Genomic DNA, 57,671 nt, shown 5'->3' on the forward strand with positions numbered 1-57,671 from the left:
TGAGCCCGACAGGATTCGAACCTGTGGCCAACTGATTAAAAGTCAGTTGCTCTACCAACTGAGCTACGGGCCCTCAACGTTGGTGAGCGGCGTTTTAATGGGCTGGACGGCATCGGTCAACCCCCCTTTTTATGCGAAGATGCACATCAGCCATGAAAAGATGACAAATGCCCCAAAATGTCAGGCAAAACTGATCCCGAAATGCCGCCTCAAGAAACGACGTATCCGTGTCGCACAACGCCGGTCTGGCGTTGAACAGCAACAAGATTTGGCAGGGAAATTCAGACAAATAAAAAGCCCCCGAAACCGGTTAGGTTTCAGGGGCTTATTGGTGAGCCCGACAGGATTCGAACCTGTGGCCAACTGATTAAAAGTCAGTTGCTCTACCAACTGAGCTACGGGCCCTCAAGGTTGGTGAAGCGCGTTTTAATGGCACAGGCCGCATCGGTCAACACCTGTTTTCCATATTTTGGTTCTTTTTGCACATTCAGACCCAAAAACGCGAAAGCCGCCCCACGAAGGGACGGCTTTCGGTTGCAAGACTTAAAATGCCGCGATTATTGCGCGTCGGCAGCAACCTGCATTTTGACGATCTGATCGGGGTCGGCAACGCTGCCATTGGCCCACGGCGCACCCTTTTTGATCATGTCGACATATTCCATGCCCTCGGTCACCTGGCCCCAGATGGTGTACTGGCCATCAAGGTGCGGTGCATCGGCAAACACGATGAAGAACTGGGAATCCGCACTGTTCGGATTTGCCGAGCGGGCCATGGAAACGGTGCCGCGAACATGACGTTCGTTGGAAAACTCCGCATCCAGTTTCTGGCCGGATCCGCCGGTACCATTGCCTTTGGGGTCGCCCGTCTGCGCCATGAAACCTTCGATCACGCGATGGAAGTTCAAGCCATCGTAAAAGCCTTCACGGGTGAGTTCCTTGATCCGGGCAACATGGTTCGGTGCCAGATCCGGGCGAAGCTGGATAACAACGCGGCCATCTTTCAGGTCAAGATATAGCGTGTTCTCCAGATCCTGAGCGACAGCGTCGTTTCCATTGGACATGGTGATAAATCCTAGTACGAGAGCGATAATTGAGAATAGGCGAAAAAGACGCATGGTCTGCGTTATTCCTTTTCTTCTGCCAGCTTTTCGTGCAGGCGTTTAAGCACGTTGGCGGGCACAAATTCAGTGACATCCCCACCCAGACGGGCGATTTCCTTCACAAAGCGCGAAGAGACAAACTGCTGTTTGTCAGATGCCATCAAAAAGACGGTTTCAACTTCCGGAGACAGTCGGGCATTCATCCCGGCCATCTGGAATTCATATTCAAAGTCCGATACAGCACGCAGTCCACGGATAATAGTACTTGATCCGTTTTCCTGGGCAAACTGCATCAGAAGCGATGAAAATGGCTTAACTGAGGTACGGGCGGCAACCTCACCGCCCGCAGCCTTCAGGGCCTCTTCAACAAGCTTGCAGCGTTCCTCGACATCGAACATCGGGCCTTTGCCGGCATTGATTGCAACGCCGACAATCAGTTCGTCCACAATGCGGGTCGCGCGACGAATGATATCCATATGGCCCTGGGTTACCGGATCAAAGGTGCCCGGATAAATCCCGATACGCGATACGGTAGAAGACATTTCAGTCATCGAACTTCCCGTTATTCGTCGCGGTCCGCTTCATCAGATGCCGGTGCTGCAGACACATCTTCACCAGATGCTTCTGCGGCCGGGTCGGCGTTTTCAACGGCACCTTCGGCACCCTCGATCACACCTTCCTCGCCATCGATGATCTCATCTTCTTCATCACCAAGGTTTGACAGACGTTCCACCGCGACGACTTCTTCGTCTTCGGCAGTCCTAAACAGCGTCACACCCTGCGTCTTGCGCCCGGCAATCCGGATGTCATGGGTCGGCATACGGATGACCTTGCCACCATTGGTGACCATCATCAGTTCGTCGCCTTCTTCGATCACGAAGGATGCGGCAACGTTACCGTTACGTTCAGACATCTCGATATTGGCAAAGCCCTGACCACCACGGCCGGTCACACGATATTCATAGGCAGACGTACGTTTGCCATAACCGTTTTCAGTAACCGACAGGATCAACTGATCGCCATCGCGAAGCTGCTGATAGGTTTCAGCAGATAGCGTTTCAAGCGGCAGGTTGTCTTCAGCAATTTCTTCGCGGCGCAGTTTGCCCGCAATCGACAGATATTCATCGCGCTGTTCCATGGTGACATGGTTGCCAAACAGCACTGACATGGCAATGACTTCGTCCTCGTCAGCCAGACGAATGCCGCGCACACCGACCGAGTTACGGCCGGTAAAGACGCGCACGTCCGTTACACGGAAACGAATGCATTTACCCTTGCGGGTTGTCAGAAGAATGTCGTCATCATCGGTACAGGTCTGAACCGCAATCAGCTTGTCGCCACGCTCTTCTTCAAGCTTCATGGCGATCTTGCCGTTTGATTTCACATTCACGAAATCAGCAAGGCTGTTACGGCGGACATTCCCGGTCGAGGTGGCAAACATCACATGCAGGTTCGGCCATTCTTCCTCATCAGGAAGCGGCAGGACCGTGGTGATATATTCGCCTTCTGACAGCGGCAACAGGTTCACAAGCGCCTTGCCGCGTGATTGCGGCGTGCCCATCGGCAGGCGCCAGACCTTCATTTTATAGACCATGCCCTCGGAGCTGAAGAACAGAACCGGGGTGTGGGTATTGGCAACGAACAGCTTGGAAACGAAATCTTCCTCGCGGGTTGCCATGCCCGAACGGCCCTTGCCGCCACGGCGCTGGGCGCGATAGGTCGACAGCGGCACACGCTGGATATAACCGCTGTGTGACACGGTCACGACCATGTCTTCGCGGGCAATCAGGTCTTCGATGTCATGTTCGAATTCGGCTTCCTGAATTTCGCTGCGACGTTCGTTGGCGAACTCGTTGCGCATCTCAGTCAGCTCGTCCTTGAGGATGGTCAGCTTACGCTCGCGCGATGCAAGGATATCAAGGAAGTCCTTGATCTTCTCACCCAACTCGGTCAATTCGGCCGCGATCTTGTCGCGTTCCAGACCGGTCAGGCGATGCAGACGCAGTTCAAGGATCGCACGCGCCTGTGCTTCGGACAGACGATACATGCCATCGGTTGAGCCCACCTGAAGCGGATCAGCAATCAGTTCGATCAACGGAACGATGTCGCCCGCTGCCCAGTCACGCGCCATCAGCTGTTCACGTGCCACGACCGGATCGGCCGCATTACGGATCAGTTTGATGACTTCATCGATGTTTGAGACCGCAATCCCAAGACCAACCACGACATGGGCACGATCACGCGCCTTTTTCAGAAGGTGGATGGTCCGACGCGTAATGACTTCTTCGCGGAACTCGACAAAGGCCTGAATGATGTCTCTGAGGTTCATCAATTCCGGCTTGCCGCGGTTCAGCGCCAGCATGTTGACACCAAACGAAGTCTGAAGCGCTGTAAAGCGGAACAACTGGTTCAGGACGACATCCGAATTGGCATCACGCTTGAGCTCGATCACCATACGCACGCCAGAACGGTCAGATTCGTCGCGCAGATCCGAAATGCCTTCGAGTTTCTTTTCGCGGACCAGATCAGCGATCTTTTCCATCAGGGTCGCCTTGTTCACCTGATAGGGAACTTCGGTCACGATGATGGCTTCGCGATTGGCGCGGATTTCCTCGACATGGGTACGTGCCCGCATGACCACCGACCCGCGACCGGTCTTGAACGCCGAATGGATCCCCGAGCGGCCCAGAATAAGGCCACCGGTCGGGAAATCCGGACCATGGACATATTCCATCAGCTCTTCGACGGTAATATCGTGATTATCGACATAGGCCATGCAGCCATCAATGACTTCGCCAAGGTTATGCGGCGGAATGTTGGTCGCCATACCAACCGCAATACCACCGGCACCATTGACCAGCATGTTCGGGAAACGGGCCGGGATAACAGACGGTTCCTTGGTGGTTTCGTCATAGTTATCGCGGAAATCAATCGTGTCCTTGTCGATATCATCAAGAAGGAAGTGCGCAGCCTTGGCCATGCGGGCCTCGGTGTAACGCATAGCGGCGGCCTTGTCGCCATCCATGGACCCGAAGTTGCCCTGCCCGTCAATCAGCGGCAGGCGCATGGAGAAGTTCTGCGCCATACGGACCATTGCGTCGTAAATCGCGCTGTCGCCGTGCGGGTGATATTTACCCATCACGTCCCCGACCACGCGGGCCGATTTGCGGAACGGTTTGTTATATTCAAACCCGTTCTCGTGCATGGCGTACAGGATACGACGATGTACCGGTTTCAAACCGTCTCGGACGTCAGGCAGTGCACGGCTGACGATCACGCTCATTGCGTAATCAAGGTAGCTGCGGCGCATTTCTTGTTCGATGGAAACCGGGAAGATATCGCGGTTCTCAGGATTGGTCTCTTCGGTGGACAAAGCCCGTGACCTCTTAAACGCTTGATCAGAAATGATTCAATCGGCGTGACATGCACCTATTTTTGGGCACATGCCGGACCAGAAAGGCGGAAAGTATCAGGTTTGTTGCGCACAAACAATATTGACAAATCCTATCGGTCAAGGTTGGACAATAAAGTTCGGAATTTATCGCAAAATCACGGGTTTTACAGAGGCCAAAACCCTTATTTTTCGGGGATTTTGTTATCTGCCGGCGTTTCCATCACCGGGGCCATCGGGTCGGCCTTGGCTGTGGCAACTTCTAGATGCGCCGATTTACGCCCGAACCGCATCTGCGATGCCGCAATCCCGCCCAGAATAATTGCCAGTGCAATCAGGGCATTTGGCTGGGGCACTTCGCCCAGAATGATGAAACTGATCACCACACCAACAGCCGGTACGAGATAATTGTTAAACACAAGGAAACTGGCCCCCGCCACCGCAATAATCTGCAAGATCAAGAACATGGCAATACCGGTCGGGAACATTCCGAGATACATGATCGAAAGCGCGCCTTCCAGATCCCAGTCCATCGTCCAGGGCTTATCAATCAACATCGTAAAGGGCATCAACATCAGGGCGGCAAATGTCAGGATCACCGCCGTCGATCCGATGCGTGGCTGATCACGCAGATTGCGCGCAACAAGGGATGAAATCGCATAGCCGATCGCTGCAACCAGAATGGCCAGCTGGAACAGGAACTCCCCACCCAGCCCGGAAAGCGTTTCGGGACCCACCAGCACAATCACACCGATCGTTCCCAGGATCACCCCGACAACCTTGCCCGATGACAGCTTTTCATCATGGGTAAAGAAGTGCGCCAAAACGACGGTGGTCAGCGGCACGGTCGACATCAGGATCGCCGCCAGACCCGCATCGACCTTGGTCTCGCCAAAGCTGATCAGGAAGAACGGGATGGCATTACCGATCAGGGCGATCATAAAGGTTGAAACCCAGGCGCGCCGGCCCTTGGGCATTTCGGATTTCCGGATCAGAGCAAAGCACCACAACACCAACGCGGCAAAGGACAGCCGCCCACAAGCAACGACAAGCGGCGAATAGGCATGCACTCCGATCTTGATGAAGGTGAATGAACTCCCCCACATCAGTGCCAAAAGCACCAGAAGCACATATTCGCGAATTCCCGGACGTTTCATTTTGTCAGCCTATTTCTGCCACACTTGTTGGGTCTGATGACTTTTGCCGACAGACCAGATGACTGCGTTAAAACCCATAGGGATTTTATGCAAGAAAATAGAGTTTAAGCCGTTTTAACCGGACAATGCTCAAGGAAATTCCCATGAAACGCACTTTGCGAAAATCTCGCACAGATGCCCCTGCCTTAAGACAGATCAAAGCGTTTCAAGACTGAAAATGAAAAAAAGTCACCATCGACATAGAATAGTTGTTGCGAATGAATTGCAATTGCATTACATTACGCAGAACAAAAAAACCGGGATATGAGATGATGAGTTATGTTGATCAGGAGTTGACGGTCGAAGACATGCTTGCCGACCCGATCGTTCAGACATTAATGCGCTATGATGGCGTTTCTGCCAGTGACGTCCGTCACACCATTGGTCAGGCAAGCCTGAATCGTGATGGCGATGCCCCCGAGGCGATGGCATCCGTTTCACCAAAATCGCAAAAGGTCTCCGTTGCCAAATCACAGACCGGTGCCACCCACCCGGTGCGCTCCGGAATACGCAATACGGCAGCCTGATTGCTCTGAACGCAACGCAGTTCTGTAAATCTGCGCGCCAATCGTCCCTGCTGTGATTGGCGCTATAACCAGCTTCTCAATCCGGCCCACCATCAGATCGGTTCGATTGGCCCGGACAATTTCCCGCAATTGGACCTTACGGTGGTCTATCTGGCCTTTTAGGGTATCGGCAGTCCCCACGCGCTCCTTGCGCCACCCAAGTTTGCCCTGCCAAAAAGGATGTAATGATGCCCGATGAGTCCACAGAAATTCGCCCGATAACGGCCCCGGACTTCGATGCATGGCTGCCGCTTTGGCGCGGCTATCAAACCTTTTACAAGGTCGATATTCCCGACGACGTCAGCAAGCAAACATGGCAACGCTTCATTGATGCCAATGAACCGATGCATGCGGCCCTTGCCTGGCAAGACGGCAAAGCCATTGGCATGGTTCACTGGATTTATCATCGCTCCTGCTGGACATCTGGCGATTACTGCTATTTGCAGGATCTTTATGTTGATGAAAAGCTGCGCGGCACGGGTGCTGGCCGCAAGCTGATCGAACATGTTTATGATGATGCAGGCAAAGCCGGCGCTGCACGTGTCTATTGGCTGACCCAGGATGACAACTTTACCGCCATGAAGCTTTATGACCGTATCGCTGACAAGTCCGGCTTCATTCAGTATCGCAAGATGCTCTAGATCAGATTGCGGTACTGAAATTCTTAGCGCCGCACATCATTCAGCGCCCAGTCATAGTGATACTCGTCCACCTCGAACGCATCGACATCAGACAACGTGGCTGAAAGCCGAGGCCCGGCAAACTGCGCAAGATGGTCGATGAAATCCGCATCACTCTTGCCAAAATCATCGCGATACCAGTCATATAGGCTTGAAAGCACAAACGCACCGTCTTCAGCCTGTGCCACCGCCCGCGGATGATTGATGAAGCCGCGCGCTGCCTGATCAAGCTGGCCCTCCAGCTTGTCGGCTTCATAGGCCTCCGGCGCCAATGCCGGACAGCCAATCGACGCACAATTCACCGCATAATGAATGCGCGGATCCTTCCAAATCGGGCGCAAGATGCGATGTTCGATATCATCAAGGCTAAGCGCCCTGCCCTCAACCGTGATCAGCTTCTTGCCCCACGGACCGGACGAAAACAGGCCGGGTGAAATATCAATATCGCGAATGGATTCCACCGGATAATGATCCAGCACCACCTTGACGGTCAGCGCATTATAAAGGTTCACCCAATAGGCAAATTGCTGATCGCGATTAAGGTTACTCACCGCCAACATGCTCATGGCATCGACATAGCCTGCAACCTGCGCATGGGCCTCACGCCGGGCTGCCTCGTAATCAAACACGGTTTCGCCGGGTGACAGAACGGTCACATAGCGATCCAGAATATCCTGCCACGCCCCGTGATCGATTACCTGTGTGCTCTTTGGATCATGGGCTTGCCAATCCGGCCACAAATCGGCCTTGGGCGCAGCATCAGCAAGACCGGGCAAGATCAGGACATATAAAACAACAAGCAACAGGCGCATGGCAGGCCTTTTCTCAGATTTTCAAAATGATCGTAACGCCACTTGTCATACCCAATGTCCGGCACCCCGTCACCTCAAAGCCCCGTGAAGTCACGACGCAGTTTATATAAACCCGAAGTTGAGCTATAATACCCCCATGATACAGGCAGGTGCCATACAGGTTATCCCCGGAAGTGGCGGGCAACTTGGTCAGATCATTGCCACACGCGCCCTGCCCGGCTCCGGGAGCCAACCGCCGACCAACGGGTCGGGCGGACAGGCTGCGTCTGCGCCGCAAACACTTCCTGCCGCTGTGGCACTGGTCCCGCTTTCAAGCACCATTGCCGCGACTCAGGCACCCGCAAGCACGCCCGCGTCGCGCAACACAGGGACAAGCGATGCGGCACTGACCACATCGCCAACAGGATCGCCATCACCTGCACCAGCGCAAACCGCACCGGTCAACAGCGCGGCATCAGTGGTTACGATCATCCAACAGCTTGATCCGCGCGACATCGATGACGGTGTCCCCGAAGACCCCGACATCCAAAGCCCGACACAGCGTCAACAGCAAGAACGCGAAGCAACGCCGGAAAACGCCCGCCAGCCGACATCCAACCCGGCCCTCCTGACCGCATCAGAACGCGAAATCGTGCAGGAACTGCGCGCCCGTGATGCCACGGTCCGGACAGAGGAAGAAAGCCACCAAACCCTTGCCGGGGCCAATGCCGGCATGATCAGCTATAGCTATACCGCAGGCCCCGACGGGCGGCTTTATGCCACCGGCGGCAAGGTCAGCATCCACCCCCTTCAGGGCCTTGAAGGGGTGGCGGCAATTGCCAATCAGGCGGCCATTTCCCGCGCGGCATCCGTGCCGGGAAGTTCGGCGGCTGATTTCAATGTCGCCAAGGGGGCGTCAATGAACATCTCCACCATGATTGCGTCGCAGGCCTATGCGGCGGCTGAAAGCTATCGTGCAACCATTGGCCTCAACACCCCGGCTGGCAGCGTCGATCTAAGCGGTTGATCCCAACATAGCCCCAACGAAAAAAGCGGCCCCGAAGGAGCCGCTTTTGTTTTGCGTCATGCCGATATCAGTCGGCGTAATGCCAGAACACATCGAAGCCGGGATTAAACACCGTCACCGCCCCTTCCTCGGTTTCGATCTTCTCGGCAAACTTGGCGGGTTCACTGCGTTTTTCCAGCGTGATCTGATCACCATTAAGCGGCAGGCCGTAATACTGCGGGCCGTGGATCGAGGCAAAGCCTTCAAGCTTATCGAGCGCCCCTTCTTCCTCGAACACGTGGGCCAAAAGCTGCACGGTGTTGTTGGCGGTAAAGATACCGGCACAGCCACACGGGCTTTCCTTGCGCTCATCGGTATGCGGCGCAGAATCCGTACCCAGGAAGAAGCGCGCATCACCGGACGTCGCGGCTGCACGCAGTGCCAAGCGGTGCTTTTCACGCTTGGCGACCGGCAGGCAATACATATGCGGATGGATGCCGCCGACCAGAATGGCATTGCGGTTAATGATCAGGTGATGGGTGGTGATCGTCGCGCCCAAATTCTTGTCGTTGGCCTTAACGTATTCCACACCGTCTTCGGTCGTGATGTGCTCCATCACCACACGCAGTTCCGGCAAACGCTTGCGCAGCGGATCCAGAACCCGGTCGATAAACACCGCTTCACGGTCAAAGATATCAATGTCGGGATCGGTGACTTCACCGTGCACACACAGCGGAATGCCAAGCTCCGCCATCCGCTCCAGCGCTGGCATCGCATTATCGAAATTGCGTACACCACTGTCGGAATTCGTGGTGGCGCCTGCCGGATAAAGCTTCAAAGCCGTAATCACACCGGCCTTGTAACCTTCCTCGATATCATCGGGATTGCTGCCCTCGGTCAGATACAGCGTCATCAGCGGGGTAAAATCATGGCCCGATGGGATCGCGGCGGTAATGCGGTCGCGATAGGCCACGGCATCGGCGGTCTTGACCACCGGTGGCACCAGATTGGGCATGATGATCGCACGGGCAAAATGCTCGGACGTCTCGCCAATCACACCTTTAAGCATCTCGCCATCACGCAAATGCAAATGCCAGTCATCGGGACGGCGAAGGGTAATGCGATTTGTCGACATAGGGCGATCTCCTGGCAAGCAATGAACCCGTTTGGGAAATATGGTGCGTTACCTAGCAGATTGGCGCGGAATTGGGAATGGGAGATCCAAACTCGAGATGCGGTTCGAACTTACAGAAAAGATGTTAAAAACTAACACAGCACTCGCTTTTTGAGAGCAAGGATGGAAAGCATGAAACTACCAGATCTTAGCCCATTGACCCTGTTAGCGACCGGCACAATTACTGGAATACTAGCCACTTTGATATTTGGCCCACAAGTAGCTGAGATACCTGAAGGTTGGGGAGATATAGTTGGATCAATCTTCGGTGTAGTCGGAGCGTTTTACGTAGCGAGACTGACTTTTAACCTAGAACACAAAACAAAAACTGCTGCGACCAATCGTCCGCTGCAGAGCCAAGCAAAAGTAGCAATCGAATCAATTGGGGACGTCAATAAGTTTCTGCCAGAGTTTGAGCACGAAATACGTAAACTCTCAAAATCACTTTTTACGTTTTTTCAAGACCATGACAGCAAATCTCTACAGCTTTTGAGGATCAAGGCAGTTTCGAATAGTCTGTCTTACGATGATGAAAAGCTGATTGAAGAAATTGAGGAAGACTATGAGCCAATTGTGGTTATGGCTCACAAAGCTGTAATAACGCGCCTCCCGCAAGACCCACTCGATTTGATTGCGACAGCAACTGACGCGGTTCGAGCAATACAAACCGCCCACGACCATCTACTTGATCATAATGAGATAGTAGCAATCAGGCAACTCAAGGCCGAGCTGAAACAGTTTTCAAGCTCATGGAATAAGATTACTAAGGCGCTCCTTGAGATTGCAGACTGGAACCCCAAACTTAGACCACCGAATCACGCGCAGATGCTCTTCTTGTTAGACACCTATCCGAGGAACGCGCGCATACAACTCGCTTCAAAATCGATAGTTCTGATGGAGATAGTAAAAAGACTAGAGGTATGAATCTGCTCGCAATAAGCCTTGGTTTCTGCCGTCATGTCTGAAAACGGTTCCCCACTCACTCTTTGCGCGAAAGACCGGTCCAGCCCCTGCACGAACCTGCGAGGAAGAAGGCGACAGGCTTTATATTCGGCCCCATCCTGCCACACCGCTTTTGAAATGTTCTTGGTCGCTTCTGTCAGGCCAGTGAAAGCACGGGCCCCTCAAGCAGATCCATCAATTGGCCAAAATATCCGCCTGATCGTGCGGGCGATGTCGGATCAGAAGTGATGGCCACCGCGAGGTTCTTTTCCGGATGTGCCGCGATGATCTGGCCGCCATAGCCGCGGGCGATAATGAAGCCACTTTTGCTCAGGAACCAGCCATAGCCATACCCAAGACCCGAATAAGGGGATCGGGTGCGGGCTTGGATTGATTGGTCGATCCAGTCGGCTGAAATGATCTGATCGCCATCGAACCGGCCATGATCCCGCATGAGGGTCGCGATCCGCAACATCGCGCGCGGGGTCAGCGCCATCTCGTTCCCGCCGAAATAATAGCCTTGCGGATCCTGTGTCCAAGCCGGAATTTCAATACCAAGCGGCTGTCCAAGGACATCGCGCGCCTGCGCGAGCAGGCTTTTTCCTGTCGCAACCGTTAGCACAGCACCAAGGATATGCGTGGTGCCGGTGGAATAGATCATACGCCCGCCGGGTGTTGCGACCATCGGGCGGCGCAGCGCAAAGGAAACCCAGTTGTCGGAATTGACCCAGGCGCCGTAGTTGCGCCCTGATGTGCTTTCAAGCCCGGCCCGGAGCGTCACCAGATCTTTGATGGTCAGGTCTTCCACACCGGGGGTGGCATTTGACGGGATGATAGACGGCGCAATTTCGCCGATGGTGGCCTCAACCGAGGGGATCACCCCTTGTGCGATTGCATTACCCGTCAGCAGACCGATGATACTTTTCGAGCAGGACTTGATGTTGGCAACCCGGTCCAATCCCGGCCCGCGCGGCGACTCAGACACGATGACCTCTTCACCGCGTTGTACCAGAATTGCGTGAAGCTGGGACATGTCCGCAACCCGCAAACGGATATTGGTCGGCGTTTGCGCCAAGGCCCGGCCCATAACGGGAGTGGCCATCGCGCCCAGAAGGGTCGCCGAAAAAGCACGGCGGGTCAGCATCGGAAAGGGTCTGTCGCTCGGCATATCCATCAGTCCTTGCAGGTCGGGGTCATATGCGCACCAAAACTATACGCAGCCCATGCGACCGCGGACCGCAACGCACGGTTTTTCGGTTAATCGACCCGAAAGATGAATTCCTTATCTGGAATTATTTCGTCAGGAATGTGACACCAAGTCACAATCGGACAAATCGCGTCGCAACGGAAATCTGACCTGGAACGCGAAAAGGCCAGGCATTTCTGCCTGACCTTTTCACATGGGGCGAGTGATGGGACTTGAACCCACGGCCCCCAGTGCCACAAACTGGTGCTCTAACCACCTGAGCTACACCCGCCATCGTGTGGCGCGGTTTATATGGCCCGAGGCCTTTTACGTCAAGCGCATAATTTCACTTTTTTACCACTGAAAACAGCAAGTCGTTCAAAGCGCCGAATTTTGCGGGCTTGGGCATTTTGTCGCTGTTTCAGACATCGCATTCACAACACAAATCCCCCTTCCTACCCGTCAGAGCATCTTGCAAGTGAAAGCAAATGCCTTAATTAGTTCAGTTCAATAACAGGCCCGAAAAGCGGAAAGCAGCAGCCCGCCACCCCATATAACAAGGATGTGGTGCTGCAAACCGCGCAAACAGGCCGCACAAGATCAACAGACGGAGTATCGGAATGAAGTGGGGCGTTCTCAGCACCGCCAAGATCGGCACGGAAAAGGTTATTCCGGCCATGCAGGAAAGCGATGCGCTTGAAATCCTGGCCATTGCCGGTCGTGACCCTGAAAAAACCCGCGAGGTCGCAGAAAACCTGCGCATTCCGCGCGCCTATGGTTCCTATGAAGAACTGCTCGCAGATCCCTCCATTGAGGCGATCTACAACCCCCTGCCCAATCATTTGCATGTGGAATGGACGATCAAGGCGCTTGAGGCCGGAAAGCATGTTCTGTGCGAAAAGCCGATTGGTCTGGATACCGAAGATGCCAAGCGCCTGATTAGCGCGCGCGACAAAAGCGGCAAGCAGGTACTCGAAGCCTTTATGGTCCGCCATCACCCGCAATGGCTTGAAGCCCGCAAGATCGTTGAAAGCGGTCAGATCGGCACCCTAACCACCGTGCAAAGCATCTTTACCTATTTCAACACCAACCCCAACGATGTCCGTAACAAAAAGGACATTGGCGGCGGCGGTTTGCTTGATATCGGTTGTTATTGCGTTGTTGGCCCGCGCTTCATCACCGGCAAGGAGCCGGTTCGCGTGGTCTCGCTGATGGACAAGGACCCGAAATTTGGCACCGACCGGCTTGTCTCGGGCATGCTTGATTTTGGATCAGGCCTGCAGGCAAGCTTTGTCTGCGGCACCCAGTCAGCAGCTGTGCAGCGCGTGCATATTCTGGGCACCGAAGGCCGGATTGAAATCCTGATGCCGTTCAATGCTGTACCGGAAAACGAGGCCGTCATTCGGGTTGCGGGTCAGAAACAGCCGGGCTTTGATGACGCACGTGAAATCAAATTCCCGGTTTGCAACCAGTACACCCTGCAGGGCGAAGCCGCGACGGCAATATTCAAGGGCGACAGCCCGGTCGATTACCCGATCGAGGATGCGGTTGCCAACATGCAGATCCTTGATGCCTTTACCCGCTCCGCCAAGACCGGCAGCTGGGAAATGGTCAAATCCTGATCAACCATATTGCCGATGCTCAAACGCATAAAAAGCCGGGGAAACCCGGCTTTTTGTTTGCCTGTTTTCAGGTGCCTGCAAACAGGGCTGCCTTGGCCTTAAGCCGCGGGAACATGAAATCACTAAAGGCCCGCACACGTGGCACGGACTTGAGATCGCGGTGCATCAACATCCAAAGATCATTATCAAGCCCGTCAATCGCATCACCGATGACGGCTATATTGTCAAATGCATCCGCAAGAAACATCGGTAGCACCGCATAGCCTGCCCCGGCATTGACCAACCGTGCAACATTCAAAAGCGAGTTGCTGCGCATCGCGACGTGCTGATCATGGTAATGCTTGTCGCGCCAGACCGCGGCCTTGATATGGGCAAGGCTTTCGTCACAGGTGATCCACGGCCCATTGCCACCTTTGGGATCACTCATTCCCTTTGCCGCACAGACCACAGACCGGATCGGGGCGATCTGGCGCCCGACAAGGTTTTCATTCGGGCTGTTGCTCGGCCGGATGGCGATATCGGCATCATGCCGGTTCAGATCGTAAAACCGGTTGTCGGTCACGACCTGAACAGTAATTTCCGGATAGGCCTGTGCGAACAGTGCAAGATCATCGGCCAGCACAGCATGCAGCAACGTATCGGTCGTGGTCAGTCGCACGGTGCCGGATGGTCGGATATCCTGCCCGGCCAGTGTTCGGGCAAGTACGGCCATTTCGGCTTCAAGCCTTTCGGCGGTTTCGATGGCCGCCGATCCTGATGGAGTTGGCTGATAATCGCCCTGCTGACGTTCAAACAGTTTGGCACCGATACGACTTTCAATATCGGCCATGCGACGAAACAGGGTGGAATGATGCAGTCCGGTTTGCCTTGCCGCCTGCGTGACGCTGCGCGCACGCCCCACCGCCAGAACCAATTTCAGATCATCCCATTCCAGCATGTGCAATCCTCCGAATGCGATCATTCCAAGATTCGTATTATTGCACATACTATTTGAATTATCGCAAATTTACTTCGCATTCATGCACATCAATACTGATCCCATCAACCAACGATATTCCCGATGGAGATTGGACAATGAACAAGACCATTACCCGCGAAGAACTTAAAGCCGCCCTTGGTAGCGCCAATGCCCCGACCCTGATCGAAGCGCTGCCGGCGCGGTATTATGTTGATGCCCATCTGCCCGGTGCGATCAACATTCCCCATGACGCAATTGACGAGGGCGTCAAACAGATCCTGCCGGATCTGGATGCCCCGATTGTGGTCTATTGCGCCAATGGTCCGTGCAAGAATTCCGGCATCGCCCGGATGGCCCTGAGCAAACTTGGCTACAGCAATGTCCGTGATTACCACGAGGGCAAGAATGACTGGCGCGAAGCGGGCCTGCCGCTTCAGGGGCAGGGTTCACTTGAAAAGTCTGCCTGATACCCGCCAGCTCACCAAAACAAAACGGGCCGACATTTTCATGTCGGCCCTCACAGGTTGAGATTAATGCTCCGCAATCGCTATTCAGCAGGCAATAGCTCTGACAATTTTCTTGCCCAAAGAAGCAAAAACTCATGAAAAGCTGCCTCTTCCAAGCGCAACGCGGAAAAACCAATATATGACTTCCCATCAAACACTTTAGAAACAAAAGCCAGCTGCGCTGCCTGCTCTGTCGGGACGTGTTCGCCCTCCGCATTCAAGTAAGCAACCTGACCATGCGCGAGCGAATGGCGAAGAGTCTCAAGAAGACTCTTTAGTGGTAAGACCAGCGGCGGCGCTGCAGAACGGAGTGCCTTTGTGACCTCCTTCGGCAATTCCTGTTGAGCTAGGTTAGGTGTATCAATGTTAGCGAAAAATTCGTATCTCCAAGTCGAAACATCTAGCCAGTCCAAGTCTTTAGCATTCAGACTTAGTTCTGTTGTGTACTCGGTGCTTCGCTCTCCCGCTTCAGCCCTCTGATGCGATACCACCAAGATTGGCAGAGCCATAGAAAGCAAAAACGTTGTATTCAGAGACCCTCCAGTTTCAGGATCCCTAATTTCTCTCACAGGCCCGTCGTACAACACCTCAATTAATTGGGCACACCTAGCGGCCAGTTCACGACTATACCTTTGAGGAATCCCCACTAAAGAACCCTTCTGAAAGCCTTTTTCATGCGTGCAATTGCTTCATCCATTTTTGCTTCATCCTTGCAGAAGCAGAACCGAACAAAGTTGCGCACGCCGCCATCTTCACCTTGATAGAAGGCCGAAACCGGAATGGCGACGACACCGGCTTCCTTGATCATGATCTGACAGAACTCAACGTCGTCACAGTCATAACCGAGCGGACGGAAATCGCAGGTGATGAAATAGGTGCCTTGCGAATCAAGGACATCAAACCCGACGTCCTTTAGCCCCTTCATCAGGTAATTGCGCTTGGCTTCCATTTCGGCGGTGAAGTTCTCGAAATACGCGTCATCCTTGTTAAGCCCGAACGCCACACCATGCTGCAACGCCGGCGACACTGTAAAGACAAGGAACTGATGCGCCTTTTTGATCGGCTCCATCAGTTTTTCGCATGCCGTGACATAGCCGATTTTCCAGCCGGTCAGCGAGAAGGTCTTGCCGGCTGATCCGATCCGCACGGTGCGTTCATGCATGCCAGGCAAGGTCATTAGCGGCGTGTGTTTGCGCCCGTCAAAGACAAGGTGCTCGTAGACCTCGTCACAGAGCGCAATAACATCATGTTTGATGCACAAATCGGCAATGAATTGCAGTTCGTCCTCGCGATAGACCTTGGAGCACGGGTTCTGCGGCGAATTGAGCAAGATCAGCTTGGTTTTGTCGGAAAAGGCCGCTTCCAGTTCTGCGCGCGGCAATTCCCAATTCGGCGGGGTGACGCGCACCAGCTTGGGGATGCCGCCAGCCAGTTTTACCATCGGAAGGTAGCTGTCATAAAGCGGTTCGATCAGGATGACTTCATCGCCTGGCGCAACCAGCCCAAGAATGACGTCTGCCAGACCTTCGGTCGCGCCGACCGACACCAGCACTTCTTTCTTCGGATCAACCTCGATGCCGTAGAACCGCTTGTTGTGGTCGGCAACGGCCTGCAGCAATTCCGGTACACCGGCCAGCGGCGGATACTGGTTGGACAGATCGGTCAGTGATTTGGCTGCAGCCTCGCGGATATCAGCGGGACCGTCTTCATCCGGGGCGCCCTGCCCCAGATTGATGGCCTTATGTTTGATGGCCAGTTCGTTCATCACTTCAAAGATCGTAATCCCGCCCGAAGCGAAAAGCGGATTGCCGACGAATTCGGTCATGAGGCGTCCTTTATATTATGGTCGTTCACCGGATTGGTGGCGTCCGGTCGAGTCCCGATCATCGTGCACATTTTCGCGCCGGATAGAACCCTTTGATCGCAAATCCTGTCGCATGATGGCCCCCGATTGGCAAGCCCGCAACCGATTGAATGCGCCTGCCTGCCGCGAAAGCAGGGCATTTGCATATTTTTTGAACATCTTGCCTAAAACGCAGTCAGCGGCAGACTGGAAAATCGTAAAAACTTCATGGGTTTTACTGGGTTTTCGTTACGAGAATCCCTAGAATGCCGTGGCCGGTGAAAACTGGCATGGTCCGTGCAATAGTCACCGGGCGAAGCATTACGCTTTACAGAGTTCAACGCAACTCTCGCCAAAAAGCAGAGGGCGCTAATGAAAAAAATTGAAGCCATCATCAAGCCGTTCAAGCTTGACGAGGTAAAAGAGGCCCTTCAAGAGATCGGTCTCAAAGGGATTACCGTCACCGAAGCCAAAGGTTTCGGACGTCAGAAAGGTCACACGGAGCTGTATCGCGGCGCCGAATATGTTGTGGACTTTCTGCCGAAGGTAAAGCTGGAAATCGTCGTCGAGGACACGCTGGTTGAGCGTGCGATTGAGGCAATCCAGCAAGCCGCTCACACCGGGCGTATCGGCGACGGTAAAATTTTCGTTTCCTCACTCGAGGACGCGATCCGTATTCGTACTGGTGAACGGGGCAACGACGCGATCTGATCGGTCACGCCTTCGAAAGAACACCATACGGTAACTGTTTATGAGTTTTAAAGGGTTGCATCATGTCTGACGCTGCTTCTGTACTTAATCTGATCAAAGAAAAAGGCATCCAGTTTGTCGATCTGCGCTTTACCGATTCCAAAGGTAAATGGCAGCACACCGCGCAGGATATCTGCACGATCGACGAAGACGTCTTTGTTGACGGCATCATGTTCGACGGTTCGTCGATCGCCGGCTGGAAAGACATCAATGAATCCGACATGATCCTGATGCCGGATCCGGCCACCGCTGTTGTTGATCCGTTCACCGCACAGCCTTGCCTGATCCTGTTCTGCGACGTTATCGAACCGGCCACCGGCCAGGGTTACGAGCGTTGCCCGCGTTCGACCGCGAAACGCGCACTGGCTTACATGAAGTCGGCTGGCATCGGTGACACCGCATTCTTCGGCGCAGAACCGGAATTCTTCCTGTTTGATGATGTTCGCTGGAGCACCTCGCAGGAAAGCATGGCCTACGCGCTTGATTCCGAAGAAGGTCCGTACAACACCGGCACCGAATTCGAAGGCGGCAACCGCGGCCACCGTCCGGGTCCGAAGGGTGGTTACTTCCCGGTACCGCCGGTTGACTCGGCAAACGACATCCGTGCCGAAATGGTCAACTACATCAACGAAATGGGCGTGCGTTGCGAAAAGCACCACCACGAAGTTGCACCGTCACAGCACGAACTGGGTATCGCATTCGGCACCCTGATCGAACATGCCGACGCCATCCAGATCTACAAGTACTGCATCCAGATGGTTGCACACCAGTATGGCAAAACCGCAACCTTCATGCCGAAGCCGATCTTCGGTGACAACGGTTCGGGCATGCATACCCACCAGTCGATCTGGCACGAAGGCAAGCCGCTGTTCGCAGGTAACGGCTATGCTGACCTGTCTGACACCGCTCTGTACTACATCGGCGGTATCATCAAGCACGCCAAGGCCCTGAACGCCTTCACCAACCCGTCGACCAACTCTTACAAGCGTCTGGTCCCGGGCTTCGAAGCACCGGTTCTGCTGGCATATTCTGCACGTAACCGTTCTGCATCCTGCCGTATCCCGTACACCGCTTCCCCGAAAGGCAAGCGCGTCGAGATCCGCTTCCCGGATGCGATGGCCAACCCGTACCTCGCCTTCACCGCGATGCTGATGGCTGGCCTTGACGGCATCGAGAACAAGATTCACCCGGGCGAAGCAATGGACAAAAACCTCTACGACCTTCCGCCGGAAGAGCTCAAAGAAGTTCCGACCGTTTGCGGCTCGCTGCGTGAAGCTCTTGAAAGCCTTGATGCAGACCGTGAGTTCCTGAAAAAAGGCGACGTTATGACCGACGACCTGATCAGCGCGTATATCGAGCTGAAAATGGAAGAAGTCATTCGCTTCGAACAGGCTCCGCACCCGGTCGAATTCGACATGTACTACAGCGCATAATCTTCCATCCGGAAGACAACGCTTACGGGAAACGCCCGGCCAGTTGGCCGGGCGTTTTTCGTTTCGGCTTAAACAGTTTGCTTACCCCTTGCCGATAAGGTTGACCCAACCTTTTGCATCGGGATTTAATCAGCTCTATGAGCAAGGCATCTTCAACGCCCAGTTTCGCGGAAAAACGCAACCGCCAGAAAGCCGACAAACTGATCCGTTCCGCTGAAAGCGCATTGGCATCGGGTAAAGCCGCTGATGCTCTGGCACGAGCGCAACAGGCGCAATTGCTTGTTCCAGAGTATCCTCCCGCTCTTCTGATCAACGCGAAGGTTCATCGCGCGACCGGCAATCTGAACGAAGCGGCAAAGCTGCTCCAGACCGCCTGCAACCTGCCTGATACCAGCATTGAATGTTTCCATGAGCTGGCAGGCATTTTCGCCAGTGCTGGAAAGCATGATCTGGTTCAACAAGTCCTGTTCGCCGCCATCCGGAAATTTCCCACCCATGGGCAGACTTACAGTGACCTCGGCGTGTATCTGATCCAGAGCGAACACATTACCCAAGGCATTGCCATCCTTGAAAAGGCCGTCGCCTTTAGCCCCAAGGACTGGCGTGCACTCAACAATTTGGGGGCAGCCCTGCTCAAGGTTGGGCGGCACAAAGAAGCATTGGAATACCTTGCTCGCGCGGAAAAACTCGCCCCTGATGATCCGGAGAGAAGGCTCAGCAATCTGCTACAGCTTGGGGAAGCCCTTCGGCACATGGGCGATCTCAAAAGGGCACAAGAAATTTTCCGGCAAGCCATCGCAGAGAAGCCCAAATCAGGGCGCGCATGGCATGACCTTGCCGATGTCATGAAATTCAAGCCTGGCAGTCCTGAAATTCAGACAATGGAAGATATCCTCAATGCGGATGCAGATGACCTGCCAAAGGCTGATCGCGAAATGATCGGCTTTGCCCTTGGCAAGGCCTATATGGATAGCAAGAACCCCGAACAGGCAATGGCTCGGTTAGATGCAGCCAATGCACTCAGGCGATCCGACTTCGCCAAAGGCACCCCTACTCACAAAGCTTATGATTCGAAAACAGCCTGTGATCGTGTCCGAAGGATTGCCGATTATTTCCCGGCCGAGTTGTTTGAAAACCTGCCGCAAAAGCATGACAACACCCCCGCCCATGCCTTTGTTGTCGGCATGCCTCGCAGCGGCAGCACCTTGACGGAGCAAATCCTGGGCAGCCACCCCAATATATTGGCCACCGGCGAGCTGCGCTCATTCCCGAAATTCAAGGATCGGCTATTTGGCTCCCTGTTCCCCAGTCCGGAAGAAGACCATCAGAAGGTCCGAAATCAGGCGTTGCTCGCAGAGCTCGCATCATCCTATTGCGATGAAGTAAATGCAACATACCAGACGTCCCCCACGACCAAGGTCATCATCGACAAAATGTTGGGCAACTTCTCGTGGGCCGGCTTGATCCTGCTTTCTGTGCCCGGCGCTAAAATCATTCATTGTCGCCGCAATCCGGTTGATACCTGTCTGTCGTGCTATTCCAAGCGCTTCACCAACTTGCAGGTCTACACATACAACCAGACAGAGCTGGGTGAATTTTACCGCGCCTATGAAGACCTGATGGTACACTGGCGTGCTGTTCTGCCCAATGACAGATTTATTGAGATCAATTACGAAGATCTGGTCGCCGATATCGAACCTGAATCCCGTCGACTGATCGAATTTCTTGGCCTGTCGTGGGACGACACAGTGCTTGATTTCCACAAAACGGAACGTTCGGTTCGCACAGCCAGCGCAGCACAGGTCCGACAAGGCCTGTATCAAACCAGCGTCGCCCGCTGGAAGCCTTATGCGCCATATATAAAACCTCTTCTCACTGCCCTTGGCAAGGAAGCGCAAGAAAAGGAAGACTGATGACCACACCCCATCAAAGCGCCGAGGAAGTGTTAAAAAAAGCCCAGAAACTCTGGTCCGCCGGAAAACTGAACGAAGCCCATGACTTGTGTGTCGGTTACTTGCGTACCGACCTCAGCGACGGACCACTATTGCATTTCTTTGCCGGTATTTTGGAACGACGCGGCAATGTATCGGCATCTATCAAAAACCTTGAGCTGGCTTGCAAGTCGCAAAACGCCAAGAACCTGTATTTCCTTGATCTCGCAAAACTTTTGCACGTTCAAAACATGAACATGGACGCTCAAAATGTGCTGACCGTCGCAATGAAACGCGATCCGAATGATCCGGAAATCAAATCACAACTTGCCAGCGTTTTGATCAATAACGGATTTTTTGATCAGGGCGTCAAACTGTTCAATCATGTGCTCACTCAAAATCCATCAGATTGGCGTATATGGGAACTCTATGCGTCGTCTGTTGCAGGGTCTGCACGACCACAACAAGCGGACCAGCTATTTGATCAGGCCTTACAAGCAGCACATACCGCAGCCGGGAATCCTCCGACCCACACCATTCGCCCCCCGTCCAAGGAGGACATTGCCAACATCCTGATGCAAAGGGCCGATCACCTTAAGGCAATGGGGAATATCGAAGGTTGCGAGAAAGCCATTCGCGACTCAATTGGCGCATCAAAATACCTCGCTCGGGCTTGGACAGCACTGGCAACACTAAAGAAATTTACCGACGACGACTTCAAGGTGGTTCATAATCTACTAAAAACCAAAAAGGCCAGACTATCGAGCAAGGACCTTCAGCATCTTCACTACGCACTTGGTGAGGCCTATATGCGTCGGGGTGATGGCAAAAAGGCCATGGATCACTTTTTCAAAGCCAACAAAAACCAGCGGGACAATCTGCAGTACAACGAGGAGAACACGCTTGGATACCTCCGTAAACTGCCTGATTTCTTCGCTCCCGATGTTATCCGCAACAACGCGCTATCCGAAGAGCCCGCCGACGCACAGCAATTTGTCTTTATCGTTGGTGTGCCGCGCTGCGGGTCAAGCCTTCTGGAACGTATTCTAGACAGCCACAGCGATGTCTTTGGTGTGGGCGAAATCCGCACAATCCCGGCTCTGCAAAAACGGGTATATGGCCAGCAGTTCCCATCTTTGCCACAGCACACAGATTTGTTGACCGACAAAAAGCGCCTTGCTGCATTTGCCAATGCCTACCGCGATGAGGTTGCCCGCAAACTGCCGCCCGAGTTGGCTGCGGATGGCAAAAGGCCACGTTATATTGTCGACAAGATGTTGGGGAATTTTGTCTCCGTCGGACTTCTTGCCATGGCATTTCCAAATTCTAAGATCATTCATTCTAGACGCGACCCGATAGACACCACCTTTTCGTGTTTCACGCATTTCTTTGGTGATGGGCACAACTACTTGTGTGATTTGGCGGAAATCGGCCGCTTCTATCGAACCTATCGCAACCTGATGGACTACTGGGAAGCAACTCTTCCATCCAGGCAATATCAGACCGTCGATTACGAAAAAGTGGTGGCCGACCAGGAAGGAGAAACAAAGCGGATGCTGGAACTTCTCGGACTGGAATGGCAAGAAGCGTGCCTTGCGTTTCACAGCACCAAACGTGAAATACGCACCCATAGCGCACTTGAAGTCCGCCAGCCGATCTACAACAGCAGTGTTGAACGCTGGCGCCCTTATGAAAAAGAACTCGCACCGCTGTTTGAAGCACTGGATATCAAGCCGGACTGATCCCGAACGATACCTTGTCGGGCACTGGCGTTCATGCCTGCTCAGTCATCATTATGCAGGTCCGGTTCGAGGTCGGGTGTATAGAGGCAGTATTGCGCCTTGCCGGCGGCCTTTGCTTCATACATTGCCTTGTCTGCACGGCGGAGCTGTTCGCTCATATCGCAATTGCCACCATCAAACGCAGCCAGACCGATCGAGGCTGAAATGCCGCAATCATGTCCCTCCCAGACAAATGGATGGCTCATTTCGGCAATTATTGCTTCGGCGACGGTGATCATTTCCTTTTCACCGCCCTTGTTGAGGAACAGCATGGTGAATTCGTCCCCGCCCAGTCGGGCGACTTCTTCTGCCCGGCGGGCAGCACGTTTCAGACGCTTGCCGGTTTCAACCAGCACCCAATCACCGGCGGCATGTCCCTGTGTATCGTTCAGCTTCTTGAAACCGTCCAGATCCAGGATAAAGATTGCCGCAGGCGTATTGGTCCCGCGCAGCACGCTTTCGCACTGATCAAGTTTCTGCATGAAGCGGGCGCGGTTGGCCAACCCGGTCAGTTCGTCATTGTTGGCCTTGTTTTGCAGCTCACGCGCGGCATGTTTTTGTTTTGTGACGTCACTGGTCCACCACAAAACGGACTCTTCACCTTTAAATGACAGAGGCTCGATCGATGTCTTGAGCCACCGCGCATCGGCCATGTCGGGTCGACGCAGGCGAATTTCCACATCCTGAAGCTCGCCAAGGAGATCCATATCCTTAAGCGACTTTTCGCGATAACGCTTGGACAGAAGGATGGCATCGGATGGCTCTTTCTCATCCTCTATCCCCAGCATCTTGGAAAACGTGCTGTTAAAGAAGGTAAAGACACCACTGTCGCGCCTGGAAATACCAACCCCGATCGGCGCACTTTCAAGCAGCCCCGTCAGGCGTTCTGATGCTTCGGCTACCTCAGCCTGTGCCTTCTTCAGGCTGGTCACGTCAATCAGCGACCCGATAGTGCCCGCAATCGCCCCGCTCGGCCCTTTAAGCGTCGATGCGGCAAACAAGACGGTGCATTCGTGATCATCAATGGTAAAACTGACCTCGTCTCGCACCTGTCCTTCGGTTTTGCGCAAAGGGGTTTCAAATTCTGTGATCGTCTTGGCAAGTGATTTTGGCGCGAAATCGCCCATTCTCTTGCCGATCGCGTCCTGGGCATTGAGACCAAACAGCTCTGCAAAGGCTTCGTTGCAGCGCGTCAGAACCCCTTCGTGGTTTTTCAGATAAACCGGGGTGGGTAGTACATCAATCAGGTGCTGGATAAAGGTCTTGTGTTCTGCCAGTGCCTTGGCAAGTTCCTGTGCACGACCAGCATCGCGCAAAACAAGCGCAAATGTGCCTGACGGTCCGACATCGCAATGCCAAAGGAAAGGAGTCTTGCCCAGGCGAAAGGCCGGAAGTTCGGAATACTCGCCCGATGAAATGGCCGCAAGAGCAGTACGCACCGCACTCACCGCATCGCCATCGGTAAATTCGCCGTTCTTGGCGAGATACGCCAGAAGTTGTTTGACCTCTGTGCCCTTGCGCAAAACCGATTTTGCATCGCCAAGCTGCTTTTCCGCAGCCGCGTTGACATAGACGACCTTAAGATCGCCTGGATCAAGAAAAATAAGACTATCGCGTGACAACGCCGCAGTTGCCACCACATCCGCACTGACTGACAAGACACCCGGCGCGCTGCAAAGGCAGCGCTCTCCCTTTATTCATGTTTTATGTGATGTCCCAGATCAGACCTTTTAAGGCGGTCTTGTATATTTATGCCCAACCCATTGCATATACTGGAGAATAAGTCATTATTTTTCTGATCATCAGAATGTCGAATACAGGTATTAGCCGACTAATCCCTATTTTTTGGCCGGAAGATCGATATAGCCTCGGTCAATGCAATGTTCGAGTTCCTTGGCCACCGCGAGCATTTCCTGAAAACATTCGCGCAGGTGTTTGAGCTTTTTCAACTCTTCGGCTGTCGGGTGTTCATCGGCGCGATCATCGCAAAGATGGAAGGCAAATTTCAGGTAATCTGCCCGAAGTCGGGCAACCGTGATCATCAGCGGAACGGCATTTTCAACAGACATATTGGGAATGGCCGGACTGATGATCTCGTGATTGATCTCACGCAGGACATGCTCCATGCCCATCATGAAACGACTTTTGCTGCGCGTCGGGTCCTGTGTCATGTCCGTCACTCCTGCACCATAGGGATCTGAATATTTGCATCAGTATCCGCCCGGAAAGTAAAAACTCCTATAACAACCTACCACTCATGGTCGTGGATTTCATCATTGCACACCCGATTGTCCGTGATCACACCTTGCAGGCACATCCAAGGCGGGCTAGAGGTTAATACAACAGTTTTTAGAGATGGGAATGCGAATATGGAAGCGCGTGTAAAGTGGCTTGAAAACCTGACCTTCACCGGCACCAGTGGCACCGGACATGGCGTTGTCATGGATGGCGACAAGGATAACGGTTTCGGCCCCAGCCCGATGGAAATGCTTTTGCTGGGCATTGGTGGCTGCTCGTCGATTGATGTTGTTCATATCCTTAAGAAGGGCCGTGAAAACGTTCTTGATGTCGAAACCGATGTCAAAGCCGAACGCGCTGAAACCGACCCGAAGGTCTTCACCAAGATCCACCTGCATTTCAAGGTGAAGGGTGAAAACCTCAATGAAACCAAGGTTGGCCGCGCGGTCGAACTGTCGGCTGAAAAATACTGCTCGGCCTCGATCATGCTGTCGAAAGCCGCAGAGGTCACCCATAGCTGGGAACTGATCGACTAGGGGCTTACCCCAATTGATTGGCTAAAAAAGCGATCTGTTCACAGGTCGCTTTTTTGTTGCTCGCACCGTGTCTGTCTGCGCGGTAACATCGCATGCAGAACAAAAGTAAAAATCACCCCCTCCCACGGGCAAACGAACGGAGCAAACATCATGGGCACGTCCCGCATCCTTAAGACAGGCCTGGCTTCCCTTGCCCTGTGCAGCCTGTTGGCCACAGGTGCCTGCGCGACACCGGACGCGGCCCTTGACCCTTCTGGTGCGGCAGTTACTGCCCCCGCCGCGGGAACGTCGTTTGATGATTACGTACAATCAACCCGTCAACAATTGCGCGATGTGCTTTCCCAAACGCGTTTTGCCAGTGAAGAAAAACCTTTTGGCGATCACTCCATCGATCAGGTTGTCGATATCCGCGCGCCCTATGCACTTGATCCGGTTGGTGCCGCATGTGACGCAGAAGATATCGATCTGTCACAAGGCAAAGGCGTTGGCTTCCTGATGGTGCATGGCCTGACCGACAGTCCTTATTGGCTAAGTGACATCCGCGATAATTTGCGGGATCGCTTTCCCTGCGCCGCTTTCCACGGATTGCTTTTACCCGGCCACGGCACCGTCCCGGGCGACTTGCTTGATGTGGAGTACGAAGACTGGCTTAAGACCGTTCGCTTCGGGATGAACAGCTTTGGCGATGACGTCAAGCACATCATCCCGATGGGCTTTTCCACCGGGGCAGCCCTGATTGGCCGGGTTTATGGCGAACAAACCAACAAAGACCGGGTTAGCGCCCTTGTCATGCTTTCACCTGGCCTTGCGGCCAAAAGTGGGCAGGCGTGGCTCACCCCCTATGTCCGCTATGTCAAAGACTGGGTTGGCGTGGGCGAAAACAACGATCCGGGAAAATATGGATCGATGGCGATGAATGCGGCCGCAGAATTTTACCTGCTGACCAAACCCTATGGCGATGGCAGCTTGCCCGACTTTGATGTTCCGGTTTTTGGTGTTGTCAGTTCGGATGACCAAACGATCAACCCCGATGTCATGCTTGATTTTTACTGCAACAAGGTCACCTCACGTCATAAGCAACTTATCTGGTATCAGGGCGAGACCGTCGCAGCCACGGGTCTGCCAGATTGCACGGGGATTGATATTGTGCGCTCAGAAAACCACGAATTCCGCACACTTAACCACGCCCATACAGCCATCACCATGAGCCCGACTGACCCGATTTACGGCCTGGATGGTTCGGCCCCGGAATGCGGGCATTATGAGGATACCGCGGCCCGTTCGCGCTGCCAGTCAGGGACGGATACCATGTATGCGGAGCGCAACCTGTTTGACACAGCCCCGGCTGGCACGCTTCGCCGTGGAACATTCAACCCGGATTTCGCCAGCATGATGGACAAGATGGCTCGTTTCATCACGACCTCTTTGAGCCCCCAGGATTAAGCCCCGAAAACCACCCATGCCCCTCAAAACCGAAATCATCGAAACACCTGACGGCGTCAACCTGCGTTACGGTGCGCAAACGCCGGACAGTGCGCGACAGCACATCCTGATTTTGCAGGGACGCGGTGAATATATAGAACGCTATCAGGAAACCGCTGATGAGCTTGCCGAGCGTGGATTTGGCTGCGTGACGTTTGATTTTCGCGGCCATGGTGGCTCAATGCGCGAAACCAATGATCCTGTCATGGGCTATATCCATGATGTTGCCCACTATATCGCCGATACGCACCATGTCATGGATCATGTCCGCGCAGCCCATGGGATTACCTGCCGATCGGTCCTGACACATTCGACCGGCGGGCTGGTTGCCATGGCAATGATGCTTGATCAGCCGGACCTTTGGGCAAATGCGGTGATGGTCGCCCCGTTTTTCGGGCTGGGGGGACATGACTGGTTGTCGTTGGCGGCCCAGTTCGTTGCTGACAGCATGTGTCGATACGGGTTCGACAAACAGTATCTTCCCGGACAAAGCAAACTGAGCCCGCTTGCGAAGTTCGAACCGGACAACATCCTGACCTCCGATGCCGCCCGCCATGCCCGGAATGTTGCCATCCTTCACAAACACCCCAACCTTGTGGTCGGTGGCGTGTCAGCCGGGTGGCTTGATGCCTGTTTCAAGGCCCAAGCATCGGTTGCAGAGCGCATAGAAAAGATGAAATCAGGCCAATGGTCCCTGCCCCCCATCACCATGGTGCTTGCCGGAAATGATCAGGTGGTCTCCAACCAGACCACCGAGGATCTGTTTGGCAATATCCCGTCAGTCACGATTGCCGAAATCCCCGAAGCCCGCCATGAGATCCTTCAGGAGCGCGACCTTTATCGGGACAAGTTCTGGCAAATTTTTGATGCGCATATCGCGCGCTGCAAGACAGAGTAACGCTTACAGCTTTGCCAAAAGAGTAGACTTGGTTTCATCATCGACAAAGGCAGCCTGGATCGCGGTTCGTGTCAGGCCGGTCAATTCTGCCGGACTAAAGCCGAAAACCTCGTTGGCGCGCTGATATTCATCCGCAAGCGAGGTAAAGAAGAAGGGCGGATCATCGGAACCCAACGTCACCTTGACCCCGGCCTCATAAAACTTGCGCAACGGATGGGATGCGTAATCGGGGAAAACCGAAAGCGCGATATTCGAACCCGGGCAGACTTCCAGCACGATCCCGCGTTTGGCCAGTGTTTTGACCAATTTCGCATCCTCGATGGACCGCACGCCATGCCCGATGCGCGTTACAGGAAGCTTGTCAATTGCATCCCAGACGCTTTGTGGCCCCTCGACTTCCCCGGCATGGGTGGTGCAGCCCAAGCCCCCATCACGCGCAATCTTGAAGGCCGGATAGAAATCTTCCTGCGTGAACAGGCTTTCATTGCCGCCCATGCCAAATCCGACAATGTATGGATGGGCACATTCCACCGTTTCACGCGCAACCTTGACCGCGACATCCGATCCGACATGACGCACGCATGTCATGATGATCCGGCCAATGATCCCGGTTTCCTTTTCGGCGCGATCGATCCCCTCAACCACCGCTTCAAGATGTTCATCAAAGGACAGGCCACAACTGGCAGCATGGGTTGGTGAACAGAAAATCTCGACATAAAGCGTGCCAACCTTGGCCTGCTCAGTCAGGTAAAAGTGGGTCAGGTCGGCATAATCCTGCTTGGTGCGAATGGCAGCACTTGCCTTGTCAAAACTGTTGAGAAACTCGGGAAAGTCGTTCCAGATATAGCGATCCTGTTCATCGTAGATATCGTCAGGCAGGGTCAGGCCATTACGCTTGGCAAAGCTGCGCACAAGTGCAGGCGTCATCGCCCCTTCAAGATGCAAATGCAGTTCTGCCTTGGGAATGGTCCTGGTCATCGCCGTGCTCCGGTTTTCTCGGTATCAAATTGCAACTGATACCTTCTAACCCAAAGCATCCCGAGACGTCACGCAGCAACCGCACGCCGCGATGATTTGACGGCTGCACGCCACTGCAGAATTTCCGGATCATCAGCAAGTGACGCCAAAGGTCCGATGAACGGTTCAAACCGTTGCCATTTCTCTACCGAATCCTGATTGATCGGCCGGCGCACCTGAAGCATGCTCGCGGTCGCCGCGGCTTTGTCGGAGCGATAAAATTCCAGACATTCCGGATGCCATTCCAACCCGCAATGGGCCAAATAATCCCGCGCAACGGCCTCTGGCTCTGATACCAAATCCTCGTAGGACAGATCGTAAATTCTGCCTTCATCATCCGATGCAAGACATGCGTTCATCAATTCAACATAGCCGCGATAGAAATCAGCAAACTCGCCAAGATCATTTGCGAACCGCATGGGGATTGAAAACGGCGTCGTATAGATTGACAAACAGGTCGCCAACGGATGGCGATGAGTGTGAACAATCGGCGCGTCCGGGAACACCTTCCGTATGATCGCGACCCTCAAATAGTTGGCCGGTGTTTTGTTGGTAACGAACTTTTTCTCCGGCGCGTATGCAGCCAAAGCATCAAGATATTGTTTTCTTATCTTGGCTGCAGCCTTGGCATCAATTCGCCCTGCTTGCTCGGAAATCGCACCTGGTCCGACAACATCCATAATCGCCTTCGCAAGATCACCTATTTCGCCAGCAGCATGTACATCCGGGTGTGCGCCAAGAATACGTTCTGAGAGCGTTGTCCCCGATCGCGGCATACCAACGATAAAGATCGGTTTGGGACCGACGGGATCACTTGCAACAGACAGCAACGGACCATCTTTTCGCGAAGCACTCGCTGCATCACACAGCTTCTGTAATTCTTCTAGTTCACGCGTGATATCAAACGGTCTCTCGGCACGATCAGCAGAGTGCCCCTTTTGATAATAACCAAAGGCCTCCTCCATATTCCCTTTGGCTTCCTCAATTTTGGCCAATGCAAATGCCGCCTTGTACCGCTCCCCCTTCCCGGCACCAGTATTATCCAGAATGCCAGCAAGAACTTCCTTTGCTCCTTCCGGCATAGACAGCGGGCGCATAAAGGAAATGATCAGATATGGCTGTGCACAATAGTCAGGTTTACTTTTGATAATACCAAGGCTGTGTTTAACAGCCTCCGTATCCTTTCCTGCAATCGCATATGACGATGCCAGAAGCATCCGGACCGAGAGATCATTGGGTGAGCGCGAAAACAAGTCCTCAAGCGCACTTGATGCAAGCTCATACTGTTCCTGGTGCAGATATATGCGCGCCAAAAGCTTCTGGCTGTCTGCATATTTTGCACTGCTCAGAGGAATATCCCGCAACATTTCGATGGCTTCCTCAAGGCGAGGCGCATGGCAAAGTCCGGGACTTGAAACAATCTCGCGTCGGAAGATGACATCTGCAAGCATCGCCAAAAGCATGTCACTTTGCGGTGCAGCGGAAAGACGCTTTCGAACAGCAGCTTCTAATGAGGCATAGTCATTAAACGCTTGTGCGTATTGGAAGAAATTGTTCGTGACAGCAGGGAAATGTCTATCATTCAAATCCAGTGCATCAAACAGCTGCCTCAACCGCCTAGAAGCGTCGTCAATCAAACCACCTTGCAGTTCGCTGACAGCCGTCATTACTTGGATATCTGTTCGCTTGGAATGCAGACGCACCAGTCGGGCGCCAATTCTGGCTGCCCGCTGAAACTGCCCGGCTGACATTGCTTGTTTCATCTCTAATGCAATGTCGTGTTTTGGCTGACTCATTCATCTGTCCCTGGATGCGTAAAATTCACTACGCCCCCTCCCCAAGCACATACCGACTATAAGTCAATTAAGACATGCCGCACAGCACAAATATTGCTTCATCTATGTAAAATCACGTAATTGTGACCGAACTGCCACACTCTAAAATTGTTATTATGGGACAGAATTTCTTTGCCGTTGTTTTCGTGAGCCAAATTTGGCGGATGCCAGAACCGCGCCGCCAACAATCAGCATGCAGCCCGCGATGATAGCGGGCGTTGCAATCGCCTTACCAAATATGATCAGCAAGCAAGTGCTGAGCAACGGCGCACCATAGGCCAAAACGCCGAGAATCTGTATGTCGCCATGTTTTGTACCGTGGTCCCAGACGAAAAATGCCGCGCCGACCGGCCCCAGTCCAAGCCCGATAATGGCAAGCCATTGTGTGGTATCTGGCGACACCCACGTCTCAAGAATGCCATGCGTGACAAAGCCAAGAATGGCGGCTGCCCCGCAAAATCCGCTGACAGCCCCGACCGGAACATTGCGATAACGGCGATTTAGAACCGAATATCCCGACCACAACAATGAACAGATAATCGCAGCCCCATATCCCAGCGCAAATGCGCGATCAAAGGACAGGCCGTGCCCTTTACTGACCAAAAGAAAGGCACCAGAAAGCCCAAGAACGGCCCCCAACATATGGTGCCGTTTCAGGTGTTCACCGGGTAAAAGTGCTGAAAACAACACGATCAGAAGCGGCCAAAGATAGGCAATCAGACTGGCTTCGACCGCAGGCGCGTTTGCCAGTGCGACAAAATAGAAAAAGTGATAGCCAAACAATCCCCCAACGCCGAGCGCCCAGGCACCAAGTGGTTGACGCAAGGCGCGAATAACACTGCCGCCACGCAGCGTGATCCAGAGCGCACTGAAAAGGCTGGCAACACCAAAACACAGACCGACCAATTGAAACGGCGGGATATTGGCCACCGTCGTTGTGAACAGGGCAAGCAACGCCCAGAGGATTACGGCAATCCCACCGATCAGTGTTGCCTTGCGTTTGTGATCCATCGCTGCCATCCGGGTTTGTCGATTTTACAAACCGGAAGGTGCACCTGTTTGACAATTCGGTCTTTGCCGAAACTCCGAAAGTTCAAGACAAGCACAGGGCGACAAATATGGCGATCAGAGTGTCATCGAATTGCGCGACGTACCGAGCTTGGCGCACAGCCAAACCGACGGGAGAATGCACGCGAAAAGGCGCTTTGATCGGAAAACCCGACGGCGTTTGCCAAATCAGACATCGAGAGATGGATCTCGGGATCGCGCAACAGTGCCATGGCCATTTGCAGGCGCTGCTCGGTCAACCAGCGCATCGGACTGGTGCCGACATGTATCTGAAAGGCACTAAACAGGCTGCTTTCTGACTGTGTGGCGACACTTGCCAGATCGGCGATGGTGATGTCTTCGCCCAGGCGGGCCTCTGCCCATGCCATGGCGCGGACAAGACGCGGTGGCAAAGACTGCGCGCCAATTGCGCTTGGACCCGGGGCGCGTTGGCTACGCAAGAGCAAGGTTTTAAGCCACGCCAGCGCGTTCGGGCCAATATCCTCATTTGTCGCAGCAAGGGTGCCCAACAATCCAGCCAAACCGTGTTGATGACCAGAGCGCACTTCCAGATACGTTTCGGCATTGCCGTGGCGATGCCAGAGCGCCTCAATGCCGGTACGCTGTGCAAGATCGGCATTAACATCAATGACCAGAAAGCGGTTCAGGCCTTCTGCCCGATAAGCATGGGTTTTACCGGCTTCGACAAAAGCCAGCTGTCGACCGAAGACTTCCCCGCCACGACCTTCAACTTCCATCTCAAGCTTGCCGAGATCGGAAATGATGATCTGATGAAACTCACTGTGGCTGTGGCTTTCGGCTTCGGCGCGGTATTGCCGCATGCTGTATTGCATTTGGTCCTCGGAACGGCACGGTATTACCAACCATATCAGCGCTTCTGGCGATGACCAGTCCTTTTGCGCACCACGGCGGTTGATCCCTTGTGCCGGACTTTGTCGTATCAGGTAAAAAGCGAAACCAGCACATTGATTACCATCACTTCTGTGCTGGATTTTTTGTCGCGGCGAGCCATATGTTACGCTAGGCTCATCTGAATAAAACCAGTTGGCAAAAGCCAATAGCAGCATGACGGACTGATCGGGGAGAGAGAGTTGTCCTATTGTGAAAAATGTGATTCGGTTCCCGAAATCGCCCCCGCAAACGGCACACTCTATCTCTGGCCACCGGTCGCCCACACGACCGGTAAAATTCTGACCGGTGCGAAATCAATTGGTGTTGAAGTCGAAAAGACGGCATCCGTTGCGACGCTTTCCATTCATTATACCCGTCCGGGGCTCCGCAAGCTGATTGATGCCATATCAAAAGACCTTCTGCCTGAGGAACTCACCGATACCAAGGCACTGATCATGCCAGATGTTCAGCGCCCCGAGATCGACGACATCGCAGACATCACAAGCCTTGGCGCAATCCGCGCTGCCATTGGCGCAGAATGGCTGGGCGATTTATTGCGCGACAACCGATTAAATTCAGCATTTCAGCCGATTTTTGCCATCAATCAACTTGGCACCCCCTATGCCCATGAATGCCTTATCCGTGGTGAAAGCCAGACAGGGGATGTGATCAACCCGGGTCAGCTTTTCGATGCGGCACAGTCTGCCACACTCCTGTTCCAGCTTGATCGCGCCGCGCGTGCAGCCAATGTGCGCAATGCGCACAAGGCCGGGATCAATGGCAATCTGTTCATCAACTTCACGCCCAGCTCGATCTACGATCCGGATTCCTGCCTGCGTTCGACGATTGAAGTCGTCGAAGAATGCAATCTGGATCGCAGCAATGTGGTGTTTGAAGTCATTGAAACCGAAAAGGTCCGCAGCACCGCACACCTGAGCGCCATTCTTGAAAGTTATCGTGCGTCAGGGTTCCGGGTTGCACTTGATGACATCGGATCAGGGTATTCGACACTGAACCTGCTGCCGGAACTGCGCCCCGATATCATCAAGATCGACCGCGAACTGGTCGACCATGTCGATCATGACAAGTTCAAACAGGCGATTGTCAGCAAACTGATCGCCCTGGCCAAGCAGCTTGATATCGAAGTCGTCGCCGAGGGCATTGAACGCCAGGAAGAACTTGATTTCCTGCGTGACCATGACGTTGACTATGTGCAGGGCTTCCTGCTGGGGCGCCCTGCCCCGACACCGTTTGCGGCCAAGGCAGATTAACCACGGCCAACAGCCCTAAACGCGGGCCATCTCGGAAAGCTCACGTCCGACCATCCGCTTGTAGCTCGTTACAATCTCGCGTCCTTCGGCACGCGGGACGGCGATGGCAAGGCGCATGGTGGCTTCGCCCGAATACATGATCAGCAAGCACCGCGCGGCGATTATCTTGAAATCACCGTCATTGCCCCGCACGCGCAGGATCGCCTTGGCCAACAGATTCGCGTTGGCTCGGCTGACTTCCATCTCCATGTCGCGCAAAGTCTTGTCGGCCTGCGTCCCGGTCCAGATATCGCAAATCACCGGTTCGGCCAAAAACAGTTCGTAATAGGTATCAATCAGCTTGTCGAAGGCGGTTGTCAGGTCATCTGCTGTGTTGACCTCCGCCAGAGCTTCCTCGATGCAATGCAAGGATTCGGCGTTGTAGCGATCGGCAAGCGCATGAATGATCGATGCCTTGTCGGGAAAGTACTGATACAGCGATCCGATGGAGACTCCGGCCTTTTCGGCGACTTCCCCCATGCGGATTGCATCACTTCCCTGTGCTGAAATCAGGTCGCAAGCAACCTTCAGGATGGTATCGACCCGTTCGCGACTTCTTTTTTGTGTCGGCGCACGGCGCATTTTTTTCACGTTACCAGACAACGCGTTAGATCCTTTTTTCTCATGACAGCCCGACGTCTTGCGCGGGGTTTCACAGGCTTGTGATCAATCAGAACTCTTGACGATCAGAATATGAGGATTTATCACATTTGGCAAATGTGAGGATTCCTCATATTTTCAAAACCCTTGTCAGGAGCCAAAATTATGTCAACCAATCCCCGCTTTCTTGTCCTTGGCGCGACGGCCAAAACCGGCCGCCGTGTTGCCGAAAAACTGACCACCCTTGGCCATGATGTGCGCGCTGTTTCACGCAGCACGACGCCGGCCTTTGACTGGACCGATCCGAAAACCTGGGATGATGTCTTGCGTGATCGCGATGCTGTTTACGTCACCTTCCAGCCCGATCTTGCCGTGCCGGGATCTGATGAAATTATCGCAAGTTTTGCCAAGCGCGCCCTGTTGCATGGGGCAAAACGCATTGTGATGCTGTCAGGCCGTGGCGAAGAAGCCGCCCATCAGGCCGAAAATGCCCTGCACCAATCAGGTGCAGATGCCACGGTTCTGCGCGCCAACTGGTTCTTCCAGAATTTCAACGAAGACCTGTTTTTGCCCTACATCCAGCAAGGCACGTTGGCGCTGCCGGCCGGTGACACGCCTGAGCCGTTTGTCGATGCCAATGATATTGCCGAATGCGCGGTCGCCTGCCTGCTTGATGATCGCCATATCGGCAAGACCTATGAACTGTCCGGCCCGACGGCCGTGACCTTTGCCGATGTCACCAAGATCATTTCCGGGGTCACCAACCATCCGGTCAATTTCGTTCCCATCACGCTTGATGAGCTTGACGACGGCCTGGCTGCGGACGGTCTGCCTGATGAAGTCCGGGGATTGATCCGGTACCTGTTTTCCGAAGTTCTGGATGGTCGCAACAGTCAGCCGACCAATGACGTGCACGAGATTTTGGGCCGTCAGCCCAACAGCCTGCGTCACTTTGTCGAGGAAGTTGCCAGAACCGGCATCTGGGACGTCGCCAAACGCGCGTGATCTGACATGCAAACGGCGCGCTGCAAAATGCAGCGCGCCGTTTGGCGTTCTTTATTGTCATCGATCATCGCACGGTGCCACCGCACCACAGGATCATGAAAACAGGGTTTTGTTCTCGTCGATGATCTGCGGCAGGCGTTCCATGGTGCCAGACAGGTGCTGGCGCATTTCAGCACTCGCGGCATTACCATCGCCCGACTGGATGGCATCGATAATCGCCTTGTGGCCTTCGAGCACCGAGACCATTTTACCGGCCCGCGGCAGATCAAGGGTCCGCACACGCGCCAGATGGCCACTGCGCGCGGTGATCTGCAAATGCAGGTTGGACTGGCTGACACCGTTAAACAGGGCGGCATGGAACGTTTCGTCGAGCTGCTTGAAAAGTTCGATCTGTTCGATATCACCGACCAGCGCTTCCTGCATTTTGACAATGCCCTTGGCCTTGACGACGGCAGCAGACTCTTTGGCCTCTGCCAATTGACGCACCACTTCGCATTCTGCGGCGACGCGCAGAAAATGCTCTTCGCGGATGCGGGCAACGTCAATCTTGGTGACCACTGTCCGCGACTGGGGATAGGACACCACCAGACCATCCTGCTCGAGGCGCATGATGGCTTCGCGCACCGGGGACTGACTGACATTAAAGCTTTCAGCCAGTTCAGCACGCACCAGCGTTGTTTCAGGCAGCAGCGAAAGCGAGATGATCCGGTTGCGGACTTCTTCATACACCAATGCTGATGCAGGCACATGGGCGTTGGTTTTTACCCCGCCATCATGAATAGCAAGCAGTCCGCCCGTCGTTGTGTTCATCTTTCTCTGTCTCCCTGGCATTTGCGCACATGCCCCTGTTCGTCTGAAACTGTCATTACATCAATGTATTGGGCAACAACAATGTCAAACCTGGCACCGCTGCCATCAGAATGAAAAACAGCACCATCGCAATAAAGAACGGAATGGATGCACGTGTGTATTCCCCGGTCTTAACGCCCAATATGCCGCAGACCGTAAACATGATCACCCCCACGGGCGGTGTCAGGCCGCCAAAGTTGATCAGGGTCACAATCAAAATCCCCATATGCACCGGGTCATATCCGGCACTGACCAGAACCGGCATGACAATCGGCGTCACCAGCAGGATATTGGCCGCCCCTTCAAGGAACATGCCGCTGACAACCAACACACCAACCACAAGGATCAGGATCGCCGTCCTGTTTTCTGTAAGCGTGGTGACAAATTCAGTGATCTGTTGCGGGGCACGTTCAATCGTCATGGCATAGCCCAGCACAGCCGCCATGATGATCAGCAACATCACCATCCCCAGATCGGAGATCGAGCCGCAAATGGCTTCCTTCAAGCGGGTGAAATCGAGTTCGCGATAAACAAACAAGCCAACGCCCAGTGCATAAAACACCAGAAATGCCCCGGCCTCTGTCGCTGTAAAGATGCCAAACCTGAACCCGATGATCAGAATGACGGGAAAGGCCAGCGCCCAGATACTTTCAAAGAAGCTCGCAGTGAGGTCCTTGATCTTGGGGAGTTCAGGAAGATCGGGCGTGTAGCCGTTTTTGCGCGCAACAAACCATGACGTGATCATCAAAACGATGGTCAGGAAAATGCCCGGCAAAACACCGGCCAGAAACAACCGCCCGATGGAAACTTCATTCACAAAACCAAACAGGATCAGACCAATGCTGGGCGGGATGGTTGCGGTAATGATCGAGCCAAAGGCAAGAACCGCGGCCGTATTGGCCTTGGAGTAGCCTTTTTTGATCATGCTCGGCCCAAGCAGACGGGCCTCCATCGAGGCATCGGCCACGGCTGATCCGGAAATACCGCCCATCATGAAGCTGAGCACGATGGAAACCTGTGCCAGACCGCCGGCCATCCATCCAGTCAGGAGACTTGCGAATTTGACAAGGCGATGGGTAATGCCCGTCACATTCATAAGGTTACCGGCCAGAATAAAGAACGGCACAGCCAAAAGCGGGAAGCTTTGGGTCGCAGTGACCATTTTCTGGATGACAACCGTGGGCGGCATCGCACCGGTCATGACAAAGACCGGGATCGATGCAAGGCCAAGGGCAAAAGCCACCGGCAAACCACAGACGAGAAATAGTGTAAACAGACCTGCAATCAACAACAGCATCAGTTGACCTCCCTGTTGCGAATGCGTCGAATAAGTTGGGAAACCATGGTGCGGATCATCAAAAGAATGCCGACCACCATCGAGGCATGAATATAAGACGCATTGATTTGCGCCGCCCCGACAAGGCGTGGATGCATCAGAACCATGTTCGTCCAGGCATAATTCAGCAGAAAGACAAGAAAGGCGATGATCACCAGAATATTGATGATCTCGAGCCAGTGACTGGCCCGTTTGGAGAGGATTTCGCGCATAACCTGAAGACCGAAATGGCGATCTTCCTGCATGGCAATGTCGGCTGCCAGCATGCACAGCCAGGCAAAGATCAACTGCGCCATCTCCACAGACCAAATGATCGGTGATCCCATGGCGCGCGCAACAGAGGCCACCGCCACAAGAATGACCACGGCGACAAGCAGCATGCCCCCACAGGCAAACTCAATCCGCTTGAGCATCAATTCAATTTCCATTGTGAAGGTTGAAGTGCGTTGCCCATGATCAAAGCAACGCACTTTCGTTAGGCGGGTTGGCTAACCGGGTCTTAGCGACCAAGAACCTTGTTAACGATCTTAGCTTCTGCTTCAAGATCAAGCATCTGATAAACCGGTGCAACCGCTTCCTTGAACGGTGCAAGATCAACTTCGCTGACCGTAACACCACTTGCCGCCACATCTTCAAGCGCCTTGTCGCCAAGATCAATCGTCAGGCCAGATGCATAGCGACCATTTTCCACCGCCAGATCACGAACGATTTTCTGGTTTTCCGGTGAAATATCGTCCCAGGCGTCAGCACCGACAACCAGGGCGGTTACAAGCTGAATATGGCCGGTCTTGGTGACATTTTTGATCACTTCATAAAGCTTGGCATTCCAGATCGCGGTCGGCTGTGCTTCGGCAGCGTCAATGGTACCAAGCTGAAGCGCGCTATAGACTTCGCCCCACGCAATCGGGGTCGGTTCTGCACCCATGGCACGGATGGTTTCAATCCAGACCGGCGCGCCGATGGTGCGCATACGTACGCCCGAAAGATCAGCCGGGCTAGAAATCGGCTTCTGCGTCAGAGCATGACGTGCGCCCTGATACCAGTTCGAGGCAATCATCACGAGGCCGGATTTTTCGCGCAGTTCTTCGCCCCAGGAAATATATTCGTCCGACAGCGCGAATTTGTCGGCCTGCTCATAGGTATCAAAAAGGAACGGTGCCGACATGATGGCAAGCGACGGTACAAAGCTTGACAGACGTGCGACATCGGTCACCGTACCAATGGCCGCCCCGGCACGCGCCTGATCGATCATTTCGGTGGTATCGCCAAGCTGCGAGTTGTGGAAAACCTCGATCTCCACGTCGCCATTGGTGGCCTTTTCCACTTCTGCCTTGAACTTTTCAAGCCCCTGACCCATCGGATCATTTGGTGCCAAAACCGTTCCGATCCGAAGAGTTGTCGCAGCAGTTGCCGGCATGGTTGCCGCCAGTGCCCCCGCAAGCACGGCACACATGCCGAGTGATTTCATAGTGAGTTTCATTTTGGATGTCCTCCCGATAAAATGGCTTTTGCCAAACTAATATTTTAGTTGCTTTGAAATTCTAGGTATCCGGCACTTATCTTGTCAACGGATTTCTCAAGCCTGTTAAATTGTTTATTTTCAACATCTTAACTGGAATTGAGTTTGCCAGATACGGCCACTTGTCATCAAACTGCGAACAATTTCGACGGATTACCTATTCCGCAAACAGGTCGATTTCAGCACTTCACCCGAACCGAAGACTTAGCGGTCCAGACATGATTAGACTGCCCGATCAGATCATCTGATCGGGTTGCCTGTGCCATCAGGGAAAAGAAAAGTACCTAGCGAGAGATGTTGCGATATTTCGCGGGTGTCAGGCCGGTAAAGTGGTTGAAACGGGTGGTCAGGTGGGCCTGACTGGAAAAACCGGTCGCCAGTGCGATTTCCGCAACTGACGTGTCATCATCACGCAACATATGCATGGCCCGTTCGATGCGACGACGTAAAACGAATTTATGCGGGGCTTCGCCCACGGTTTTACGGAACATCCGGGCGAAGTGATAAGCCGACAGATCAGCGACTTCTGCCAGTTCTTCGATGGTCAGTGGCTGATCCAGATTGGCGTCGACAAAATCAAAAACACGTCGCTTGATCACAGGTGACAACCCACCCCGAACCTTGAAACCAAGATCCCGGCGCGTGGAATAGCTGCGCAGCATATGGCCCATCAACAGCTGACCGGCATTGGACATCGCCATGCGATCAGCCGGAACATTCCAATCCAGCGGCAGCATCGCCTGACGCACCGTCTGTTCGATCAATGGATCAAGAAAGAATGTTTTTTCGGGGACTTCAACCGCGTTGGGTTCGATATCAAAGGCCTCGACAACCGCCCGTTCCCAGGCAGCATGCGGGATATAAAGATGAAACAGCTCCACCTCGCCATGCACGACCCAGTCCGATGTCAGATAAGCCGGCATCAGGCAACATCGTCCGGGGCCACCACCACTCATGGGGTCCGCACCGATTTTGCGCTGAATACCCGTGCCACCGTTGACATAAAGACTGATCGTGTGGTGGTCAGGATCGGTATAGCGGGTCAAAACATCAGCGTTGCGTCGCCAATGGGCAACCGAAATGCTGTCGCCAAAGTCACCCGCGCGCAACAGGTTTGCGTCGCCAATCAACTGATTGAAGACTTCAAACTTCTGATAGCGCCCGTTGGGCTGAAAGGCAGTTTCGGTTTCCGACATAACCTGTTCCTAGGAGGATCCGTGTCCATCATCGCATCACAATGACGATTTGCAAAGCAACGTGGATGCAAGGCTGCCCTGTTTTGCGCAAGAATGTGAAAATCCCGATGACTGGCCAAACACTTATCGTCCGAAGTGCCGCAACCAGATTTGTGTCCGATCATCATCCCGCGCCTCATAGGCAGCAAGCGCCTGGTTGAGATCGTCGAACTCGGGCGCGTCCACGCCTTCTGCAAGGGTCGTCAGGCGCATTGTGTACCATGCGGTGATGCCGCCCACCGGCGCGCTTTCAAACCGGGGAAAGACCGGGTCATGCGGATCGCCGTTTTGCCAGATCGCCGGCAGGGCAGGTTCGATCACCAGTGCGCGGGCAAGTCCGATGACATCAACTACACCGCTTTCAACTGCGGCCTCTGCCTGCGTGCGGGTTTTAAAGCCGCCGGTCAGCATCAGTGGTTTGGATGTGACCTTTCGGGCGCGTTTGGCGAAATCCAGAAAATACGGGCCGGCACCTGCCCCGTCAGAGGCCGCCTTTGCACCGGGGAAGTACGTCCCACCGCTGATATCGATCAGATCAATTGTGCTTTGATCAAGGGCCTTGATGACAGCAAGTGCGTCATCTTCGCTTAAACCACCTTCGAGCTGATCGGTGGCATTCAGTTTGATGGCAACAACAAAACCGTCCCCGACGGTAGCACGAACAGCATCGACCGTTTCAAGCAGCAAACGCATGCGATTGGCAATCGAGCCGCCATAGCCGTCGCTGCGCTTGTTAAACAAAGGGGACAGAAACTGACTAAGCAAGAAGCCGTGGGCAGCGTGAATTTGTACCCCACCAAATCCGGCTTGCCGTGCAAGTTTGGCCGTCTTTGCAAACCGGGCAGGAATGTCACGAAGTTCATCAAGTGTGAGGGCCTCACATGACAAACCGGGCAGATCAAGTGCACTGGGCCCCTTGGGCGTGCTGGTCGGACCATAGGAAAGCGCCCCGGCATGCCCCAGTTGCAGCCACAGACTGCTGCCATTTACCGATCCCTGTTGGACAAGGGTGCGAAACCGGTCAAGGTCGCTAGCAGCATCAAGCACAAGATTACCGGGCTTCTCGGCGTATCGTGGCTGCCCCTGAACTTCACCGATGATCGAAACGCCGACACCACCATCAGCCCAACGTCGGTAAAGCCGGTTCTGGGCTGTGGTCGGGTGGCCGGTGCCATCCCCAAGCGAGTCCGACATCGCAGATTTTGCAATCCGGTTCTTGAGGATGACACCACTTGGCAGTTCAAGCGGCCTGAACAACGCACTTTCCATGGTCATTGACCTTCCTAAGGCTTTTGAAAATCAGGGGATTTCAAACCGAAACGCTTAGTGCCGCCTGCCGGACGGAGTTGGCCAATTTGTGACCAGCGCCGAAAGCACATCGCCAGCTTCGGCAAAACCGTCGGAGCGGCCATGCTTGATTTCATGCAATTCAGCCGCCGTCAGACGGGAAAGGTCATTTGATACAAACACACCGTGCGCGAAAGTCGTTGCAGTTGCCTTCTGTGCTGCGCGTTCTTGCCGCCAGGCTTCGATGGCAGCACGCAAGTGTCCGGTAAGACCCAAAGGGGCATATTCAATAGAGTTGATCGCTTTCATGATGAGAATCTCCAATCGTTGTTGTTTTGAGATTGAGGATTTCTCATTGATTAATCAAACGAGAAGATTTAACATTATCTATTAGAAAAACTCATAAAATGAATTTCCCGGAATATTGGGAAATATACCCATCGCGTTCCCTTACCCGAGAGGCTGGCCATGAATTCCCCGACAAGCGCTGTGCATAATCTTGATCTGGATCTTGCCCGCACTTTCGTTGCGATCTGCGAGACCGGGAATTTTTCGCGCGCCGCCGAAAAGGTCCATCGCAGCGCATCCGCGATCAGCCTTCAGGTCAAAAAGCTTGAAACCATGATCGGACGTGAATTGTTCAAGCGCGAAACGCGCAAGGTCACCATGACCGAGGACGGTGAAGTTCTTCTGAGCTATGCGCGCCGGTTGCTGAAACTCAATGACGAGGCCATGTCGCATTTCCATGCCCCGGAATTTGCCGGCACGGTAAGGCTTGGTGTCCCCAATGACACTGGCGTCGTCGTCATTCCTGAAATCCTCAAACGTTTCGCGCAAACCCACCCGCATGTTGATATCGACGTCAATCTTGGCCCGACCCGGGTGTTGCGCCAGCAGATTGATAAAGGGAACCTGGATATCGCGGTCTTCAGCTTTGATGCAGAACTTGACCGCCAACCGCCTATTCATACTGAACCGCTGGTCTGGCTGGGCGCGCGCCATGGAACCGCAGTGGACAAACGCCCCCTGCCCGTCTCGATGGCGGAACCGGGATGTTATTGGCGGACCATGGCGCTTAAGGCGCTTGATGATGCGGGGATGAATTATCGCATCGCCTATACCAGTGAATTCTGTCAGGCCCAGATTGCCGCGGTACGTGCCGATCTGGCGATTGCCCCTCTGCCGATAAGCGTGATTTCAGATGATCTGGTACATCTGGGACCGGCACAAGGCCTGCCTGAAATCGGTGAATACCGCATGACGCTTGCCAAACGCGATGGTCATGGTGCGGTCGAAGACGCACTTGCCGAACATGTCATTGCCGGTTTCCGCAAGAGTTCGGAACGTGGCATGCGGGTATTTGCCTGATCGCCCGCCAAGGCGTGCATCTTCCCAATCAAGACACATGCATATCCTCTGATTTGCATTGCTTCTAAGGATTCGGTTTATCTGGTCACTGGGCGATGAAAACCAGCAACAAAACGAACAACAAAAGCTGAAAAAACCACCAGTCCACACAATCCAAAATACCCACTTTCCGCCCCGATACTGGGCTTGAAAGCACTGGAATTCCGCGCTTAACGGCAAGAATTCGGTGTAGAATCCAAAACCTGCAGTTAAGAAACTGGAAACGTCTTGGGTTTTCTGTATACTGCCCGACGAATATAAAGGCCCAATAAAACAGGGAAGGCTACACTATGGGAAAACTCTCTACCCTCCTCTTTTCGGCAGCACTTTCGACGGCAGTCGTCGCCGGTGCCGCTGCACAGGAACCGGTAAAGATCGGCATGCTGCAAGGCTTCACCGGCCCGACGGAATCTCTCGTCAAGCCGATGGCAATGGGTGGCGAACTGGCCATTCAGGAAGTCTCCGACAGCGGCCTGCTGCTTGGCGGTCGTGAAGTCGTTTCGGTACGCGGTGATAGCACCTGTATCGACGCGGCAGCAGCTACGGCTGCGGCTGATCGTCTGGTGACGTCTGATGGCGTCGACGGCATCAATGGCGCAACCTGCTCGGGTGCGACCACAGCCATCCTGAACAACGTTGTCCGTGCAAACGGCGTCGTCATGATTTCGCCGTCTGCTACCTCGCCGGCACTGAGCGAGATCGAGGATGACGGCTACTTCTTCCGTACCGCTCCTTCGGATGCGCGTCAGGGCCAGATCATCGCAGATATCCTTGATCGCCGCGGCATCAAATCGGCTGCACTGACCTATACCAACAACGACTATGGTAAAGGCCTCGCAGACGCCATTCAGGCTGCTTACGAAGCAAAAGGCGGCAAAATCACTGCCGTTGCAGCCCATGAAGATGGCAAAGCCGACTACTCTGCCGAAATCGGCACCCTGGCATCTGCCGGTGGTGAAGTTCTGATCGTTGCTGGTTACCTTGACCAGGGCGGTAAAGGCATCATCCAGGCATCGCTTGATACCGGTGCGTTCGAAACCTTCGTTCTTCCGGACGGCATGGTTGGTGAAGCGCTGACCGACAACTTCGGCGATGCGCTTGACGGCTCGATCGGCACCAACCCGGGTACCGATAGCCCGGGCGCTTCGATGCTGGCCGATCTGGCTTCGGGCAAAGGCTTCAAAGGTGACGATCCTTACGTCCCGGAAGCTTATGACGCATCTGCTCTGCTGCTGCTTGCAATGCAGTCTGCAGGCTCGACCGACAGCTCGGTCTACAAAGACCACATCACCAAAGTTGCCAATGCACCGGGTGAAAAAATCTATCCGGGCGAACTGGCCAAAGGTCTGCAGATCCTCGCAGACGGTGGTGAGATAGACTATGTCGGTGGCACCGCGCTCGAGCTGATCGAGCCGGGCGAGTCCGCTGGTAGCTTCCGTGAAACGGAAATCAAAGGCGGCAAGTGGGAAACGGAGATGTACCACTAAGCCGATCATCCTTTGATCGCTAACGACGCTGGAACTGTCAGAGACTACGGTCTCTGGCAGTTCCTCTATTACCGGACCCTTATTGCGGCGCGACGCCAGGGAATCCGGTACTGATAGAATGACAAGGGTCAAAAAATCCCAATGATACGGGTCGAAAACATCGCCAAGAATTTCGGCGGCATCCAGGCGGTCGATGGCGTATCGCTATCGATCGAAACAGGCTCCATAACCGGCCTGATCGGGCCGAACGGGGCTGGGAAAACAACGCTTTTCAACATTATTGCGGGCGTCTTTCCGCCGTCTTCGGGGAAAATTTTCCTTGATGGCGAAGACGTTACCGAGCTGGAACCCCACCAACTGTTCCACAAGGGCCTGCTGCGTACGTTCCAGATTGCGCACGAATTCTCGACACTGAGCGTGCTGGACAATCTGATGGTGGTTCCCGGCGAACAACCGGGTGAACAACTGCGCCATAGCTGGTTTAACTATTCACGCGTCAAAGAAATCGAAGCCAAAAACTACGAGCGCGCGCTCGAAGTGATTGATTTCCTTGAGATCGACCATATCAAGCATGAACTGGCCGGTAACCTTTCAGGCGGTCAGAAAAAGCTGCTTGAACTGGGCCGCACCATGATGGTCGAACCGAAAATCGTCTTTCTTGACGAAGTCGGCGCTGGCGTGAACCGTACGCTGCTGAACACCATTGCCACCTCGATCAAGCGCCTCAATGAGGAACGCGGATATACCTTCTGCCTGATCGAGCATGACATGGACTTCATAGCGCGCCTGTGCGACCCCGTCATCGTCATGGCCGAGGGCAAGCTCCTGACGCAAGGGACGATTGAAGAGGTCAAGAACAACGAGGAGGTCATCGAGGCCTATCTCGGAACGGGTCGCAAGCATGAACGGAAGGCGCAGTCATGAGTTTCTTAAGCGCAACCGGTATGACCGGCGGCTATGGCGGGACGGATATCCTGCATGACTGTACGATCACCGTTGAAAAGGGTGAAGTCGCAGTCGTTGTCGGCCCGAACGGTGCCGGTAAATCAACAGCCATGAAGGCGGTTTTTGGCATGCTGAACCTGCGTGAAGGTTCAGTTGTTCTTGATGGCAAGGACATCACCAGTCTTGCCCCGCAGGATCGCGTGCCACAGGGCATGGGGTTCGTGCCGCAGAACCGCAACGTTTTCGTTTCGATGACGGTGGAAGAAAATCTCGATATGGGGGCCTTCATCCGCGACGATGACGGGATCGAGGAAACCAAGCAGCAGATTTTCGATCTGTTTCCAATTCTTGGGGAAAAACGCAACCAGCCCGCAGGCGAGCTTTCCGGCGGCCAGCGTCAGCAGGTTGCCGTTGGCAGGGCATTGATGACGCGGCCAAAGCTCCTGATGCTTGACGAGCCAACAGCTGGTGTCTCGCCAATCGTGATGGATGAACTGTTCGACAAAATTCTGGAAGTCGCCAAAACCGGCGTTGCCATCCTGATGGTTGAACAGAATGCCCGTCAGGCACTGGAAATCGCCGATCACGGTTTCGTTTTGGTACAGGGACGCAACCGGTTCACCGATACGGGCGAAGCCCTTCTCGCCAACGAAGAAGTCCGCCGGTCCTTCCTGGGCGGATAAATGGGGTATTGAATGGAAATCCTTAACGCACTTGCGCTGTTTGCCAATTTCGTGGTCGTTCCGGCGACCGCCTATGGCGCACAGCTCGCCCTCGGGGCGCTTGGCGTCACACTTATTTTCGGCATCCTACGGTTTGCCAACTTCGCACATGGCGAGTTGATGTCGTTTGGCACCATGATCACCATCCTGGTCACCTGGTTCCTGCAGAATATGGGCGTTTCTATCGCCCCGTTTCCGACCGCCCTTCTGGCATTGCCGATTGGTGTTCTGGCAGCCATCAGCATGGCACTTGTCACGGACCGGATGGTCTTCCGGTTCTATCGCAAGCAACGCTCCAACCCGATTGTGTTTGCCATCGTGTCGGTCGGCGTCATGTTCCTGATCGCAGGCATCATCCGTATCGTCATCGGCCCGGCCGATCAGAGCTTTGCGGATGGTCAGCGTTTCATCATCGGCGCCTTTGACAGCCGCCGGGCCCTTGGCCTTGATGAAGGCATCGCAATCAAGCAAAGCCAGCTGATCACGGTTGTTGTCACGGCTGTCGTTGTCGCCTGGCTGTTCTGGTTCTTGCAGAAAACCCGTTCGGGCAAGGCCATGCGCGCCTATTCCGATGATGAAGATCTGGCACTGCTTTCGGGGATCAACCCGGAACGCGTTGTCATGATCTGCTGGGTCATTGCTGCTGCACTGGCAGCGATTGCCGGGACGCTTTACGGCCTTGATAAGACTTACAAGCCGTTCATCTTCTTGCAGATCCTGCTGCCGATCTTTGCGGCCACCATTCTGGGCGGCATCGGCCAACCGGTTGGTGCGATCCTTGGCGCGTTTATTGTTGCCTTCTCCGAGGTGACGGTAACCTACGCCTTCAAGAAGTTCCTCGCCTATCTCGGCCCTACGGATTGGGCGCCAGAAGGCCTCGTGCAACTGCTGTCTACTGACTACAAGTTCGCGGTCTCCTTCATCATTCTGGTCGCGGTTCTCTTGATCCGACCAACCGGTATTATTCGTGGGAAAGTGATATGACGAAGAGAGTTGCGCTCCTATATGGCCTTATGTGCCTGGTGTTGATCGCGATCGGCTTTCTTCAAAGCTGGAATGTCGCCTTTGGCATCTTCAATCTTTGTGTGATCTCGGCGGTGATGGCGCTTGGCGTCAACATGCAGTGGGGTTATGCCGGCCTTTTCAATGTCGGTGTGATGGGCTTTACCGCGCTGGGTGGTTTGACGGCCGTTCTGGTGTCGATGCCGCCGGTTGGTGAAGCATGGTCGGTGGCTGGCGGGGATATTGCCCTGTCGGTACTCAGCCTTGTGGCGACCATCGTGGCGGTCATATACGCCCGCCGTGTCGTCCCGCCTGCGCTTAAGCTTCCGGTGACGATCATCCTGTTGCTGGCAGGGTATTTCCTGATTGGTGTGTTCTTTGGTCCGGCGACCGATGCGATTGAAAGCATTGACCCGGCCCTTAGTGGTTACCTTGGCGGTGCGGGCTTGCCCGTCCTTGTGGCCTGGCCGATTGCCGGTCTGGTGGCAGCGGGTGCTGGCTGGCTGATCGGGCGTATCGCGCTTGGCCTGCGTGCCGATTATCTGGCGATTGCCACCCTTGGTATTTCCGAGATCATCATTGCGATCATCAAGTACGAAGAATGGCTGTCACGTGGCGTTAAGAACGTCACCGGCATTCCGCGCCCGGTGCCCTATGAGGTCGACCTGATCGAAAGCGAATGGTTCATCAGCCTGGCCAACTTCTTTGGCGCCAACGAGGTTTCCGATGCCGCCGGTCTGTTCGTCAAACTGTGCTATGCAGTGCTGTTTGTCGTCGTTCTGGCGATCATCATGTGGTTCGCAGAACGTGCGTTGAAGTCCCCGTGGGGCCGTATGATGCGCGCGATCCGTGACAACCGTGATGCGGCAGCCGCGATGGGCAAGGACGTCAAACGTCGTCACTTGCAGACCTTTGTTCTGGGGTGTGCGGTGTGCGGTATCGCCGGTGCGATGCTGACCACGCTTGACGGTCAGCTGACGCCGACCAGTTACATCCCGCTGCGCTACACCTTCCTGATCTGGGTGATGGTGATTTTGGGTGGATCGGGCAACAACTGGGGCTCGATCCTCGGTGGGTTCATCATCTGGTTCCTGTGGGTCGAAGCAGAGCCGTTTGGCAACTGGTTCATGACCACGATCACTGCACCGCTTGGTGAACAGTCGGAACTCGCACAGCATCTTGTCGCCGGTGCGGCCTATATGCGCTATCTGATGATGGGTGCGATCCTGCTGGTTGTAATGCGCTTTGCGCCAAAGGGGCTCATCCCCGAAGCCACCAACAGATCAACAGCAATGACACGGTCTTCCTGACCGAACATCCAAAAACGGGGCGGATACATTGCAGTATCCGCCCCGTTTCTTTATCTGCGTCGTGCACGTGCACCTTCCCCAAGAATCTGAAAAACAGCGCAAGAACGTGAAAGCCACACCAAGTTAATTATGGCCTATTGGCAGGTAACGGATATACCCCACATATCCGAAGATCCCTGATTGGTCCCCGCGCGCCACCAAGCTGCGAGACCATTGTGCCTTACCCCTCGTGCCACCCGTGTTTTTGCACGTGCTGTTTTGAAAGCCCCGATGATGACAGCCCTTTTATTCGTGATCGTCACCGCCTGCTGGGGATTTACCTGGTATGCGATCAAACTTCAGATCGGCCCCATCCCGGTTGAAATTTCGATCTTCTATCGCTTTGCGCTGGCGGCTGCGGTTCTGTGCGGTTTCCTGCTGCTGACCCGCAAATGGCGAACAGTGCCGTGGCAAGCGCACCCGTGGATCGTGCTTCTGGGTTGCGGGTTGTTTGGCATCAACTTTATCCTGATGTATTCGGCAACCGGCTATATCGCGAGCGGCATTGTCGCAGTCATCTTCACCACCTCGACCATCTTTAACGCGCTGGGCAACTGGGCCTTTTATGGTAACCGCCCCGGTTTGCGCTTTGTGTTTGGCGCGGCGTTTGGGCTTGGCGGCATTGCGTGTCTGTTTGCCAATCAGATTTATGCCCTGTCGCACAATGCCAATGCGATCACCGGCATGCTGTTCGCACTTGGCGGCACGGCGGTGTTTAGCTGCGGCAACATGGTATCGGTCAAACTCAACCGCATGGGCATTCCCAACCGCGACGCTGTCGCGCGTGGCATGATCTATGGCACAGTCTTGTTGTTCATCTTTGCCATGCTGCGCGGCCAGACCCCGGTAATGCCGACAGAGCCGCTTTATATCGGTGGATTGCTTTATCTCGCCATTCCGGGTTCGGTCGTGGCGTTTATCGCCTATCTGGCGCTGGTCAACCGGGTTGGTGCGGGCCGTGCGGCCTATGTCACCGTACTGTTCCCGGTTGTCGCGCTGACAGTCTCGACCTTCCTTGAAGGCTATGTGTGGACACCGATCGGCGCGACCGGGCTTGCGATGGTGTTGCTCGGCAATATCACGATCTTTGCCAAGCTTCCGAAATTCATTGGTGTGCGGAATAAAACCCTTGTCGTGGAAGAGCGGATATAATTGTCTGATGATTAAAAACGGGACCAATAGGTCCCGTTTCTTTTATCCCACGTCCATGTCCGAAACTGGCGAGCAGCATCGGGCTGATCCGCATAGTCTGCGTTGGTCATCAACATACCGACGGAGCCCGCGATGTTGCCCCACGAAAACGCCACCCGCCTGCTATCGCTTGAAAACGAAATCGCTTCACATCGAACCTGTCGCGGTACTGATACCCGCAAAAACGCTCCTGCTGCACGCGGCCCCCATCCCACCCCGTCCGCGCCAATCATGGATCGCATCAGCTGGTTGATGCTGATCACCCTCTCTATCCTGTGGGGCGGATCGTTTTTCTTTACCGAAATTGCGCTTGTCGATCTGCCTCCGCTGACCCTTGTGCTTTGCCGGGTTTTGATCGCGGCGATGGTCCTGTGGTGGGTGGTGTTGCTGCGTAATATTGCGATCCCGCGCGATCCGAAATTCTGGGCGGCGGTTGCGGTGATGGGCGCACTGAACAACCTTGTGCCATTCTGCCTGATTGTCTGGAGCCAGACCCATATCACCAGCAGCCTTGCCGCCATCCTTAACGCCACCACCCCGCTTTTCACCCTGCTGATTGCCCATGTTGCGACGGATACGGAAAAGCTCAGCCTGCGAAAAGTCATCGGTGTTCTGATCGGATTTGGCGGCGTGATCGTGATTTTCGGTGTTCCGACATCAAGCACGATTGGCCTGCTTGCGCCGGCAGCGGTCTTGCTTGCCGCCTTCAGCTATGGCTGTGCCGGTGTGTTTGGCCGACGTTTTGGCACGACCCCGCCGATCCTGACCGCAGCCGGCATGACCAGCGCATCCAGCCTGATGCTCCTGCCCCTGTCGTTCCTGATTGATCAGCCATGGCATCTGCCGGTTCCCGGCACAAGCACCATCCTTGCCGTGCTGGGCTTTGCAACGCTCAGCACCGCACTGGCCTATATCCTGTATTTCGCGATCCTCAAGCGTGCCGGAGCATCGAACCTGCTGCTTGTCACCTTCCTGATCCCGGTCAGCGCGATTTTGCTGGGGGTCGGGTTTCTGGGTGAAATACTGATGATGCAGCACATCATCGGCATGGTCGTGATTGGTGCAGGACTGGCGGTCATTGATGGGCGTCTTCTGCGTCGCACGAAACAAAAGCCCTGATCATCCAACCAACGGAAACGGCCGGGAGGTTCCGGAATATTTCGGGAGCTTCCGGCCTTTCCGTTGGGAATTGATTGGCAAGGATGGATCAGCGTTACAATGATTACCTGACCATTGCAGCCGTCACCAGTTGCCGCGCCGCAACAGCAGCGGCATCGGCATAATCCGCATCACGATGCATGAGCAGGATGGCAAATGTTCCTTCCATCAGCACAACGATATGGCGTGCAATGTCCGCCGGGTTGTCGATACCGGCCTCTGTGAATTTTACGGTCAGCCAGGCTTCGAACTTCTTTTTGTGACGTGCACCAACCAGCACGGCGGGATGGCCTGGCATATTGGCAAGTTCTGCCACCGTCCGCTGAAAACCACAGCCCTTCCATTTCGGATGACGTGCCCCTTTCCCGACCCCGGTGAAAATCGCCGCGACCTTGTCGGCAACAGTTCCATCGCAGGCATCAAACCATTGCGCAAAAATTTCCAGATTTGGTTGATCGCGAGATTCCAGATAGCTCGCGACCAGATTGTCCTTGCTTGGAAAGTGGTAATAGAGCGTCTTCTTGGTAATCCCGGCTTTCTCGGCGATGGCATCGACGCTCGTTGCCCTGATTCCCTCGTTATAAAACAAGGTGTTGGCAGCAGTAAGAATGCGGTCGCGGGTTGATGGGCCTTGCCGTTTCATAGGTATACTAACCAGTGAGTGTAAAAGATATTCTATCACTGCTACCAATCCTCGATCTTGTCAATATTCGAGGAAGCCATGACCGATTGCATCAAAATGGACGTCACCGAAAGAATCGCCCTTCTGACACTCAACAGACCTGAAAAGCTCAATGCGCTAAACTACGAAACCAACGACCGGATGATCGAATTGCTTGATTTGATCGAGGATGATCAATCCATCCATGCGGTCATTCTGACGGGGGCCGGGGATCGGGCCTTTTCGGCTGGTGGCGATATTCCTGAATTCGCAAAATCAGTGCGCAAAGGTGCGGACGTCGCGATCAAGGAATTCGTTCGCCGCGGCCAAGGCATGACCGCACGACTGGAATCCTTTTCCAAGCCCATCGTGGCTGCTGTAAACGGGATTGCCTTTGGCGGCGGCTGCGAAATCACCGAGGCGGTGCATCTGGCGATTGCCAGTGACCGGGCGATCTTTGCAAAACCCGAAATCAATATCGGCATTCCGCCGACGTTTGGCGGCACGCAGCGGCTACCAAGGTTGGCCGGGCGCAAACGCGCGCTGGAGTTGTTGCTGACAGGCGACACCTTCTCCCCCGCCAGAGCTTACGAGCTGGGGCTTGTGAACAAGGTCGTCCCGCACGAAGACCTGCTGCGCGAAGCCTATGGGTTGGTCAACCGCATCCTGCGCCATTCCCCGCTGGCAGCGGCACGGATCATCACAGCCGTCACGCGCGGTATCAATTTGAGCATTGCCGAAGGATTGCAGGTTGAGTCCGAACAATTCGCCCGGATGGTCACCACCGATGACATTCATGAAGGTTTGAATGCGTGGATAGAGCGCAGAACACCGTATTACACCGCAACCTGATCCAGACGAAGGAGGGATGGTAAAAACCGTCCCTCCGAACTGCCTTTGATCCTCAATCCTTAAGCGCTCGCTCATACACCACCCAGTTTGAGGCGTTGCCGACCCGATCATAAAGCCGCCGTGCTGTCGCGTTGTCGTCCGCCGTGATCCAGGCCAGCTTGAACCAACCGCGTGCCCGCGCGATATCTTCAAGCGACGTCATCAGGGCTTCGGCCACGCCCTGACGCCGGGCGGCAGGTGCGACGTAAAGATCATCAAGTTGCCCAAACCAGGCACCGGTCAAGGTTTCCGGCACAGCGCGATATTGCGCAAATCCGACAACCTGATCGTCCTTCAGCGCCAACAGGCATTCCATTGGCCCTTCGGGATCCGTGATCCAGCCCCAGCTTGCTTCAAGTGCTGCGTCAGACGGGGCACAGCCATAAAATGCCATATATGCCTGAAACAGATCGGCCCAAGCATCCCGGTCAATTGGGCTGGCCGGGCGAATGTCGATTGCGGCGGCCATCAGTCTGCGAACTCCCAACCGATATGATAAAGGTTCGTTCCCTTTGCCTTGGCAACATACATCGCCTGATCAGCGATATGGATCAGGGTATCAAGGGTTCGGGCATGTTCCGGGTAAATCGCGATACCAAGGCTGGCCCCCACCCGATAGGTGCCCTCACCCTCTTCTATCGGGGGCGATAGCGCCCCAAGGATCTTCTCGGCGATGGCATGCACTTCGGCGTCACTTTCCAAATCCTCAAGAATTATCGTGAATTCATCGCCGCCAATGCGGGCCACGGTATCAGATGCGCGGATCGCATTGATCAAACGCTGTCCGGTATTGATCAGAATGCGGTCGCCCGCAATGTGGCCGAGCTCATCATTGATCTGCTTGAAACCGTCCAGATCGATAAACACAACAGCGGCCTGCGTCTTATGGCGTTTGGCGCGATCAATCGCCGTTCTCAGCCGATCCTCAAAGAGGAACCGGTTGGGCAAGCGGGTCAAAGGATCATGGAAGGCAAGGTCACGGATTTGATCGGTTTCCGCGCGTTCTTCGGTAATGTCGCGCACAACACCCATCATTTTGACGACTTTACCGGCCTCATTCTTGGTCACGTTGCCGGTTTCGCGCAGCCACCTGATGGTGCCATCAGGCCAGATAACGCGGTATTCCTCGTCATGGTTTTCGCCGGTTTCAATGCAGCGGATTTCACCTGCACGCACGTGCTCCTTGTCATCGGGATGCACAGCATCACAGAACAGGGAATAGGTCGGTGTTACCTCGCCCGGTTTATAGCCAAACATGCCATAAATCGCGTCCGACCAATAAAGCTCGTCCGTATCAATGCGCCAGTCCCAGGTCCCGATGCGGGCAAAATACTGGCTTTGCTTGAAGCGTTGTTCTTCCTCGGTCGCGCCCGGCCGGATACGCGAAAGATCGCGCACGATCAGCACGGTCTCACTTCGATCCTTCAGCGCCAAAAGCGTCACCGTAACCGGAAAAATCGAACCATCCGTGCGAACGGCGTCAGCCCGGTATTCGATTTGCGGCAGTGCGTCACCACTATCGGGAAAGCCCGTTAGCAGATCGGCGAGTTTCAGCCCCACAACCTCCCGGCCAAACATCGCTTTGGCGGTCGCGTTGAGACGCTGCACAGAACCATCCGCACCAAGCGTCACGATGCCGTCGGAAATCATCGCCATCACGGCATCAGACAGCTCCTGGCGCGCACTTTCCCGCCTGCGCAAACGGGCGGCATAGGCCAACGCAGCAACGGCAACAACGACAAGGCACAGGGAAATGGACAAATAGACGGCGTCGGGCATTGGTGGGTGCAGGCTTCCCAAACTGAGTATCGTTCAGAGTATAACTATACATTGGTAGGGTGGAAAGCCAGCACAACAATGAAGCCTGATCTCTGGCGCGAAAAAAACACCGGACAAGCTGCAACCGTTGCTGCCTGGCCCGGCGTCAGGTGGCATCACCGCCTGTTTGGGTTTGTTCATCCTTGTTTTCAATGTCGCTTCTGTCGTCCTGATCCATGCGATCAAGAACGAGACAGGCCACCAGATCACCGCTCACATTAAGCACGGTTCTGCTCATATCAAGAAGCCGGTCCACGCCCATGATCAATGCGATTCCGGATGCCGGAACACCGATGGACACCAGAATGGTCGACAGGATCACGATCCCCACCCCCGGTGTTGCCGGGGAACCGATAGACGCCCCAACCGACGTCAGGACGATCAGAACCAAACCGGCCGCGCCGATTTCAACGCCAAAAACCTGGGCAATGAAAATGGCGGCAACCCCCTGATAAAGGGCCGTACCATTCATATTGATTGTCGCGCCAAGCGGGATGACAAACTGGCTGATGTTTTTTCGCACCCTTAGCGGCCCCTCCGCCGTCCTGATCGAAAGGGGCATCACGGCGGCCGAGCTGGACGTCGAGAATGCCAGTAACATCACATCCTTTGCCGCATGCAGAAACGTCTTGGGCGACACACCGGCATATATCCTTGCAACCGCCAGCAAAATGCCAAGCATCAAACACAAGCCAACCAGAACCGTCGCGACATAGACCAGCATGCCCAGCAATGCCTGTGGCCCGGTATCGGCGGTCAATCGTGCCATAAGCCCGAATACGGCAAAGGGTGCCAACCACATGGCCCATTTCACAATGGTCAGGCAGACTTCCTGCAAACTTGCCAGCAAATCAAGGACGGGGCGCGCCTTATCCCGCTGCATGACAACAAGGGCAACACCAAAAATACTGGCAAAGATCACCACCTGAAGCATGTTGCTTTCAACCATTGAAGACAACGGGTTTGACGGCAAAAGCGTCAGAACATGGTCGGGCAAATCAAGGATACCCGCCCCACCACCTTCTGCAACATCACCGGGCGCATCAATCGCACCGGCAAGGCCCAGATTGCTCGCATCAACATAGTCGCCGGGACGGACAAACAGCGCCAGTGCAACCCCGATCGTGACCGAGACAGCAGTGGTCAGAACGAAAAACAGCGTCGCACGCACGCCAAGCCGTCGCAGCTGGTCAATATCATCGGATGAACATAACCCGCGGATGATCGAGGAAAATACAAGCGGGATGACAATCATCTGGATGAGTGCGAGGAAAAGATGCCCCGGAAAGGCCAGCCAGTTGCCAACGACCGCCGACGTTTCCTTGGACAATAAGCCGGTGGTCGGCCCCAGCAGAAGACCGGTGCACACCCCGGCCACCATCCCGACCAGCACCTGAAGCCAAAGCCGCCCGTGGACCAATGACTGTAGCGAATAGGCAAACGGCAGCAATGACCGACGCCGTAAACGGTCCCCTCCGGCTGTCATCATCCATCTCCGGTTCAAAACATAAACTTCGGCGCCAGCTTACCTTATCGGCAAAGACCCGGTCCAGTTGGTCAAAGTGGTCATCCGGAAAAACCGAGGTGACGTTAATTAGATGATCGGATTACGCGGCTTCAGAGGGCGGGAGTTGTAAAAATCGGCTTTTAGGCTGTTTTTGTCCTTGGGCCGGATCCGGCGGAGACCGAAAACGGGGACTGCCCCCTTTTTCGACTGGAGAAAAAACACGAGTTAGTTTTGGTCTGTAACTTTCGTTTCGACAACAGTACGTTCGCACAAATTTTCAAAACTGCATCATAGCGATTTCAGCTCTCTAGTCTTCGGTAATTTCTTCTCGCTGATCCTGCTCTAAAGTAGAAATACCAACATACATTGCACCAGAGAACTTCTTCTCTCCATCAATAGAGACAAACACGGCAAAATCCCCCTCCTCCGCAGGAAAATATTCTGTCCTAGTAAATGTACGGAACGCTATCAAAGGCCGTTGCTCACTAACGACTTCCTGAAGTTCGTCTGGCGCATTGATTTCCAATTCATCTACATAAACACTCTCACCCGGAGCATGGATTTCAATCTCAACCTTCGAGTCAGCAGAGGGTTTTTCAAATAACCGCACCCAAAGTCCGATAACGAGTTTAGTTATGTTGGAATCAATACCCTCAAGCATCATATGAGTATGTCCGCCATGAATGACCATCCGACCGTCTTTCAACTGGTCAATGGCTTCCGCGAAGATACAGAACGTGTCAAACTTCATACTTAGGACCCTGAGGACAGAACATATAAATCTTTTTTTCCAGCTTTCACTGAAACCGTTTCGTTTTGTTTCATCTTGGTGGGCTTGGTTACATACCAGTTAGAAGATTTGTATTCTGGCGCATTCTCAGGCCGAATTTCGACATCTACATAACAACCCAGAGCCGTTGCAAAATCGGAGAGCGTCTCTAGTGTCATATTATGAGGAGACTTTAAACGTCTGCTGACAAACGATTTATGTTTCCCGAGCCGATCAGCAAGTAATGTCACCGACACGCCGTCCAAATCAATCGCCTCTTTAAAGGCATGGACGAGTTTGTCCTGGACATCGTGCAACAAATCCGCCCGAGCCAATTCATACTCACAAATTTTCGGTGGTTCATAGGACATCTTTTGGTAACTCCGAGGTAATACAAGGCGGTGGATCAAGATTTATATTTTTTATAAAATCCATCACTATTTCCTTGTTATCTTTGAAACCCTTAGGATTGAGTTCGGACCGCAATGCACCAGTCACAGCAATAAAAACGTTCTTCTTATAAAAGTATCCAAAAATTCGAACACCCTGTGGCCGGAACGTCCAAACTGGTTGCCGAACATCTAATTTCTTATATTCGTCCGTAAGAACGAAACGTTCGCCTATAATAAAACGTTTTAACAGACTATGTGTGTAAACGCTTGGTGAGACGCGATGTCCTCTTTCTCGAGGCACACTTGGCAAATATTCATCGAACCACACCCTTAGATCCGGACTAATATAAATTGAGCGCTGGCGATGCTCCCGCACTTTCAGTGGGGGCTTGTAGTCGAACAGATCTCCG

The 57,671-nt window shown here is 54.1% G+C and carries 55 protein-coding genes and 3 tRNA genes; 24 read left to right on the forward strand and 34 right to left on the reverse strand.

Translation table 11 applies throughout. The features are described 5' to 3' along the window. The 6 genes from HED22_RS15520 to HED22_RS15545 all read right to left on the reverse strand — a co-directional run bounded on the left by HED22_RS15520 (window position 1) and on the right by HED22_RS15545 (window position 5,648). Window positions 1-73 (reverse strand) — tRNA-Lys (locus tag HED22_RS15520). 256 nt (window positions 74-329) lie between these two features. After that, window positions 330-405 (reverse strand) — tRNA-Lys (locus HED22_RS15525). Between the two features lie 152 nt (window positions 406-557). Beyond that, window positions 558-1,061, reverse strand: coding sequence for a peptidylprolyl isomerase (locus tag HED22_RS15530; protein ID WP_167723893.1), 504 nt, complete (start codon window positions 1,059-1,061; stop codon window positions 558-560). Window positions 1,062-1,123: 62 nt separating this feature from the next. Next, window positions 1,124-1,651 carry a pantetheine-phosphate adenylyltransferase gene (coaD, locus tag HED22_RS15535; protein ID WP_167723895.1) on the reverse strand — a complete coding sequence of 176 codons (528 nt, stop codon included), beginning with the start codon at window positions 1,649-1,651 and terminating at the stop codon, window positions 1,124-1,126. A gap of 11 nt (window positions 1,652-1,662) precedes the next feature. Next, window positions 1,663-4,473: a DNA gyrase subunit A gene (gene gyrA, locus HED22_RS15540; protein WP_167723897.1), complete on the reverse strand. Its 2,811-nt coding sequence runs from the start codon at window positions 4,471-4,473 to the stop codon at window positions 1,663-1,665. Between the two features lie 203 nt (window positions 4,474-4,676). Then, window positions 4,677-5,648: a DMT family transporter gene (locus HED22_RS15545; RefSeq protein ID WP_167723899.1), complete on the reverse strand. Its 972-nt coding sequence runs from the start codon at window positions 5,646-5,648 to the stop codon at window positions 4,677-4,679. Between the two features lie 308 nt (window positions 5,649-5,956). On the opposite strand from HED22_RS15545, the gene HED22_RS15550 reads away from it, so the two are divergent. Both HED22_RS15550 and HED22_RS15555 read left to right on the forward strand, forming a co-directional pair. Next, entirely contained in the window at window positions 5,957-6,214 is a 258-nt protein-coding gene (locus HED22_RS15550) for a hypothetical protein (protein ID WP_167723901.1), read from the forward strand. Window positions 6,215-6,441: 227 nt separating this feature from the next. Then, a complete protein-coding gene (locus HED22_RS15555; RefSeq protein ID WP_217701898.1) occupies window positions 6,442-6,894 on the forward strand; it encodes a GNAT family N-acetyltransferase in 453 nt (150 codons plus the stop codon). 23 nt (window positions 6,895-6,917) lie between these two features. On the opposite strand, the gene HED22_RS15560 is transcribed toward HED22_RS15555, so the two are convergent. Further along, window positions 6,918-7,745 (reverse strand): DUF547 domain-containing protein, encoded by an 828-nt coding sequence (locus tag HED22_RS15560; protein WP_167723905.1) that lies wholly within the window; start codon window positions 7,743-7,745, stop codon window positions 6,918-6,920. A gap of 136 nt (window positions 7,746-7,881) precedes the next feature. Here HED22_RS15560 and HED22_RS15565 point away from each other — a divergent pair, with 136 nt between their 5' ends. After that, window positions 7,882-8,751, forward strand: coding sequence for a putative metalloprotease CJM1_0395 family protein (locus HED22_RS15565; RefSeq protein WP_167723907.1), 870 nt, complete (start codon window positions 7,882-7,884; stop codon window positions 8,749-8,751). Between the two features lie 67 nt (window positions 8,752-8,818). Here the strand turns inward: HED22_RS15565 and pyrC are convergent, their stop codons facing one another. After that, window positions 8,819-9,865: a dihydroorotase gene (pyrC, locus tag HED22_RS15570; RefSeq protein ID WP_167723909.1), complete on the reverse strand. Its 1,047-nt coding sequence runs from the start codon at window positions 9,863-9,865 to the stop codon at window positions 8,819-8,821. A 171-nt stretch (window positions 9,866-10,036) separates the two neighbouring features. On the opposite strand from pyrC, the gene HED22_RS15575 reads away from it, so the two are divergent. Next, window positions 10,037-10,828, forward strand: coding sequence for a hypothetical protein (locus HED22_RS15575; protein WP_167723911.1), 792 nt, complete (start codon window positions 10,037-10,039; stop codon window positions 10,826-10,828). 175 nt (window positions 10,829-11,003) lie between these two features. On the opposite strand, the gene HED22_RS15580 is transcribed toward HED22_RS15575, so the two are convergent. Then, window positions 11,004-12,014 (reverse strand): serine hydrolase, encoded by a 1,011-nt coding sequence (locus tag HED22_RS15580; RefSeq protein WP_254870110.1) that lies wholly within the window; start codon window positions 12,012-12,014, stop codon window positions 11,004-11,006. A gap of 233 nt (window positions 12,015-12,247) precedes the next feature. After that, a tRNA-His gene (locus tag HED22_RS15585) sits at window positions 12,248-12,324 on the reverse strand. Window positions 12,325-12,652: 328 nt separating this feature from the next. Between HED22_RS15585 and HED22_RS15590 the strand changes: the two genes are divergently transcribed. Continuing rightward, entirely contained in the window at window positions 12,653-13,654 is a 1,002-nt protein-coding gene (locus tag HED22_RS15590; RefSeq protein WP_167723913.1) for a Gfo/Idh/MocA family protein, read from the forward strand. Between the two features lie 67 nt (window positions 13,655-13,721). On the opposite strand, the gene HED22_RS15595 is transcribed toward HED22_RS15590, so the two are convergent. Continuing rightward, entirely contained in the window at window positions 13,722-14,591 is an 870-nt protein-coding gene (locus HED22_RS15595; RefSeq protein ID WP_167723915.1) for a LysR family transcriptional regulator, read from the reverse strand. A gap of 137 nt (window positions 14,592-14,728) precedes the next feature. Between HED22_RS15595 and HED22_RS15600 the strand changes: the two genes are divergently transcribed. Then, window positions 14,729-15,079, forward strand: a complete 351-nt coding sequence (locus HED22_RS15600) for a rhodanese-like domain-containing protein (RefSeq protein WP_167723917.1) — start codon at window positions 14,729-14,731, stop codon at window positions 15,077-15,079. 80 nt (window positions 15,080-15,159) lie between these two features. Here HED22_RS15600 and HED22_RS15605 read toward each other — a convergent pair whose 3' ends face one another. Then, window positions 15,160-15,627 (reverse strand): hypothetical protein, encoded by a 468-nt coding sequence (locus tag HED22_RS15605; protein WP_167723919.1) that lies wholly within the window; start codon window positions 15,625-15,627, stop codon window positions 15,160-15,162. A 137-nt stretch (window positions 15,628-15,764) separates the two neighbouring features. Further along, window positions 15,765-16,943, reverse strand: a complete 1,179-nt coding sequence (locus tag HED22_RS15610; RefSeq protein WP_167723921.1) for an aminotransferase — start codon at window positions 16,941-16,943, stop codon at window positions 15,765-15,767. A 390-nt stretch (window positions 16,944-17,333) separates the two neighbouring features. Between HED22_RS15610 and HED22_RS15615 the strand changes: the two genes are divergently transcribed. The 4 genes from HED22_RS15615 (at window position 17,334) to HED22_RS15630 (ending at window position 22,817) form a co-directional block, all read left to right on the forward strand. Next, entirely contained in the window at window positions 17,334-17,672 is a 339-nt protein-coding gene (locus tag HED22_RS15615; RefSeq protein ID WP_007091888.1) for a P-II family nitrogen regulator, read from the forward strand. 62 nt (window positions 17,673-17,734) lie between these two features. Then, window positions 17,735-19,144 (forward strand): type I glutamate--ammonia ligase, encoded by a 1,410-nt coding sequence (gene glnA, locus HED22_RS15620; RefSeq protein ID WP_167723923.1) that lies wholly within the window; start codon window positions 17,735-17,737, stop codon window positions 19,142-19,144. A gap of 137 nt (window positions 19,145-19,281) precedes the next feature. Beyond that, window positions 19,282-21,057 carry a tetratricopeptide repeat-containing sulfotransferase family protein gene (locus HED22_RS15625; protein ID WP_167723925.1) on the forward strand — a complete coding sequence of 592 codons (1,776 nt, stop codon included), beginning with the start codon at window positions 19,282-19,284 and terminating at the stop codon, window positions 21,055-21,057. Beyond that, window positions 21,057-22,817, forward strand: a complete 1,761-nt coding sequence (locus HED22_RS15630) for a sulfotransferase (protein WP_167723927.1) — start codon at window positions 21,057-21,059, stop codon at window positions 22,815-22,817. Before HED22_RS15625 ends, HED22_RS15630 begins: the two co-directional genes overlap by 1 nt. Before the next feature lie 41 nt (window positions 22,818-22,858). Here HED22_RS15630 and HED22_RS15635 read toward each other — a convergent pair whose 3' ends face one another. Further along, window positions 22,859-24,514 carry a diguanylate cyclase gene (locus tag HED22_RS15635; protein ID WP_175581276.1) on the reverse strand — a complete coding sequence of 552 codons (1,656 nt, stop codon included), beginning with the start codon at window positions 24,512-24,514 and terminating at the stop codon, window positions 22,859-22,861. 180 nt (window positions 24,515-24,694) lie between these two features. Then, the gene (locus HED22_RS15640) at window positions 24,695-25,027 is read right to left on the reverse strand and encodes a hypothetical protein (protein WP_167723929.1); all 333 of its coding nucleotides are present in this window, start codon (window positions 25,025-25,027) and stop codon (window positions 24,695-24,697) included. A gap of 198 nt (window positions 25,028-25,225) precedes the next feature. On the opposite strand from HED22_RS15640, the gene HED22_RS15645 reads away from it, so the two are divergent. From HED22_RS15645 to HED22_RS15655, 3 genes are all read left to right on the forward strand, one after another. Further along, window positions 25,226-25,630, forward strand: coding sequence for an OsmC family protein (locus HED22_RS15645; protein ID WP_167723932.1), 405 nt, complete (start codon window positions 25,226-25,228; stop codon window positions 25,628-25,630). A 150-nt stretch (window positions 25,631-25,780) separates the two neighbouring features. Further along, window positions 25,781-27,073, forward strand: a complete 1,293-nt coding sequence (locus HED22_RS15650; RefSeq protein ID WP_167723934.1) for a carboxylesterase — start codon at window positions 25,781-25,783, stop codon at window positions 27,071-27,073. 16 nt (window positions 27,074-27,089) lie between these two features. Further along, the gene (locus HED22_RS15655) at window positions 27,090-28,010 is read left to right on the forward strand and encodes an alpha/beta fold hydrolase (protein ID WP_167723936.1); all 921 of its coding nucleotides are present in this window, start codon (window positions 27,090-27,092) and stop codon (window positions 28,008-28,010) included. Window positions 28,011-28,013: 3 nt separating this feature from the next. On the opposite strand, the gene HED22_RS15660 is transcribed toward HED22_RS15655, so the two are convergent. From HED22_RS15660 to HED22_RS15675, 4 genes are all read right to left on the reverse strand, one after another. Next, window positions 28,014-28,988 (reverse strand): adenosine deaminase, encoded by a 975-nt coding sequence (locus HED22_RS15660; RefSeq protein ID WP_167723938.1) that lies wholly within the window; start codon window positions 28,986-28,988, stop codon window positions 28,014-28,016. 68 nt (window positions 28,989-29,056) lie between these two features. After that, a complete protein-coding gene (locus tag HED22_RS15665; RefSeq protein WP_167723940.1) occupies window positions 29,057-30,823 on the reverse strand; it encodes a sulfotransferase in 1,767 nt (588 codons plus the stop codon). A 153-nt stretch (window positions 30,824-30,976) separates the two neighbouring features. Continuing rightward, the gene (locus HED22_RS15670) at window positions 30,977-31,873 is read right to left on the reverse strand and encodes a DMT family transporter (protein ID WP_167723942.1); all 897 of its coding nucleotides are present in this window, start codon (window positions 31,871-31,873) and stop codon (window positions 30,977-30,979) included. 122 nt (window positions 31,874-31,995) lie between these two features. Further along, entirely contained in the window at window positions 31,996-32,763 is a 768-nt protein-coding gene (locus HED22_RS15675; RefSeq protein ID WP_167723945.1) for an AraC family transcriptional regulator, read from the reverse strand. A 258-nt stretch (window positions 32,764-33,021) separates the two neighbouring features. Here HED22_RS15675 and HED22_RS15680 point away from each other — a divergent pair, with 258 nt between their 5' ends. Further along, entirely contained in the window at window positions 33,022-34,092 is a 1,071-nt protein-coding gene (locus tag HED22_RS15680) for an EAL domain-containing protein (RefSeq protein ID WP_167723947.1), read from the forward strand. Between the two features lie 15 nt (window positions 34,093-34,107). Here HED22_RS15680 and HED22_RS15685 read toward each other — a convergent pair whose 3' ends face one another. Beyond that, window positions 34,108-34,734, reverse strand: a complete 627-nt coding sequence (locus tag HED22_RS15685; RefSeq protein WP_217701900.1) for a TetR/AcrR family transcriptional regulator — start codon at window positions 34,732-34,734, stop codon at window positions 34,108-34,110. A 162-nt stretch (window positions 34,735-34,896) separates the two neighbouring features. On the opposite strand from HED22_RS15685, the gene HED22_RS15690 reads away from it, so the two are divergent. Beyond that, entirely contained in the window at window positions 34,897-35,736 is an 840-nt protein-coding gene (locus HED22_RS15690; protein ID WP_167723949.1) for an NAD(P)H-binding protein, read from the forward strand. Window positions 35,737-35,829: 93 nt separating this feature from the next. Here the strand turns inward: HED22_RS15690 and HED22_RS15695 are convergent, their stop codons facing one another. From HED22_RS15695 to HED22_RS15725, 7 genes are all read right to left on the reverse strand, one after another. Further along, window positions 35,830-36,546: a GntR family transcriptional regulator gene (locus tag HED22_RS15695; protein ID WP_167723950.1), complete on the reverse strand. Its 717-nt coding sequence runs from the start codon at window positions 36,544-36,546 to the stop codon at window positions 35,830-35,832. 55 nt (window positions 36,547-36,601) lie between these two features. Continuing rightward, window positions 36,602-37,882, reverse strand: a complete 1,281-nt coding sequence (locus HED22_RS15700) for a TRAP transporter large permease (protein WP_175581277.1) — start codon at window positions 37,880-37,882, stop codon at window positions 36,602-36,604. After that, window positions 37,882-38,334, reverse strand: a complete 453-nt coding sequence (locus HED22_RS15705; protein ID WP_254870119.1) for a TRAP transporter small permease — start codon at window positions 38,332-38,334, stop codon at window positions 37,882-37,884. The genes HED22_RS15700 and HED22_RS15705 overlap by 1 nt, the downstream gene beginning before the upstream one ends. A gap of 86 nt (window positions 38,335-38,420) precedes the next feature. Continuing rightward, entirely contained in the window at window positions 38,421-39,401 is a 981-nt protein-coding gene (locus HED22_RS15710) for a C4-dicarboxylate TRAP transporter substrate-binding protein (protein WP_167723956.1), read from the reverse strand. A 323-nt stretch (window positions 39,402-39,724) separates the two neighbouring features. Further along, window positions 39,725-40,636: an AraC family transcriptional regulator gene (locus HED22_RS15715; RefSeq protein WP_167723958.1), complete on the reverse strand. Its 912-nt coding sequence runs from the start codon at window positions 40,634-40,636 to the stop codon at window positions 39,725-39,727. A gap of 123 nt (window positions 40,637-40,759) precedes the next feature. After that, window positions 40,760-41,950, reverse strand: coding sequence for an NADH:flavin oxidoreductase/NADH oxidase family protein (locus tag HED22_RS15720; RefSeq protein WP_254870121.1), 1,191 nt, complete (start codon window positions 41,948-41,950; stop codon window positions 40,760-40,762). Window positions 41,951-41,998: 48 nt separating this feature from the next. Further along, window positions 41,999-42,286 (reverse strand): hypothetical protein, encoded by a 288-nt coding sequence (locus HED22_RS15725; RefSeq protein WP_167723960.1) that lies wholly within the window; start codon window positions 42,284-42,286, stop codon window positions 41,999-42,001. Between the two features lie 144 nt (window positions 42,287-42,430). On the opposite strand from HED22_RS15725, the gene HED22_RS15730 reads away from it, so the two are divergent. From HED22_RS15730 to HED22_RS15765, 8 genes are all read left to right on the forward strand, one after another. After that, a complete protein-coding gene (locus tag HED22_RS15730) occupies window positions 42,431-43,330 on the forward strand; it encodes a LysR substrate-binding domain-containing protein (protein WP_167723962.1) in 900 nt (299 codons plus the stop codon). Window positions 43,331-43,659: 329 nt separating this feature from the next. Next, window positions 43,660-44,856: an ABC transporter substrate-binding protein gene (locus HED22_RS15735; protein ID WP_167723964.1), complete on the forward strand. Its 1,197-nt coding sequence runs from the start codon at window positions 43,660-43,662 to the stop codon at window positions 44,854-44,856. Between the two features lie 141 nt (window positions 44,857-44,997). Then, window positions 44,998-45,780, forward strand: coding sequence for an ABC transporter ATP-binding protein (locus HED22_RS15740; protein WP_167723966.1), 783 nt, complete (start codon window positions 44,998-45,000; stop codon window positions 45,778-45,780). Beyond that, the gene (locus HED22_RS15745) at window positions 45,777-46,484 is read left to right on the forward strand and encodes an ABC transporter ATP-binding protein (RefSeq protein WP_167723968.1); all 708 of its coding nucleotides are present in this window, start codon (window positions 45,777-45,779) and stop codon (window positions 46,482-46,484) included. The genes HED22_RS15740 and HED22_RS15745 overlap by 4 nt, the downstream gene beginning before the upstream one ends. 12 nt (window positions 46,485-46,496) lie before the next feature. Beyond that, window positions 46,497-47,507: a branched-chain amino acid ABC transporter permease gene (locus HED22_RS15750; protein WP_167723969.1), complete on the forward strand. Its 1,011-nt coding sequence runs from the start codon at window positions 46,497-46,499 to the stop codon at window positions 47,505-47,507. Further along, complete coding sequence (locus HED22_RS15755) at window positions 47,504-48,835, forward strand: branched-chain amino acid ABC transporter permease (RefSeq protein ID WP_167723971.1); 1,332 nt, start codon at window positions 47,504-47,506, stop codon at window positions 48,833-48,835. The genes HED22_RS15750 and HED22_RS15755 overlap by 4 nt, the downstream gene beginning before the upstream one ends. Window positions 48,836-49,105: 270 nt before the next feature. Beyond that, window positions 49,106-50,026, forward strand: coding sequence for a DMT family transporter (locus HED22_RS15760; RefSeq protein ID WP_254870123.1), 921 nt, complete (start codon window positions 49,106-49,108; stop codon window positions 50,024-50,026). 132 nt (window positions 50,027-50,158) lie between these two features. Next, window positions 50,159-51,184 carry a DMT family transporter gene (locus HED22_RS15765; protein ID WP_167723973.1) on the forward strand — a complete coding sequence of 342 codons (1,026 nt, stop codon included), beginning with the start codon at window positions 50,159-50,161 and terminating at the stop codon, window positions 51,182-51,184. A gap of 103 nt (window positions 51,185-51,287) precedes the next feature. On the opposite strand, the gene HED22_RS15770 is transcribed toward HED22_RS15765, so the two are convergent. Further along, complete coding sequence (locus HED22_RS15770) at window positions 51,288-51,866, reverse strand: TetR/AcrR family transcriptional regulator (protein ID WP_167723975.1); 579 nt, start codon at window positions 51,864-51,866, stop codon at window positions 51,288-51,290. Window positions 51,867-51,944: 78 nt separating this feature from the next. Here HED22_RS15770 and HED22_RS15775 point away from each other — a divergent pair, with 78 nt between their 5' ends. Beyond that, complete coding sequence (locus tag HED22_RS15775) at window positions 51,945-52,736, forward strand: crotonase/enoyl-CoA hydratase family protein (protein ID WP_167723978.1); 792 nt, start codon at window positions 51,945-51,947, stop codon at window positions 52,734-52,736. 52 nt (window positions 52,737-52,788) lie between these two features. Here HED22_RS15775 and HED22_RS15780 read toward each other — a convergent pair whose 3' ends face one another. From HED22_RS15780 to HED22_RS15805, 6 genes are all read right to left on the reverse strand, one after another. Then, window positions 52,789-53,244: a GNAT family N-acetyltransferase gene (locus HED22_RS15780; protein ID WP_167723980.1), complete on the reverse strand. Its 456-nt coding sequence runs from the start codon at window positions 53,242-53,244 to the stop codon at window positions 52,789-52,791. Then, the gene (locus tag HED22_RS15785; protein WP_217701901.1) at window positions 53,244-54,554 is read right to left on the reverse strand and encodes a diguanylate cyclase; all 1,311 of its coding nucleotides are present in this window, start codon (window positions 54,552-54,554) and stop codon (window positions 53,244-53,246) included. Before HED22_RS15785 ends, HED22_RS15780 begins: the two co-directional genes overlap by 1 nt. 145 nt (window positions 54,555-54,699) lie before the next feature. Then, window positions 54,700-56,079 carry a dicarboxylate/amino acid:cation symporter gene (locus HED22_RS15790; protein ID WP_167723982.1) on the reverse strand — a complete coding sequence of 460 codons (1,380 nt, stop codon included), beginning with the start codon at window positions 56,077-56,079 and terminating at the stop codon, window positions 54,700-54,702. Window positions 56,080-56,407: 328 nt separating this feature from the next. Further along, complete coding sequence (locus HED22_RS15795) at window positions 56,408-56,851, reverse strand: hypothetical protein (RefSeq protein WP_167723984.1); 444 nt, start codon at window positions 56,849-56,851, stop codon at window positions 56,408-56,410. A gap of 2 nt (window positions 56,852-56,853) precedes the next feature. After that, a complete protein-coding gene (locus HED22_RS15800; RefSeq protein ID WP_167723986.1) occupies window positions 56,854-57,240 on the reverse strand; it encodes a helix-turn-helix transcriptional regulator in 387 nt (128 codons plus the stop codon). Next, complete coding sequence (locus tag HED22_RS15805; RefSeq protein ID WP_167723988.1) at window positions 57,230-57,589, reverse strand: hypothetical protein; 360 nt, start codon at window positions 57,587-57,589, stop codon at window positions 57,230-57,232. Before HED22_RS15805 ends, HED22_RS15800 begins: the two co-directional genes overlap by 11 nt. Window positions 57,590-57,671 lie beyond the last annotated feature (82 nt).

The organism is Thalassospira sp. HF15, assembly GCF_011806525.1.
GTDB lineage: Bacteria > Pseudomonadota > Alphaproteobacteria > Rhodospirillales > Thalassospiraceae > Thalassospira.

Excerpts from the sequence above, each read along its gene's own strand:
- HED22_RS15765 (WP_167723973.1), top strand. The coding sequence starts at position 50,159 with ATGTTGCCCCACGAAAACGCCACCCGCCTGCTATCGCTTGAAAACGAA.
- HED22_RS15745 (WP_167723968.1), top strand. The coding sequence starts at position 45,777 with ATGAGTTTCTTAAGCGCAACCGGTATGACCGGCGGCTATGGCGGGACG.
- HED22_RS15665 (WP_167723940.1), bottom strand. The coding sequence starts at position 30,823 with ATGAGTCAGCCAAAACACGACATTGCATTAGAGATGAAACAAGCAATG.
- HED22_RS15580 (WP_254870110.1), bottom strand. The coding sequence starts at position 12,014 with ATGCCGAGCGACAGACCCTTTCCGATGCTGACCCGCCGTGCTTTTTCG.
- HED22_RS15670 (WP_167723942.1), bottom strand. The coding sequence starts at position 31,873 with ATGGATCACAAACGCAAGGCAACACTGATCGGTGGGATTGCCGTAATC.
- HED22_RS15690 (WP_167723949.1), top strand. The coding sequence starts at position 34,897 with ATGTCAACCAATCCCCGCTTTCTTGTCCTTGGCGCGACGGCCAAAACC.
- HED22_RS15625 (WP_167723925.1), top strand. The coding sequence starts at position 19,282 with ATGAGCAAGGCATCTTCAACGCCCAGTTTCGCGGAAAAACGCAACCGC.
- HED22_RS15760 (WP_254870123.1), top strand. The coding sequence starts at position 49,106 with ATGATGACAGCCCTTTTATTCGTGATCGTCACCGCCTGCTGGGGATTT.
- HED22_RS15735 (WP_167723964.1), top strand. The coding sequence starts at position 43,660 with ATGGGAAAACTCTCTACCCTCCTCTTTTCGGCAGCACTTTCGACGGCA.
- HED22_RS15785 (WP_217701901.1), bottom strand. The coding sequence starts at position 54,554 with ATGCCCGACGCCGTCTATTTGTCCATTTCCCTGTGCCTTGTCGTTGTT.
- HED22_RS15775 (WP_167723978.1), top strand. The coding sequence starts at position 51,945 with ATGACCGATTGCATCAAAATGGACGTCACCGAAAGAATCGCCCTTCTG.
- HED22_RS15600 (WP_167723917.1), top strand. The coding sequence starts at position 14,729 with ATGAACAAGACCATTACCCGCGAAGAACTTAAAGCCGCCCTTGGTAGC.
- HED22_RS15610 (WP_167723921.1), bottom strand. The coding sequence starts at position 16,943 with ATGACCGAATTCGTCGGCAATCCGCTTTTCGCTTCGGGCGGGATTACG.
- HED22_RS15755 (WP_167723971.1), top strand. The coding sequence starts at position 47,504 with ATGACGAAGAGAGTTGCGCTCCTATATGGCCTTATGTGCCTGGTGTTG.
- glnA (WP_167723923.1), top strand. The coding sequence starts at position 17,735 with ATGTCTGACGCTGCTTCTGTACTTAATCTGATCAAAGAAAAAGGCATC.
- HED22_RS15790 (WP_167723982.1), bottom strand. The coding sequence starts at position 56,079 with ATGACAGCCGGAGGGGACCGTTTACGGCGTCGGTCATTGCTGCCGTTT.
- HED22_RS15720 (WP_254870121.1), bottom strand. The coding sequence starts at position 41,950 with ATGACCATGGAAAGTGCGTTGTTCAGGCCGCTTGAACTGCCAAGTGGT.
- HED22_RS15715 (WP_167723958.1), bottom strand. The coding sequence starts at position 40,636 with ATGTCGGAAACCGAAACTGCCTTTCAGCCCAACGGGCGCTATCAGAAG.
- coaD (WP_167723895.1), bottom strand. The coding sequence starts at position 1,651 with ATGACTGAAATGTCTTCTACCGTATCGCGTATCGGGATTTATCCGGGC.
- HED22_RS15650 (WP_167723934.1), top strand. The coding sequence starts at position 25,781 with ATGGGCACGTCCCGCATCCTTAAGACAGGCCTGGCTTCCCTTGCCCTG.
- HED22_RS15655 (WP_167723936.1), top strand. The coding sequence starts at position 27,090 with ATGCCCCTCAAAACCGAAATCATCGAAACACCTGACGGCGTCAACCTG.
- HED22_RS15695 (WP_167723950.1), bottom strand. The coding sequence starts at position 36,546 with ATGAACACAACGACGGGCGGACTGCTTGCTATTCATGATGGCGGGGTA.
- HED22_RS15575 (WP_167723911.1), top strand. The coding sequence starts at position 10,037 with ATGAAACTACCAGATCTTAGCCCATTGACCCTGTTAGCGACCGGCACA.
- HED22_RS15605 (WP_167723919.1), bottom strand. The coding sequence starts at position 15,627 with ATGGCTCTGCCAATCTTGGTGGTATCGCATCAGAGGGCTGAAGCGGGA.
- HED22_RS15770 (WP_167723975.1), bottom strand. The coding sequence starts at position 51,866 with ATGAAACGGCAAGGCCCATCAACCCGCGACCGCATTCTTACTGCTGCC.
- HED22_RS15795 (WP_167723984.1), bottom strand. The coding sequence starts at position 56,851 with ATGAAGTTTGACACGTTCTGTATCTTCGCGGAAGCCATTGACCAGTTG.
- HED22_RS15730 (WP_167723962.1), top strand. The coding sequence starts at position 42,431 with ATGAATTCCCCGACAAGCGCTGTGCATAATCTTGATCTGGATCTTGCC.
- HED22_RS15660 (WP_167723938.1), bottom strand. The coding sequence starts at position 28,988 with ATGACCAGGACCATTCCCAAGGCAGAACTGCATTTGCATCTTGAAGGG.
- HED22_RS15550 (WP_167723901.1), top strand. The coding sequence starts at position 5,957 with ATGATGAGTTATGTTGATCAGGAGTTGACGGTCGAAGACATGCTTGCC.
- HED22_RS15700 (WP_175581277.1), bottom strand. The coding sequence starts at position 37,882 with ATGCTGTTGTTGATTGCAGGTCTGTTTACACTATTTCTCGTCTGTGGT.
- HED22_RS15565 (WP_167723907.1), top strand. The coding sequence starts at position 7,882 with ATGATACAGGCAGGTGCCATACAGGTTATCCCCGGAAGTGGCGGGCAA.
- HED22_RS15800 (WP_167723986.1), bottom strand. The coding sequence starts at position 57,240 with ATGTCCTATGAACCACCGAAAATTTGTGAGTATGAATTGGCTCGGGCG.
- HED22_RS15740 (WP_167723966.1), top strand. The coding sequence starts at position 44,998 with ATGATACGGGTCGAAAACATCGCCAAGAATTTCGGCGGCATCCAGGCG.
- HED22_RS15545 (WP_167723899.1), bottom strand. The coding sequence starts at position 5,648 with ATGAAACGTCCGGGAATTCGCGAATATGTGCTTCTGGTGCTTTTGGCA.
- HED22_RS15530 (WP_167723893.1), bottom strand. The coding sequence starts at position 1,061 with ATGTCCAATGGAAACGACGCTGTCGCTCAGGATCTGGAGAACACGCTA.
- HED22_RS15595 (WP_167723915.1), bottom strand. The coding sequence starts at position 14,591 with ATGCTGGAATGGGATGATCTGAAATTGGTTCTGGCGGTGGGGCGTGCG.
- HED22_RS15615 (WP_007091888.1), top strand. The coding sequence starts at position 17,334 with ATGAAAAAAATTGAAGCCATCATCAAGCCGTTCAAGCTTGACGAGGTA.
- HED22_RS15710 (WP_167723956.1), bottom strand. The coding sequence starts at position 39,401 with ATGAAACTCACTATGAAATCACTCGGCATGTGTGCCGTGCTTGCGGGG.
- HED22_RS15560 (WP_167723905.1), bottom strand. The coding sequence starts at position 7,745 with ATGCGCCTGTTGCTTGTTGTTTTATATGTCCTGATCTTGCCCGGTCTT.
- pyrC (WP_167723909.1), bottom strand. The coding sequence starts at position 9,865 with ATGTCGACAAATCGCATTACCCTTCGCCGTCCCGATGACTGGCATTTG.
- HED22_RS15675 (WP_167723945.1), bottom strand. The coding sequence starts at position 32,763 with ATGCAATACAGCATGCGGCAATACCGCGCCGAAGCCGAAAGCCACAGC.
- HED22_RS15645 (WP_167723932.1), top strand. The coding sequence starts at position 25,226 with ATGGAAGCGCGTGTAAAGTGGCTTGAAAACCTGACCTTCACCGGCACC.
- HED22_RS15630 (WP_167723927.1), top strand. The coding sequence starts at position 21,057 with ATGACCACACCCCATCAAAGCGCCGAGGAAGTGTTAAAAAAAGCCCAG.
- HED22_RS15705 (WP_254870119.1), bottom strand. The coding sequence starts at position 38,334 with ATGCTCAAGCGGATTGAGTTTGCCTGTGGGGGCATGCTGCTTGTCGCC.
- HED22_RS15640 (WP_167723929.1), bottom strand. The coding sequence starts at position 25,027 with ATGACACAGGACCCGACGCGCAGCAAAAGTCGTTTCATGATGGGCATG.
- HED22_RS15555 (WP_217701898.1), top strand. The coding sequence starts at position 6,442 with ATGCCCGATGAGTCCACAGAAATTCGCCCGATAACGGCCCCGGACTTC.
- HED22_RS15780 (WP_167723980.1), bottom strand. The coding sequence starts at position 53,244 with ATGGCCGCCGCAATCGACATTCGCCCGGCCAGCCCAATTGACCGGGAT.
- HED22_RS15590 (WP_167723913.1), top strand. The coding sequence starts at position 12,653 with ATGAAGTGGGGCGTTCTCAGCACCGCCAAGATCGGCACGGAAAAGGTT.
- HED22_RS15750 (WP_167723969.1), top strand. The coding sequence starts at position 46,497 with ATGGAAATCCTTAACGCACTTGCGCTGTTTGCCAATTTCGTGGTCGTT.